The organism is Paenibacillus sp. J22R67, assembly GCF_059692175.1.
This window is the reverse complement of sequence record NZ_JCAUAX010000002.1, coordinates 634,387-692,057: the sequence shown is the minus strand read 5'-3', so window position 1 is coordinate 692,057 and position 57,671 is coordinate 634,387. Positions and strand designations below refer to the sequence as shown.

Genomic DNA, 57,671 nt, shown 5'->3' with positions numbered 1-57,671 from the left:
GTTTACACGAAAAAGAATGCAAATGCACAAGATGCACATGAAGGAATCAGGCCAACCTCAGTGCTTCGTGAACCTGAACAGTTGAAAGAATTCCTTAGTAGAGATCAATATCGTCTCTACAAACTCGTATGGGATCGTTTTGTTGCTAGTCAAATGTCATCCGCCATCTTGGATACGATGACCATCGATTTGACCGCAGGTGAAACCGTATTCCGGGCGAACGGTTCCAAAATGAAGTTTGCCGGATTTATGAAGGTTTACGTTGAAAGTAATGATGATGGAACGACAGAAGAGGATAAATTGCTTCCGCCGTTATCCAAAGGCGATGTTTTGGACAAACAAAGCATTGACCCCAAACAACACTTTACTCAACCGCCTCCACGGTATACGGAAGCCCGTTTAGTGAGAGCACTCGAGGAAATGGGCATTGGCCGACCAAGTACGTACGCACCGACGCTGGAAACGATACAGAAGCGTGGTTACGTTGCGATCGAAGAGAAAAAATTCGTTCCTACTGAGTTAGGCGAGCTTGTCATTCAATTAATGCATGAGTTCTTTCCAGAAATTCTCGATGTTGAATTCACAGCGCATATGGAAGAGGAACTTGACTTTGTAGAAGAAGGTAAAGAGGATTGGGTAAGAGTCCTGGATACATTCTATACTTCCTTTGAGAAACGGCTTGAATTTGCCGAAGAAGAAATGAAGGAAATTGAAATTCAGGATGAAGTATCTGATGAGATCTGCGAGAAATGCGGTAAGCATCTTGTTTATAAAATGGGACGCTTCGGTAAGTTCCTGGCTTGCTCCGGATTCCCGGAATGCCGTAATACGAAGCCAATTATCAAAGATATCGGTGTCACATGCCCAACCTGCCATACTGGTAAGATTGTAGAACGCAGAAGTAAGAAGGGCAGAGTATTCTATGGCTGTGATCAATATCCAACTTGTGATTTTGTCTCGTGGGATAAGCCTGTTAACAAGCCATGTCCAGTCTGCAGCTCGATGATGATCGAGAAAAGAAGTAAAAATGGCATCAGCATTCAATGTACGAAATGCGACCATAAAGAAGAAGTAAATGAAGATCAGAACGACGATATGAAAGATTAGAGGTGTCCGATTTTGCCAGAATACCCAAGAGTAACAGTCATCGGAGCAGGACTCGCTGGAAGTGAAGCAGCTTGGCAGATTGCACGTCAAGGTGTCCCTGTTACTTTATACGAAATGCGTAATGTCCGTAAAACACCAGCTCACATAACAGATCAGTTTGCAGAGTTGGTGTGCAGTAACTCCCTTAGATCCAATGGTTTGACAAATGCTGTTGGCGTATTGAAAGAAGAGATGAGACGAATGGACTCCTTAATTCTCTCATGCGCTGACCAGCATGCTGTACCGGCAGGTGGAGCTTTGGCCGTTGACCGTGATGGGTTCTCACAAGCGGTTACACAAACGCTGCGTAACCATCCGCTAATTGAGGTCATCAACGAGGAAGTGCAGGTTTTGCCGGAGGGCATCACCGTGGTAGCCTCGGGTCCGTTAACTTCACCAGATTTGTCGAACCAACTTAAAGGGCTGATGGGTGAGGAATACCTGTACTTCTATGATGCGGCAGCACCGATTATAGAGAAAGATTCCATTGATATGAATAAAGTTTACCTGGCTTCTCGATATGACAAAGGTGAGGCAGCTTACCTCAATTGTCCGATGACAGAAGAGGAATTCAATGTTTTCTACGAAGCCTTAATAACGGCAGAAGTAGCAGAACTTAAGGAATTCGAGAAAGAGATCTATTTCGAAGGCTGCATGCCCTTAGAGGTAATGGCCAAGCGCGGTAGGCAGACGGTGTTGTTCGGGCCAATGAAGCCGGTTGGACTAATTAACCCGCACACTGGAAAGCTGCCACACGCCGTTGTACAGCTTCGTCAAGATAATGCCGCGGGAACCTTATATAACTTGGTTGGTTTCCAAACCCATTTGAAGTGGGGCGAGCAAAAACGTGTTCTGTCTTTGATTCCTGGGTTGGAACAAGCAGAGTTCGTCCGTTATGGCGTTATGCATCGCAATACTTTTATCAATTCACCGAAGCTTCTTGAGCCGACTTACCAGTACAAGCATCGTGAGAATCTGTTTTTTGCTGGACAAATGACAGGTGTTGAAGGTTATGTGGAATCTGCCGCATCCGGTTTAATTGCTGGACTTAATGCTGGTCGATTAGCAAAAGGGGAACCTTGTTTGGTACTTCCTGAGGAAACAACGTTAGGCAGCATGGCTCATTACATTACGACAGCTGACTTTAAACATTTTCAGCCTATGAATGCTAATTTCGGATTACTTCCACAACTTCCGGAGCGAATTCGCAACAAAAAAGAAAAATACGAGAAGTTGGCTAATCGGGCGATTGAGAGTATTCAGAATTTTTCGAAAACAATAGCAGAATAAGTTGTAATCTCACTATTCAGTGTGTTACTATAATAATGTTTTGAATTATTATTCATTCGTATTCTCATACATTTACCTCTAGATGCGGTCTAATTTGTGAAATTGACCTCGCTAGAGGTTTATCTCTTTTTATTAGGTCGAAACCAAGTCAAGAAATTGTTTACACGGTGTATGATTCCATTGGAGGAGTGAGAAGAGATGGATGCCAGTCAGGCGCAATTTCATGCGACAACTATTTTTGCCATTCGTCATCAAGGTAAAGGTGCAATAGCCGGAGATGGTCAAGTCACTTTTGGTAACAATATGATTATGAAGAACAGTGCCAAAAAGGTGAGGCGTTTACATAGAGGGAAAGTTATCGCAGGTTTTGCAGGATCAGTAGCCGATGCGATTACCCTTTTTGAAAAATTCGAAGGCAAACTCGAAGAACATCATGGTAATTTACAGCGCGCAGCCGTCGAACTCACGAAGGATTGGCGTCAAGATCGCGTGTTACGTCGATTGGAAGCGATGATGATTGTTATGGATGACACTAGCTTATTGCTTCTCTCAGGCAACGGGGAGATTATTGAACCGGACGATGGCATTCTGGCGATTGGTTCTGGCGGCAGTTTCGCATTGGCAGCAGGAAGAGCATTATATCGTCATGCGCCAGCGCTCAGTGCCAAAGAGATTGCACATGCTGCACTTACAACAGCCGCTGAAATTTGCGTGTTCACAAATCATAACATTATTGTCGAAGAAATCGAGTAAGTCAGAATTGATTACGCACTTTTTTAGGAGGGTACCCGAATGGCAAATAGCTCCCTAACACCTAAACAAATTGTCCAGGAATTAGATCGATACATTGTAGGTCAAAAGAAAGCAAAGAAATCGGTTGCTATTGCTTTGCGGAATCGTTATCGGAGAAATCTGGTGGATGAAGCCATGAGGGATGAGATTGTTCCCAAAAATATTTTGATGATTGGACCAACAGGCGTAGGTAAGACTGAGATTGCCCGCAGATTAGCTAAATTGGTTGGAGCACCTTTTATTAAAGTAGAAGCAACCAAATTCACTGAAGTAGGTTATGTCGGCCGTGACGTCGAATCGATGGTAAGGGATTTAATTGAAACCTCAATTCGTATGGTTAAATCGGAACGCATGGAAGCAGTGAAAGACCGTGCAGAGACGTTAGCTAATGAGCGAATTGTTTCTTTATTGGCTCCAAGTCCATTGCGCACCAAATCGCAGCGTAATCCGTTCGAAATGCTGTTTGGAGGCCAGAATCAACCCGAGCAGGAAGAGAGTGCGCCTGATCCAAATCTAGCGTCTAGAAGGGCTCAAATCGCAGATCAATTGACTAGTGGTAAATTAGAAGGCGAGATTGTTGAGATTGAAGTGGAAGACTCTTCTCCTTCCATGTTGGATATGCTTGCTGGGCAAGGAAACGAGCAAGCCGGCATGAATATGCAGGAAATGTTTGGTAGCCTGATGCCCAAAAAAATGAAGAAACGCAAGCTTCCAGTGAAGGAAGCAAGAAAAGTTCTAACACAAGAAGAAGCGCAGAAATTGATTGACATGGACGATGTTATCCAAGAGTCGATTCACCGCGCTGAGCAGTCGGGTATCATATTTATCGATGAAATCGATAAAGTAGCCAGCAGTTCCCGCGGGGGGAATGGTCCAGATATTTCGCGTGAAGGCGTACAGCGAGATATTCTCCCAATCGTTGAGGGTTCTACCGTTATAACGAAATATGGACCTGTGAAGACGGATTATGTCTTATTCATTGGTGCTGGGGCTTTCCATATTGCCAAACCTTCAGATTTGATCCCAGAGCTTCAGGGGCGTTTTCCGATTCGAGTAGAATTGAGTGATTTAACGCTTGAGGATTTTGTTTCTATTTTGAAGGAACCCAAAAATGCACTAACGAAACAGTACACGGCTTTGTTACAAACAGAAGGTATAACAGTTGAATTCGCTGAGGAAGCTATTCAGGAAATAGCTCGAATTGCGGTAGAAGTCAATCAGAACACAGAAAATATCGGAGCGCGTCGTTTGCACACGATCTTGGAGAAATTACTTGAGGATCTTTCCTTTGAAGCCCCAGAAATTACATTGGAGTCCTTCGTAATCAATCCAGAATATGTACGCGAAAAGCTGAGCGGTATAGTTCAAAATAGAGACTTGAGTCAATACATTTTATAATGAGCGATTGCAGGGTTACGTAAGTAGGAGGCAGTTACATGAGTTTATTAAACAAAACAAGAAGGCTAAATCGATTGCTGCAAAAGGAAGCAGGGAATGCGGTTAGCTTTATGGATATGGCAGAAGTTCTTCGTGATATTGTTATAGCAAATATATATGTTGTTAGCCGTAAAGGGAAGATTCTAGGTTATGCAACAACGAATGATCCGATTTCATCTGAAATGAATCAGGCGATCTTGCTTGAACGTAGATTTCCGTCTGAATCCAACAATCTTTTATTGAAAATAGAAGAAACGACGTCGACGTCAGAACCAAGTAGCCCGTATTTTTACTACACAGAACAAATGAAAGACATGTTCCCTTACACCCACACGACGCTGGTACCTATTATTGGTGGTGGCGATCGGTTAGGGACACTAATTCTAAGTCGCAATGAAAGCCTATTTATTGATGATGACTTAATATTAGCTGAATATGGCTCGACAGTAATCGCTATGGAGATCTTGAGAGAAAGAGCAGAAGAGATCGAAGAAGAGGCTAGAAGTAAAGCTGTCGTTCAAGTAGCAATAGGCTCATTATCATTTAGTGAAATGGAAGCTGTAGAGCATATTTTTGAGGAATTAGATGGCAAAGAAGGGCTTTTGGTCGCGAGTAAAATCGCTGATCGCGTTGGAATTACGCGTTCTGTTATCGTGAATGCACTTCGTAAGCTGGAAAGTGCCGGAGTTATAGAGACACGCTCGCTTGGTATGAAGGGCACTTATATCCGAATTTTAAATGAACAATTAATCCAGAGTATCGAACAGATCAAGACGAAACTATAATCAGTACTATTGAAAAGCCCTGTCTGCAAAAAGATAGGGCTTTTTTCTTATTGTAACTTAAGCTAATATCTTAGATGATTAGAAAGGTAATGAACTTACAAATTTCTACAACAGGAAACTTTTTCTATTTATTTTGTGAAAATAATGTCGAAATAAGAAGGAATACATACTTTCTTTGTGGAAGTATAGTGTCGAATACTCTATTGAAAGGGGGGAACGAGTATGTCTTTGTTGGACAAACCCAGTTGGAACTTGATGGAGCGTTCGCTCGATGCTTCGACGCTTAGACAAAAAGTGGTAGCGAACAACGTCGCCAATGTGGACACACCTTACTTTAAGCGGTCAGATGTATTGTTTGAAGAGCTTTTGCAAGGTGAAATGAATTCATCAACGCCCTCTATAGAAGGTTATCGGACAAACCCTAAGCATTTCTTTATAGGCGAATCGACAAATTTACCGAATTCAGAAATTAAAACCGATGAATCGACAGCGATTAACAACAACTTGAACAATGTCGATATGGATTATGAAATGTCTTTAATGGCTAAAAACCAACTGAAATACAATACGATGATTCAGCAAATGAACAGTGAATTTAAAAAAATGCGCACAGTATTAGGGGGGAAGTAATAACCAATGAGGCTCACTAACGGATTTGACATCAGTTCATCAGCACTGACTGCACAACGTTTAAGAATGGATGTCGTCTCTTCAAATATTGCTAATGCGGATACAACACGTGCTAAGTTTGTGGATGGGAAATGGGTTCCGTATACGAGGAAGTTAGTTGCATTTGAAACAAAGTCACAACCGAGTTTCGCACAGTCTTTGCAATCAGCAATGGGAGATGGAACAGGCGAAGGTGTAAGAGTCAACAAAATCTTCGAAGATCAGTCGCCACTTAAACAAGTATATAACCCTACACATCCTGATGCAGATGCAAATGGATTTGTTTACATGCCCAATGTTGATGTGCTAAAAGAGATGGTTGATATGATTTCTGCGACAAGATCTTATGAAGCTAACGTTACCGCGCTTAATGCAAGTAAATCAATGATTACAAAGGCATTAGAGATCGGTAGATAACGAATCGGGAGGTTGCAGAATGATAGACAAAATTAGTTATAGTCCATTAAATATCATGAGCTCAGTTCAACCCAAAGACAATTCAGGTGAAGGTGCTGCGGATCTTGGTAAACGATTTGGTTCTTTTCTGAATGAAGCGATGACGAATTTAAACACGCAACAACAACAAGTCGATCAGCTTAATCAAAGTTTCATTAAAGGAGAGCTTTCAGACGTCCATCAGCTTACGATTGCTTCCGAGAAAGCATCATTAGGTCTGGAACTTACTGTGCAAGTTAGAAATAAAGTCCTTGAAGCATACCAAGAAATGATGAGAATGCAGCTGTAATTGACGAGATGCTGCTAAAACTTTGGTTCGATGGGGTGACGGAGTGAACGAGAATCTCCTCCAGTACTGGGAGAAAGTTAAACAGTATTGGAATCGATATAGTAGAACAACAAAAATAACATTTATCGCAACGGTTGCCCTTCTGATCCTTACAGCTGCAATTATCAGTGTTAATTTATCTAAGACGGAATATTCCTTAGCATTTACCGAACTTCAGCCAAGTGACGCGGCTGCGATCAAAGGTTATCTAGACACAGCTAAAATTCCATACAAGCTTAGTGCTGATGGTAAAAGCATCGAAGTGCCTACAAATGAAGTTGCGAACGTGAAACTCGGTGTTGAGTCACAAGGTTTAAACAAAAATGGTTCTCTAGGATTCGGTGCTTTTAGCAACAGTAGTTCTTTTGGTATCACAGATAACGAGTTTAAAGTGAAATATTTAAATGCGATTCAAGGTGAGTTGCAGCAGCTTATTAATTCCAATCAAGCCATCGCAGGTTCAAAGGTTCTTATTTCACTTCCGGAGGATGGGCCTTTCTTGCAACAGCAAGAAGAGAAAGCAACAGCATCCGTTGTTCTTCAAATGAAACAAGGCTACACACTTGATCAAGGTAAAATTGATACCATCTATAACTTGGTTTCACACAGCATCAAAAATCTCCCTGTTGAGAATATCACCATCTCAGATCAATATGGGCAAAGCTTAGTTTCTTCCAAATCAGGAGGTCAGTCTTCCTCAAGCCTAGTGACAAGCCAGTCCGACATTAACGATAAGTTTCAGAAAGATCTGCAGAAAAATATTATGAACATGCTGGGAACTATGTTTGGACGCGACAAAGTAAATGTAAGTGTATTCTCTACCATGAACTTTGATCAAAAGAAGAGTAAAGAACAGCTCGTCTCCGCGCCAAATCAAGTGGATCAAAAGGGCTTGGAAATTTCCTTGCAGGAAGCTAGCGAGTCTTACCAAAATAATGGCGCAGATACTGGCGGCGTTCCTGGTACTGGCACGACGGATGTACCTGGTTACCCAGGATCGTCAAACTCAGGGAAATCGAATACAGAGAAAAACACAAAGACAGTAAATTACGAAGTGAATCGGATTACGAACGACATTGTTGCGACACCGTACATAGTAAAAGATCTAAGTATTAATGTCGGAATTGAACCACCGGTTAAAGATGATCCGACTTCTTTGACAGCTGAAACGAAAACTGCTGTGCAAACCGCTTTGGTTAGTATTGTTAGGACCGCACTAGCAGATAACAAGGCTACATATACAGACGATGAATTACAGAAAAAAGTTACAGTTCTTGCACATTCTTTTGCACGACCTGCAGATACACTTGCTTCCAAAACAACAACGTACTTAACTTACGCTGGTTTGGCATTAGCGGCGCTTGCGATTGGTGCGATTGCTGGATTTGCAATTAGAAGACGCAGAAAAGCTGCACAACAATTAATGGAACAAGATCTAAGCATGGCAGCGAATAAAGCTGAGCTTCCAACGATTGATATTGAAAATGTAACTAATGACAATCAAGTACGTAAGCAGTTAGAAACTCTTGCGAAAAAGCGGCCAGAAGACTTTGTCAATCTGCTTCGTACTTGGTTAGTAGACGAATAGAGGTGCACTTGTATGGCCAAAGCTGCTCTAAACGGGTTAACCGGACGACAAAAGGCAGCCATTCTTTTGATCAGTTTAGGCCCTGAGGTGTCTGCTCAAATATTTAAACATTTACGAGAAGAAGAGATTGAGCAGTTAACACTAGAGATTGCGAATGTAAGGAAAGTAGATTCTTTCGAAAAAGAAGCGATTCTGTCTGAGTTTCATCAGATTTGTCTTGCACAAGAGTTCATTTCTCAAGGCGGTATTGCTTACGCCAAAGACATCTTGGAGAAGGCGCTTGGTTCTCAGAAAGCACTGGATATTATTAATCGTCTGACAGCTACTTTGCAGGTAAGACCATTTGACTTTGCTAGAAAAGCAGACCCGGCACAAATCCTTAACTTTATTCAAAATGAAAATTCGCAAACCATTGCACTAGTCTTGTCCTATTTGCAAGCGGAGCAAGCTTCTATCATCTTGTCTTCGTTGCCTCAAGAAAAACAAGCAGATGTTGCAAAGCGTATCGCATTGATGGATAGCACTTCGCCAGAAGTGATCAGTCAGGTTGAACGTGTACTCGAGCAAAAGCTATCGTCAACTGTTACACAGGACTACACAAATGCTGGAGGTATTGCATCAATCGTTCAAATTTTGAATGGGGTTGATAGAGGAACTGAGCGGACCATTCTTGATTCTCTAGAAATCCAAGATCCTGAATTGGCTGAAGAAATTAAGAAACGGATGTTTGTCTTTGAGGATATTGTCAATATTGATAATCGTTCTATTCAGAGAATTATTCGTGATATTGAGAATGCCGATCTACAGCTTGCGCTTAAAGTGGCGAGTGAAGAAGTTCGCGATGTTCTATTCAAAAACATGTCCAAACGGATGGCAGAGACGTTCAAGGAAGAAATGGAATTTATGGGGCCTGTTCGTTTGCGTGACGTTGAAGAAGCACAAACGAGAATTGTCGCTACAATCCGCCGCCTAGAGGAATCAGGTGAAATCATCATTGCACGTGGTGGAGGAGACGATATTATTGTCTAATATCATTAAATCATTTGCTTATTACGCTGTAGATGATAAGAAATTGGTTGAAACGATCTCGCCATTTCAGTTCCTTAATGAAGATCATGATGGAAGTAATCAGCTGACTCCTGAGCAACAGCAGGAATTATCTGAAGCAACGAACTTGAAAGATCAGATTCTTCAAGACGCTGAAGAATTTGCTAATGAGCAGATTCAGCAGGCCATGCAGGAATGTTCGGAACTCCGAGAACAAACGCAGGAAGAAATTAATAGCTGGTGGCAAACACGCCGTGCAGAAGATGAAGAGCAAGTCTCCTTATCCAAGCAAACAGGTTTTGAAGAAGGCTACCAACAAGGAATTGCTCAAGCTGAAGAAGCGCTTAGACAGGAATACAGTGAAATGTTATCGGAAGCTCAAAGTATTCTAGAGCAATCCTACAAGCTTAAACAGCAGATCATTCAAGAATCTGAGCCTTTCTTGATAGAATTAAGCACATCGATAGCTGAGAAAGTCATAGGTAAACAATTAACCTTAAATCCAGAATGGGTTGTTGAGTTGATTCAAACCGTTCTGTCGCGTAGACGCGAAAAAGGGATCATTGCTTTATGTGTTGCTCCTTCTCAATTTGCTTACATACAAGATGCACGTGAAGAGTTGCTAACATCTATAGACTCACAGGCTGAGTTGCAAATTATTCCTGATTCTACAGTACAAGATCGTGGATGCGTGATTCGTTCGTCTTTTGGAAGCATTGATGCCCGAATCGATACACAGCTGAAGGAGATCAAATCAGCACTGCAACAGTTGGCTACTCAAAGTGAGGGTACAGGATCATGAACAGCCCACTACCAAAAGTTGATAAATACAAAGAGCATTTGCACTCGATCGACCCCATCCGTGTCAATGGAAAAGTAACACAAGTGATCGGATTGACGGTTGAATCAGAAGGGCCAGATGTGAGTATTGGCGACCTTTGTTACATTTACCCGCATAAATCCAATAAGCCTTTAAAAGCGGAGGTCGTTGGTTTTCGCAGCAATAAAGTGGTGCTGATGCCGCTCGGCGATTTGGATTCAATCGGACCTGGCTGTGATGTTGTAGGTACTGGAAAACCACTTACTGTTCAAGTAGGCCATGAGCTGCTTGGTAAAGTGTTAGACGGATTAGGACAACCACTGGATGGTTCGTTTCTACCTTCAAGAATGGCTCAATATTCTACGAATAATGCGCCGGGTAACCCCTTAGCTCGCCCGCGAGTGCTGAATCCAATCTCCGTAGGTGTACGTTGCATCGATGGATTATTGACAATTGGTAAAGGTCAGCGTGTTGGTATTTTTGCAGGGTCTGGTGTCGGCAAGAGTACGCTGATGGGAATGATTGCCCGTAATACATCTGCAGATGTTAACGTCATTGCACTTATCGGTGAGCGGGGCAGAGAGGTCTTGGATTTTATCGAAAGAGATCTAGGTCCTGAAGGACTAGCAAGATCAGTAGTTATCGTTGCAACATCTGATCAACCTGCGCTCATTCGCATCAAAGGAGCAATGATTGCGACAAGCATCGCTGAGTATTTTCGCGATCGCGGCCTAAATGTGATGATGATGATGGATTCCGTCACACGGTTTGCCATGGCACAGCGCGAAGTAGGCCTTGCTGTCGGGGAGCCTCCAGCAACCCGAGGTTATACACCTTCGGTTTTTGCTATGCTTCCGCGTCTACTAGAGCGATCAGGTACTGGTCCGAAAGGATCCATTACTGCATTTTATACGGTGCTCGTTGACGGCGATGATATGAATGAACCAATTGCTGATGCGGTACGTGGGATTCTTGATGGTCACATAGTGCTAAACCGCAGCATTGCCAACAAAGGTCATTATCCTGCCATTGATGTTTTGTCCAGCGTAAGTCGTGTAATGAAAGAAATTGTGCCTTCTGAACACATGGAAGCTGCTGATCATTTAAAGCGACTTCTCTCTATATATAAAGATTCGGAAGACCTTATCAATATTGGGGCGTACCAAAAAGGTTCTAATCCAAATATTGATGTTGCAATGGATCATATTGAAGCCATATGGGACTTCACGAAGCAAAAAACTAGTGAAAAACTTACGTATGAAGAAGCTCAAGAACGTTTGATTCACGAATTTTATAAGGGATGAGGGTTCTAAATGCAATTTCGTTATTCTTTCCAGCAAATTGTCGATTTAAAAAACAATGAACGAACACAGGCAGAGTGGATCTTATCTGAGGCAATGGGTCAACTACGGAACGAAGAAACGAATTTACATGGATTATTTGAGCAAAAAGAGAACCTGCATGAGGAAATGGTAACGGCCTCTTGCGATTCAGTATCTATTGCAAAGATGCTTATGCTGCAAACTTATATGAATCATGTGGACCAGCAGATTGCTCGTAAACATCAAGATGTTCAGCAAGCTAAGCATATCGTGCTCAAAAAGCAGGAACATCTTTCGGAAAGAATGATCGATGAGAAGGTGTGGTCGAAAGCTAGAGAGAAGGCATTCGGCCAATTTCAATCCTTTGTTGCCAAAAAAGAGCAGGATGCTCTGGATGAAATGGCAACAAACCGGTTCAAACGACTCTCTTATTGAGGAAGGTAAAGGAGGAACAAGGAGATGGCCGATACAAGCATTGAAGGTGCATCTTATAGTGCGCTGGAGCGGTTTCTGATATGGTTTGTCATCCCCTTTGTGTTTACGGCTGTCTTGCTTTTCGTGTTGCTGTCAATCTTTGATTATGATATCAAGAGCAGTATTCAGAAAGCGTTGCATAACACTCCGGTGGTTGGAGCAATTGTTCCCGCGCCTAAAGAAAAAAGTGTTGCTAGCGGAACTGGTAAAGAGACAACTCCTGAACAAAGCATCAAAACCAAGGATGATGAGATTACGAAGTTGAATGCCAAATTGGCAGAGCTTCAGTCCACTTTGCAGAAGGCTGAATCAACAACTGAGCTGAAGGATCAATCACTCAAAGATGCAGAAGCAAAGATTACTGAACTTGAAGAAAAGTTGAAAGATAAGACGCAAACAGAAGAAGAGTATGCGAATCAAATTACTCAGCTTGCCAATATGTACGCCAAAATGACGCCGAGCAAGGCGGCTCCAATTATCGAAGCCCTTACACCCAAAGAAATGGTGCTAATCTTCTCCATGATGAAAGCGGACAGTCGCGGGGCTATCCTGGAGAAAATGGATGCTGCTAAAGCGGCCGAAGCATCGATGGGACTTAAAGACGTTACTCCTGTAAGAGATAAAGAGATTGCCGCTTTGCAAGAAAGATTAGCAACGAATGGAGCAAGCACAGCAAAAGCGACGACATCTGTCAGCAAATCGGATTTAGGTCAAACTTTTGCTAACATGACTCCCAAAAGTGCTTCAAATGTGTTAATTGAAATGAATAAAGCAAATCCCGATAAAGTATTAGCCATTCTAAGTGGCATGGATAATGCTTCCCGTTCCAAAGTGATGTCAGCATTGTCTGATGCGAATAAGGAAATCGCTGCTTCAATTTCAGCTAAACTTGTTCAGTAACTGACTTTGATCTTAGGAGGGAGGTGAATAAATTAAAATGGATGTACAAATACAGACAACACCTACTTCAAATCCTGCATCTACCTCGGCGAATAAGGCGGGAGCGACGGGAACGACTTCTAAAGACGGCTTCAATCAAGTCTTGGACGGTCAATTGTCTCAAGATAGAACAGGTAATGGTGAAGTGAATCCGGCTGACCCAGCACTTTCTCTAGGCATGTTGCTCCAAATGCTTCAGAGCTTGGTAGCACCTATGCAAGGTACTGCTGTGCAGGATGTTAAGCTGGATGAGCAGCCACTTTCTGAAGTTGTTTTGGAGGCTATGAATAGTAATCCAGCACTTGCTGAGCAATTATTGCAGGATCCGAAGGTTCAGCAATGGTTTGAAGATGCAGCGCAACTACTGCAGACGCTAAGCGGAGCTCAACCAAGTCCTTTGGTTAATCTTCCTAGTGCATTAAATCTTCAAACAACTGAAATTTCCAACCTGCAAGCTCAGAATACATTGCTAGCCTTAGCGTCACTGTCTAAGCAGCAACCTGACAATCCGATTGTGAAGTTTCTGAATCAAGATCTTCAAAAAGTCATCCAACCATTACTACCAGAGTTGATGACGAATTTGCAAGGTCAAACGTTGGATTCTGATGCAACTGAGAATACTACTGTAGCTTTGGAAGGTTTGTTGAATAAAAAGGAAGTCACTTCCGCAGATAAGCCAAACCATCACAAGTTAAGTAGTAGAAAAACATCGGATCTGAACATGGATATACTGAACACTGTGACTGTTGTGCAACCAGCTAAGTCAAAATTGGAGCTTCTTGCTCTGAAGAGTGGTTTTCTAAACACACAGGTGAATGCATATTCTACATCAGGAGATGCGGTACCCAATCTTGTAGATCTGCCAACTGATCCAGAAAGTTCTACTAGCTCCGTGGTTACCATCGCTGATTTGCAGAGAACACAGCAGTCTCAGGCAGTTGTTGATAAAGCCGTTGCTCCAACGATGAATGCTGCTAATTTCGCTGAAGAAATGACTGATCATGTACTGAAAAACATGAAGATCACTCTTGCGGACGGTTTCTCCGAAGCTAAATTATCGTTGTTTCCAAAAAATCTGGGGCATATCGATGTGAAAATATCGATGCATGATGGACAGCTGGTCGCACAGTTTGCAGCCGAATCCGCAGCAGCTAAGCAGATGCTGGAAAATCAGCTGCCACAGCTGAGACAAGCTCTTATAACACAAGGTTTGCAAGTCGAAAAGCTTGAAGTTACGCAAAGCCAAAACATGCAATCCAGCATGTTCCAGGACCAGCGTCAGCAACAAACTTTTGCACAGTCTCAACGTCAAAACAAAAATAATTCCGGCAGCATTGAGGTAGAATCACTGGATTTTGATCAAGAAATCGATGCCGTGGCACAAGTCAGGCCGGCTATTCATGGCAATTCCTTTGACGTAACTGCCTAATTGTGTGTCCATTTGATGCAGTTGGAGGTGAAAGTATGGCTGCTAATCCCATCGTAGGTAACGTTTCGGATTTAATCAATGCAGGGAAAAATGCTAAAACGAAAGATAAAGACAACAACGCATTAGGTAAAGACGATTTTCTCAAAATCTTAATTACCCAGCTTCAGAATCAAGATCCAACACAACCATTACAAGACAAAGAGTTCATTGCCCAGATGGCTCAGTTCACTTCCGTTGAGCAGTTGACCAATATGGCTGGTGAAATGAAACTAATGCGTCAATCACTAGGATTTGTTTCAGGTTTGATTGGTAAATCGATCACTTGGGATGAAACGGACTCTACTGGAGCGACTGTCGAACAGTCAGGCGTTGTTGATTCCATTACGTTCAAAGACGGCAATCAATTTGCCACTGTGAAGGGAGTGGAAATTTCTCTAGATAAACTCAAGAAAATTGAGGATGTCGGAGAAACGAAATGACAGAGAGAATATCCATAGGGCAGCTTTATCCTAATGCGGTTTCTCCAGCTTCAAAGAGACGAATACCTGTACAGCAACCGGTATCCACATCCGCAGCCTGTAATCCTACATTTCAAAAGCTTCTTCAGGAGCAATTTGTTCGTTTCAGTCATCATGCAGAAGTTAGGCTGAAAGAGAGAGGCATTCAATTGAAGCCGGAGCAACTCGATAGTCTAAGCAAAGCCATTGATAAAGTAGCTGCAAAAGGTGCAAAGGACGCGCTAATGGTTTTAGGCGGAAATGCATTGATTGTCAATGTTCCTAACCGAACTGTTGTTACTGCGCTTGACGGGAACGCGATGAATGAACATGTTTTTACACAGATAGACAGTGCAATTATTATATCTTAATAAACGGGCTCGACCGAGCAGGAAGCCTGGAGCTGTGGATCGAACGAAGCAGCTCATGTTATACGTTATTTTAATCCGATTAGGAGGCTAGCAAGATGTTAAGATCTTTATACTCTGGTGTTTCAGGTATGCGTGGTTTTCAAACAAAGTTAGATGTTATTGGTAATAATATCGCAAATGTAAACACCATCGGATTTAAAGGTAGCCGTGTTATGTTTAAAGACATTCTTAGCCAAACGGTTTCCGGCGTTAGTGCTGCTGATGAGAACCGTGGCGGTGTGAATGCTCAGCAAGTTGGTTTAGGTGTAAGCGTGGCTTCAATTGACACTGTACATACAGCTGGTAGTGCGATGACGACAAATGTTCCAACAGATTTACGTATTAATGGAGATGGGTTTTTTGCAGTAGGAACAACAGAACAAACGGATGCTCCTTATTTGACGAGATCTGGAAACTTCACCGTAGACCCTTCTAGAAACCTTGTTAATGCAGAAGGGCTTCATGTTATGGGTGCTGACGGTGCAGGCCCAATCGTGATTCCGGATGATATCGTATCCTTCTCCATCTCTCAAAACGGTGACATTATTGGTGTCGACACTACAGGAGCTACAGTAGCAACTGGCCAAAAAATCGGCGTAATCAAAGTCGTTAATCCGTCTGGTCTAGAGAAAATTGGTGGCAATCTGTATCGTATGACAGCGAATGCTAACCCAGAGGGTGCGATTGAAATTGGTGCTCCTGGTAATACAGAAACAGGAACAGGGACACTGATTTCTGGGCAATTAGAAATGTCCAACGTTGATTTGACTGGTGAGTTCACTGAGATGATCATCGCTCAACGTGGTTTCCAAGCAAACTCCCGTATTATCACAACTTCTGATGAAGTGCTTCAAGAGGTCGTTAATCTTAAACGTTAATTTTCATTGAAATGACAGAGGGGAGCTAGTCTCCCCTTAACCTGATGCAGGAGGAGAAGCATGATTTCTCTCACTCGTTTAAACGGTAAAGCCATCATCCTTAATGCTATTTTGATTGAATCGATTGAAGAGACGCCAGACACCATGATTACCTTGACGACAGGCAAGAAAATCACCGTTCTTGAGAAGGCAGAGGTTGTGGTAAGCTTAGTGCGGACCTACATGCAGGAAATTGGCTCAGTTCGAGCGACGATTATGTCAAGGGATGCGGAGGGTTCGTAATTGTTTAAGAATAAAATTTTCATACTGATCGTATCGATTTTAATTGCAATCACTTTAATTTTGACCGCTGCCTTCGTTCTGTGGAATTTTATGGAGAAGAATAATCAATCCAAAGATCCTGCGGTACAAGCACAAGATGCTGTAGCAAGTGTGAAACCGACGAAAGCACCATCTGCTGAAGCGGTTAAGGCAAACACGGCAATCATCAAAGATATTTTAACCAATTTATCGGGCAGCCAAAACTTCATTAAAATTAGTTTCGCTTTTGAACTAGAAAACGCAAAAGGTAAGACTGAATTTGACAGTTTGTTGGACTCCGCAGTGAAAGGGACGATCGTTCAAACACTAGGAGATCTTACAAAGGATCAAATTGAAGGAAGTAAAGGTTCTGATAACTTAACGGCTACGTTAATGAACAAATTAAACCCACTGCTTCATGAAGGTAAAATAAAGCAAATTTGGATAACTGATAAAGTGCTTCAATAAATTCGCTATTGATTTTGCTAAAAGGAGGTGACTCTAATGGTTGATGTTTTGTCGCAAAATGAGATCGATGCCTTGTTGGCTGCATTGTCCTCTGGCGAAATGGATGCGGATGAACTTAAAAAAGAAGATACGCAGAAGAAAGTAAGAGCTTACGACTTTAAAAGGGCTGTACGCTTCTCCAAGGACCACATTCGAAGTTTGACTCGAATTCACGAAAACTTTGCACGGTTCTTAACAACTTACTTCTCAGCGCAGCTCCGTACGTTTGTACAAATTAGTGTGGTTCAGGTTGAACAATTGCCTTATGATGAATTTATTCGTTCGATCCCGAAAATGACCATTTTGAACATCTTTGAAGCGGAGCCTTTAGAGGGTCGGATGGTGCTTGAAGTTCATCCCAATGTTGCCTTTGCTATGTTAGACCGCTTGTTAGGCGGTGCGGGTACAACCCCTACGAAGATTAATGCTTTAACTGAGATTGAAACAATTGTTATGGAACGTATTTTTAGCAGAGCCTTCGAAAGCTTGCAAGAGGCATGGAAAACAGTCATTGATATTCAGCCTAGATTAGAAGCACTTGAAACAAATCCACAGTTTATGCAAATTGTTTCACCTAATGAAACGATCGCATTGATCTCACTGAGCACCAAAATTGGTGATACCACGGGGATGATTAATTTATGCATACCGCATGTGGTCATCGAACCGATTATGCCTCGACTTTCTGTGCATCATTGGTTTGTTTCACAGAAGAAGACGAGAGCACCTGAAGAAGTGGAAGCACTTCAATCCCGCTTGGAAAAAACCAAGCTGCCCCTCATTGCAGAATTGGGTTCGTCCGAAATTTCAATTCGAGATTTCTTAGGCTTAACGGTCGGCGATGTTATCCCGCTGCATAAATCCGTCGAAGAATCGCTTCAAGTCAAAGTGGGCGAGAAGCTGAAATATCTCGGTAGCCCTGGTACCTTAAAAGGAAAGATGGCTGTTCAAATTACAGATATCGTAAATGAAGGAGAAGAAGATTATGACGAATAATAGAGATTATTTGTCCCAGGAAGAGATCGATGCTTTGTTGAGACAGTCTTCGGACGATAGTTCAGCCACTTCTTTTCATGGGTCTCCTCAAGTTGAAGATTTTTTATCTTCATTAGAACAAGACGCACTAGGTGAAATTGGTAACATCACGTTTGGCAGTGCAGCTACAGCTCTTTCTACCTTGCTCGGTAAAAAAGTCGACATCACGACGCCAAAGGTATCGATTATCAGTAAAGATGAATTGCAAGAGCAATTTCCAAAACCACATGTTGCTGTCCATGTCAACTATGTAGATGGCTTCGATGGTATTAACCTGTTAGTGATCAAAACGCGCGATGCTCAAGTCATTGCTGACTTGATGATGGGTGGAGACGGGACTGGCGGAGATGAACATCTCAGCGAAATTCACATTAGTGCCGTGCAAGAAGCGATGAATCAAATGATGGGATCTTCGGCGACATCGATGTCTACCATATTTAATCGATTTGTCAATATCTCACCTCCAGGAATCGACATATTAAATTTGTCGAAAGGAGAAGGAAAACTGCCCGACGAGGACGTATTTATAAAGATATCGTTCCGACTTATCATTGGCGACCTTATTGATTCTAATATCATGCAATTACTACCTGTTCCTTTTGCCAAAGAAATGGTATCGATCCTCATGGGTGGCGATTCTGATTCTTCGATGGAGGTTGCACCTGCTGCTCAAGCGCCGACGCCTTCACCAGCGCCAATGCAGGAAGTACATACACCGCCCCCTGCAGCTGCTCAACCTGTGTATGAGCAACCTATGTATCAACAACAGCAGCCTGTGTATGAACAACCTATGTACCAGCAGCCTATGCAGCCGTCAATGCAACCACCAATGGGGCAGCCGATGTATCCGCCGCAGCAACCCATGTATCAGCAGCCACCTGCTGCATACGGCGGGATGCCAAATCGTAATGTCAATGTTCAGCCTGTGCAGTTCGGTAATCTACAATCAGGTGCATTAGGGCATTCGGATGATACGAACTTGAATTTACTACTGGATATACCGTTAAAGGTAACTGTAGAATTAGGCAGAACACACAAGGTGATTAAAGACATCTTGGAACTCTCTCAGGGATCGATTATCGAATTGGATAAGCTTGCAGGTGAACCGGTAGACATCTTAGTTAACAATAAGCTGATTGCCAAGGGCGAAGTCGTTGTCATCGATGAAAACTTCGGAGTTCGTGTAACCGACATTGTGAACCAGTGGGAACGAATTCAAAAGTTACAATAATTTAATTTTAGGGGGACTTTATTCATGGCTAACCGTATTCTAATTGTTGATGATGCTGCATTTATGAGAATGATGATTCGTGATATTTTGACAAAAAATGGTTACGAGGTTTGTGGAGAAGCGAATGATGGTGCACAAGCTATCGAAAAATACAAAGAGTTGAAACCGGATCTCATTACAATGGATATCACAATGCCTGAGATGGATGGTATTCAAGCATTAAAAGAAATTAAAAAGATTGAACCAAGCGCTAAAGTGATCATGTGTTCGGCGATGGGGCAACAAGCGATGGTTATTGATGCAATTCAAGCTGGTGCAAAAGACTTTATCGTTAAGCCTTTCCAAGCAGACCGTGTTATTGAAGCTATTAAAAAGACTCTAGGTTAAGCCGTCTTCGTTCGGTCGAGTCTTACATACACCGAAAGGAATGTGGATATGAGAAGACTCCGCTCGAAAAGACTGCTAACAGGATTACTTAGTTTAGCCGCAATGTTGTATACAAGGTCCGTCGGTTTTGCTGAAACAGAACCAGGACAAGGACTTCCAACATCGGATTATCCGAGTACCGATCCAACGGGGACGTTTGGTATGATTTTTAAGGTCATATTTTTCTTGATTTTAATCATTCTCCTTTTCTATGTACTTATTAGGTATATAGCAAAGAAAAATAAAGGAACAATGTTTGGGAACTCAATTCGATCTTTAGGTGGAGTTCCCCTAGGCCAAAATAAATCAATTCAAATTGTTGAAATTGGACATTCGCTCTTCGTGGTTGGCGTCGGAGACAACATCCAGCTATTGGATAAAATCAATGACGCCGATGAAGTAGCATACATTACTGAGCTTCTGATTTCTTCTCAGGATGATCGAATGGGATTCGGAACTGTTAGCAAGTGGATTAGTAAACTGCCAATTAGAAAAAAAGACATCGAAGAAGAAGTAGAAATTACTTCAACGTTTCAGCAAGTGTTTCATGATAAGCTGCAGCGTGTAACGAATCGTAACCGAAATGTGGAAGAATGGCTTTCTGATCAAAAACAAAAAGATCGGTTGAATGATGAATGAAACAAAAAAAAATAGTTGTTACACTTCTCATCGTGTTGGTTTCTGTGTTTCTACTCTCTTTGACAGCATCAGCTGCGGAGACTGATCCGAACAATCCGATTCCAGGTTTGAACGTAAACATTGGGACTGGAGGAACTGCCGGAGGCTCTTCCAATACAGTAACGCTTTTGCTGCTGTTAACCGTTTTGAGTCTTGCACCATCTTTTCTCATTTTAATGACTAGTTTTACACGAATCGTAATTGTGCTCGGTTTCGTCCGTACTTCACTAGGCACCCAGCAGATGCCACCTAACCAGGTTCTAATCGGACTCGCTCTGTTTTTAACCTTTTTTATCATGTCTCCAACTCTAGGAGAAGTTAACCAAGTAGCGCTACAGCCCTATATGAAGGGTGAAATCAATCAAACGCAGGCGTTCGAAAAGGCATCATTGCCAATGAAGAAGTTTATGTTCAAGCATACGCGTCAGAAGGATTTAAAGTTATTCTTAGATTACACCAAAGCAAAGGCACCTACAGGCGTAGAAGATATTCCGATTACTTCATTAGTTCCAGCTTATGCGATCAGCGAGTTGAAGTCTGCTTTCCAAATGGGATTTATGATATTCATTCCGTTCCTGGTCATTGATATGGTCGTTTCCAGTACCTTGATGGCGATGGGGATGATGATGTTACCGCCTGTTATGATTTCATTACCATTTAAGATTCTACTTTTTATCTTGGTAGATGGTTGGTATCTTGTAGTGAGATCATTACTCCTAAGCTATAGTTGAGGATCAAGATATCGGAGGTTTCCTAAATGGGTTCGGAATTTGTAATACGTATTGCTGGTGAAGCTGTTTATACGGTGCTTAAAGCAAGTGCTCCCATGCTTATAATTGGGCTTGTAGTAGGTCTGATTATTAGTATTTTCCAGGCGACAACGCAGATTCAAGAACAAACACTAGCTTTTGTTCCCAAAATCGTTGCTGTACTGCTGTCTATCCTCATCTTTGGGCCGTGGATCATGAACACATTGGTTGATTTTACGTTCAATTTACTCAACAACCTTTACAAATTCGTTGGATAGGTTGTGAACGCGATGGCATTAGTTTTTCAGGCAATCCCTATTTTTTTGCTTATCTTTTGTCGAATTACATCGTTCTTTGTCGTGGTGCCGATTTTATCTTCAAGAAATGTGCCCATGATGTTCAAGATCGGTCTTTCCGTATTCATCTCATTTCTTATCTTTGCGAGCATGGGGTTGGATAAACCCATTCCCATGGATGGTGAATATGTTCTTTTGATTATTCGTGAAATGCTGATCGGCATTTTACTTGGTTTTCTTGCCTACATCTTTTTTTCGGTCATTCAAACTGCTGGTTCTTTTATGGATATGCAAATTGGCTTTAGCATGGCAAGCGTAATTGATCCGCTAACAGGAGTTTCATCTCCAATGTTAGGTAACCTCAAATATATGATTGCCGTTCTATTATTTCTTTCATTTGACGGCCATCATTACCTCCTAAGAGCTATCATGGATAGCTACAAGTGGGTTCCGCTGGACAATCAGCTGTTTGCTCGGATGTATAACGGTGAAATCTCTGATTTCTTGTTTCATTCATTGGCCAAAATGTTTTATCTCTCGTTTCAACTTGCTGCACCGATTATAGCTGCTCTTTTCTTAACAGATTTAGGTTTAGGGCTGTTAACCAGAGTTGCTCCGCAATTCAACATTTTTGTTATCGGTGCGCCGCTTAAAATGATTCTGGGCTTTTTCTTGCTCGTTGTTTTATTCCCGGAATTAATATCGCAATTCCAATATTTGTTCTCAACCATTTTCGATAACATGGAGAAGTTGCTCCAAATCATTAGCGGAACACAGCAACCATCTCCCTAAGTAGGAGGAAATCCGTGTCCCAACAACGTCGTTTGCAGCTTGATTTACAATGGTTTGCTGGGGAAAAGACGGAGCCAGCTACGGCGAAGAAAAGGCAAGATGCTCGCCAAAAAGGGCAAGTTGCGAAAAGTATGGACTTACCCGCGGCACTTATCTTACTCCTTTCGTTCATCTCTTTTCTCATGTTTGGCGGGTACATGAAGGAGAGAATGATTAACATTTTTCGAAATGTGTATGAGAATCAACTGACAATGGATATAACGGATAGCAATGTTCATGCGCTTTTCGCTGATCTGCTCAAGCAAGGATTTTATATTTTAGGTCCGATTTTTATTTTAGTAATGGTCATCGCTATTATTGGGAACTATGCGCAAATCGGGTTTTTGTTTATCGGCGAGCCCTTGCTGATGAAATTCAATAAGATTAATCCTTTAGAAGGCTTTAAACGGATTTTCTCTTTGCGGACCGTGATGGAGTTTTTGAAGTCTACTTTGAAAATGACCATCATCGGCTATGTTGTTTACACGACATTAATGGGAGCAAAGGCTAGACTATTGGGCTTGGGACATACTCCGCTCGAAAGCACGTTTTCGTTTATCGCTTCACTGACTTTAAAGTTGGGGATAAAAATAGGCGCCGTTCTCGTTGTGCTTGCCATTTTTGACTATATTTATCAAAAATACGAACATGAGAAAAGTCTTAAAATGTCAAAACAGGACATTAAAGATGAATACAAGAAAAGTGAGGGAGATCCCCTTATCAAAGGAAAGATCCGTTCGAAGCAGCGTCAGATGGCGATGCAGCGAATGATGCAGGAAGTACCCAAAGCGGATGTCATTATTACGAACCCAACTCACTTTGCAGTGGCCCTGAAATATGATTCCACCAATATGCAAGCCCCTACCGTTATTGCGAAAGGCGCTGACTACGTAGCATTGAAAATCAAAGAAGTTGCCAAGACCAACGGTATCATTACGATGGAAAATAAACCGCTTGCTCGTGCGATCTTTGCACAGGTGGAAATAGGAGACTCGATTCCGGCTGAGCTGTTCCAAGCTGTCGCAGAAGTGTTGGCGTATGTATATAAAATGAAGGGCAAGACGAATTAAAGAGAAGGGAGGTACAATCTAGTGAAAGTCAAGGATTTGTTCGTTCTCATAGGCATTATTGGTATTGTTTTAATGATGATTGTACCAGTTCCAATCCCTTTGTTGGATTTTCTTCTAATCATTAACATCTCTATTGCTTTGATGATTATCTTGGTTGCCATGAATACGCAAGAAGCCTTGCAATTCTCTATTTTTCCATCCTTACTACTGATCACAACGTTGTTTCGATTAGCTCTAAACGTTTCTACAACTCGAAACATTTTGTCTCATGCAGAAGCAGGCGACGTGGTCAGAACTTTTGGTTCTTTCGTAGCGCAAGGAAATATCGTCGTGGGATTTGTCGTATTCCTTATCCTTGTTTTGGTTCAATTCATCGTAATTACCAAAGGTTCTGAGCGCGTTGCCGAAGTCGCAGCAAGATTTACGCTCGATGCGATGCCAGGTAAACAAATGAGTATCGATGCCGATTTAAATGCCGGGTTGATTAACGAGGTTCAAGCCCGGGAACGTAGACAAAAAATTGAGCGAGAAGCAGATTTTTACGGGGCAATGGATGGTGCCAGCAAATTCGTAAAAGGAGATGCTATTGCTGGTATTGTCATTTTGGTCATCAATTTGATTGGTGGCTTTATTATCGGGATGACGATGAAAGGTATGGACTTCTCGGAAGCCCTTCAAACCTTCTCGATTCTAACGATTGGGGATGGACTAGTTTCCCAAATTCCTGCACTACTGATTTCAACGGCTGCTGGTATTATCGTTACAAGAGCATCTTCCGAAGGGAACTTAGGCCATGATGTTACTAAGCAATTAACTGCACAGCCTAAACTTCTTTATATTGTTGCAGGTACTTTAGTAATGTTAGGGATTTTCACACCAATCCATTGGTTTACGACTTTTCCGATTGCCGGATTGTTGGTTTTCGCCGGTTACAAAATGCAAAAAAACTTGGAACGAGAAGCTATCAAAGAAGAACAATTGGTTGAAGAGCAACAAATTGAGGAAGTTCGAAGTCCCGAAAGTGTTATCTCCTTACTGCAAGTCGATCCGATTGAGTTTGAGTTTGGTTATGGCTTAATTCCACTCGCGGATACACAGCAAGGCGGAGATTTACTTGACCGAATTATATTGATTCGTAGGCAATGTGCACTTGAATTGGGGGTAGTCGTTCCTGTTATTCGGATACGAGATAATATTCAATTACGCCCGAATGAGTATATCATCAAAATTAAAGGCAATACAGTAGCACGTGGCGAACTACTCCTTAATCACTATCTGGCAATGAGCCCAGGAATTGATGATGATTCAATTGCTGGAATTGAGACAACAGAGCCTGCTTTTGGGTTGCCTGCCATCTGGATTGATGAAGTAACCAAAGAGCGAGCCGAGTTATCGGGATATACAGTTGTTGATCCTCCATCTGTAGTGGCCACTCATCTTACAGAAGTTATTAAGAAACACACACATGAGCTTCTTGGACGCCAAGAAACGAAAGCGCTCATTGATAATGTTCGCGACTCCTACCCTGCACTTGTTGATGATCTTATCCCATCCGTTTTGTCGATTGGTGATGTTCAAAAGGTGTTAGCTAAGCTGCTTAAAGAGAAAATATCGGTTCGCGACTTGGTTACTATTTTGGAGACACTTGCCGATTATGGCACGTATACGAAGGATCCTGAGATCTTGACGGAATATGTCAGACAATCACTATCTAGACAAATCACGCAGCAATTCACTTCACTAGGAGATTCATTGAAAGTAATCACAGTAGGTCCGTCAGTGGAAAAGAAAATTGCTGATTCTGTGCAGCAGTCCGATCAGGGGAGTTATTTAGCGCTGGATCCATCTTCATCTCAAATTATTTATCATCGCGTAAGTGAACAAGTAAGTAAATTAATTCAATCAGGCCAACAACCTGTTATTTTAACATCACCAACAATTCGAATGTATTTGAGACAACTGCTTGAAAGAACACTGCAAGATATTCCTGTTTTATCGTACAGCGAATTAGAGCCTAGCGTAGAAATTCAGAGCATGGGGGTAGTCAATTTATGAGAGTAAAAAGATATGTCGTTGATTCCATGCCTGATGCACTACAGAAAATTCGCACAGATCTAGGGAAGGATGCAGTGATACTTAATACCAAAGAAATTCGCACAGGCGGATTTCTTGGTATGTTCGGAAAGAAAAAGATTGAGGTTATAGCTGCCATTGATAATACCAGTTCGAATGCAGCCCCAACGGCATCTAAGGTTTCGCCTCAGCTTCATCAACAACAGAAACAACAACCATTGATTTCTCAAGTATATGCGTCAAAGTCTCAACCTCATCAATCTGATTTTCCGGATGTCCCGGATGTGCTCGCGAATGTTTCAGTAGCAAATGAACCTATTGCAGCAAAATATGGCGTGGATATGCAAACAACTATAGCGCAATCGTCGCATCAGACGTATACACCAGCTTCGGTTAATGCACCTAATAAGATTAGCTATCATAAGGATGAGCAGCTTATCGAGGAACTCAAACAGATGAAAGAGATGATGAAGAAGCTAACGCAAGCTTCTGATGTGTTCGCTCTCCCTGAACCTTTACAAAAGCTCGAACAGCGATTAAGTGATCAAGAAGTAGATCCAAAGTTGATTCGTCAAATTATGGATGAGACAGTCGCTGATTTTCAACTTGCCGATGAACCAGTAACAGACGAGAATGCTATACAAATCGTTAAGGCTAAACTAGGTCAGGTTTTTCAGTCCGAACATGGCAAGAAAATCGCACCGAACACGCGAGTTGTGCATTTTGTGGGCCCGACCGGCGTGGGTAAGACGACGACAATTGCCAAGCTTGCTGCTGAACAAGTGCTGAAGTATCAACGGAAGGTTGGTTTTATTACTTCAGACACCTACCGAATCGCAGCTATCGAACAACTAAAAACGTATGCCACCATTCTGAATGTTCCATTAGAAGTTGTGTTTTCACCGCAAGATTTAGTAAAAGCATTTCAAAACTTAGCAGAATGCGATATTATTTTCATGGATACAGCCGGTCGCAATTTCCGTAATGAAATGTACGTCTCAGAGCTCAATTCCTTGCTCAAGACACAAGGCAGCAGCGAGACAATACTAGTACTAAGCTTAACAACGAAATATAGAGACATGAAGGCAATTACGAATAACTTTAACAAATTTAAGCTGGATAAAGTCATTTTCACCAAAATGGATGAGACGGATTCTTACGGAGCTATTGTTAATATTGTTCATGAGTTCTCTCTTCAGATTTCGTATGTGACCAATGGTCAAAGCGTGCCTGATGACATAACGGAATTGAACGAGTGGCAAATCATTGATTTGTTATTGGAGGAACCTAGGGCATGAAGGATCAAGCAGAAGGGTTACGGAACCTGGTTCAAATTCAGAATGATAAAGGCACAAAAACTACCAGGATTATTACCGTGACTAGCGGAAAGGGCGGCGTAGGGAAATCGAATGTTACGCTTAACTTTGCTTTAGCGCTTCAGTCTCAAGGTTATAAGGTTCTTGTTTTTGATGCTGACATAGGGCTTGCCAATATTGATGTACTGATGGGCATTTCCTCTAAGTACAATTTGTATCACTTGTTAAAAAAGGAAAAAACCATTTGGGAAATCATCCAAAAGGGTTCAAATGATTTGGATTTTATCGCAGGCGGCTCTGGTTTCAATGATTTGCTTCGTTTAACGGAAGATGAGCTGGACTACTTTGCCGAACAAGTTATGCAGCTTAACGGTTACGTGGATTTCATCATTTTTGATACTGGTGCTGGTTTGTCAAAAGAAACATTGAAATTCATTCTTGCGGCTGAGGAAACTTTCGTCGTAACGACTCCAGAGCCAACTTCTATTACAGATGCTTATGCGATTATCAAAATGGTTAATTCGATGGGGCACAATGTGTCCTTCAAACTAATAGTGAACCGGGTGACAGATCGGAAGGAAGGCAAGCAAACTGCTGACAAAATCGCTTTAGTAGCTAAACAATTCCTAGGAATTCAGATTCCTACACTGGGGTTCGTGGAAGACGATGCGTCAGTGTCAAAAGCTGTGAAAAAGCAAATTCCCTTTACCGTTGCGTTTCCCAACTCGGATGCGGCTAGAAGTCTGCAGTCACTTGTAGAAGATTATATTAAAGGTTATCGCGTTGTTGAAACTACTTCACCTGGTGTCAAGGGCTTTTTGAATAAAATGATGAAACTTTTGAAATAGGAATTTCGCGAGTTATGTCGAATTAGCACATAAAGGGAGGGAAACAGCATGGCACTATATAACATACTAGTTGTAGATGACTCCGTCTTTATGCGAAAAATAATAAGCGATCTGATTTCAGATAATCCTCAGTATAACATCATTGGAACAGCCAAAAACGGACAAGAAGCTATTGAACAAGTGAAGCTTTTACGACCTGATGCCGTCACAATGGATGTAGAAATGCCTGTGATGAACGGTCTGGATGCGTTACAGCGCATTATGGCTGAGCAGCCAACTCCGGTGATTATGATTAGCTCCTTAACCGAGGAAGGGGCAGCAGAAACGATAAAAGCGCTTGAATGGGGTGCTGTCGACTTTATTCGAAAGCCATCGGGTTCGATCTCTCTGGACTTATATAAAGTAAAGCAGCTGCTGCACGAAAAGCTGCAGATGGCTGTTCGAACCAAGTTGAGATCATTTCAGCCCATTCAACAGGCTCCCGTGTCACCGAGAAGCAATTTAGCACCGCTTCAACTCAATAAAGTCGGCACGTTGAAGCAGCCAGATACGAAGAAAGCATTAGCAGAAAATTCAACGAATTTTGAGCATCTTGTTGCAATTGGAACTTCAACGGGTGGACCACGAGCCTTACACCAAGTGATCTCCAATATCCCAGCTGGCTTTCCTGCTCCAATCCTAATTGTTCAACATATGCCGCCTAATTTCACAAAGTCATTAGCACAGCGTTTGAACGACATCTCTCAGATCCAAGTTGTTGAGGCAGCAGAGGGAGATGTGCTCAAAACGGCAACTGCTTATGTGGCACCTGGAGGTTGGCATATGATTGTATACAAAGATGTTAACAAAACATACAAAATTAAATTAACTAAAGAAGATCCTCGTTCTGGCCACCGTCCTTCGGTGGATGTCATGTTTGAGTCCTTGCTTGGCCTGAATGAGTTGAAGAGGCACATCGTCCTGATGACGGGGATGGGTAGCGATGGCGCCAGAGGAATGCTTTCCTTGAAGCAATCGGGAGCAGTGACAACCATTGCTGAGTCCGAAGAAACGTGTGTCGTTTATGGTATGCCACGGGCTGCAGTAGAAATGCAGGCAGCTATGCATGTAATCCCACAGCAAAATATTGCTGCCCGCTTGACACAATGTGTACTTCCTTAATTGATGGAACAATGCAAGCAAGCTACTTAAAGATCCTATTGGAGGTGTGTGGTTTTGGAACTTAGTCAATATTTATCCATGTTTATCGATGAGTCGAAAGAACACTTGCAATCTTTGAATGAAAACTTACTAAGTTTAGAAAGCAACCCTCAAGATATTAGCATAGTACATAATATTTTTCGTTCTGCACATACGTTGAAGGGCATGTCTGCGACAATGGGATTTGAGGATATCGCTTCTCTTACGCATGAAATGGAAAACGTTCTAGATATGGTCCGCAACAGTAAAATCGAAATGAATCCATTCATTTTTGATTGTATTTTTAAAAGTTTAGATTCGTTAGAATCCATGGTAGAAGACATTATTCAAGGCGGCACTGGAAAAGCTGATGTTACTCCAATTGTAGTATCACTACGATCCATTGTGACCGGTGAATACAAAACAGCTTCAGCAACAGTTGTTGCAGCAGTTAAGGAACCAGCTAAAGGCATTGAAGTAGATGAATTTCAATTTTCCATTCTTCAGCAATCCATTGATGCGGGTTTTCTAGTTTTCTACATAGAAGTTAACGTCAATGAGAATTGTGTATTGAAAGCCGCGCGTGCTTATATGGTCTTCGATGCATTGGAGAGAATGGGTGAGATTGTCAAAGCGACGCCATCTGTTCAAGAGATCGAGCAAGAGAAATTTGATCGCTCATTCTCGCTCTATTTTATATCGAAAGTGGATCAGGCTACTCTAGAAAAAGAGATTCTTAGCGTCTCAGAGATAGAATCTGCCGTAATTATTACGGTTGACTCTGAGTCTCTGGTTGAATTGTCTCGTCCTCGCAATGAAGTAGAGGCAGCAAGACAAGAAATCGCTGCTGCTGTAGCAGCTGTTGAGGTACCAACTCCAGCTATTTCTGTTGCTAGCACACCGGCTGCGGTAGAACCTGCGGCAGCAGGATCGAAGCCGGCAGCTGGTGGTGCCCCTGTTGCAAGCCGTACGATTCGTGTCGATATAGAGCGACTAGACGCATTGATGAATCTTTTTAGTGAATTGCTGATTGATCGTGTACGTTTGGAACAACTGGCTAGTGAAGTTAAGCGCAATGATTTAACAGAAACAGTAGAACACATGTCTAGAGTTAGCAGCGACTTGCAAAATATTGTTCTAAAACTTCGCATGGTGCCCGTCGATTCCGTATTCAATCGTTTCCCGCGGATGATAAGGGATTTGGCGAAATCACTAGATAAGAAAGTAGATCTAGTGATCACTGGCGCAGAAACCGAATTAGACCGTACTGTTATTGATGAGATTGGTGACCCGCTTGTCCACTTACTGCGTAATGCTGTTGATCATGGTATTGAGTCAATCAGTGACCGTATAGCTGCAGGAAAAAGTGAACATGGAACCATCCAACTTCGTGCCTTCCATAGTGGGAATCATGTATTTATCGAAATAGAAGAAGATGGAAAAGGCATTTATAGGGAGAAAGTATTAAAAACGGCGCTGAAAAATGGACTTGTAACTGCTGAACAAGCTGCAAAGCTGACGGATAAGGAAGTTTACAACTTACTGTTCGCTTCAGGTTTCAGTACGGCCGAAAAAATCTCAGACATCTCTGGTCGCGGCGTGGGGCTTGATGTCGTGAAAACTAAGATTCAAATGCTTGGTGGACATGTACAAGTCGATTCGAAGCCAGGCGTAGGCAGTAAATTCTCTGTTCAACTCCCGCTCACACTTTCTATTATTTCGGCTATGTTAGTTCGACTTGGCAGTGAGAAATATGCGATTCCTTTATCTTCTATCGTGGAAACTTCAGCGATTCAGAAAAATCAAATTCGCAACATCCATGGTAACAAAATGGTGGATTACCGCAAGTCAGTTATTCCTCTTGTATCTTTGAGCACATTGTTTGAAGTTCCGGATTTCAATGAGGATCTTGAAGAGGAAACAGAAATTGTCGTTGTTCGCAAAGGGGACAAGCAAGTGGCACTGATGGTTGATGAGTTTATCGGCCAGCAAGAGATTGTTCTCAAAACATTAGGTAAGTATTTAACAGGACTATTTGCTATCTCGGGCGCTACGATTCTTGGTGATGGGCAAGTAGCTTTGATTATTGATCCAAACGCATTGATTAAATAAATACATAATTCTAGGGAGGATATTACAATGGGAGAAGAAAAGAAAGTAATCGTCTTCGCACTTGGATCGGAAGAGTATGGCGTGGAAGTCGAGAAAGTCAGAACGATTGAAAGAATGCAGCCAATGACGCGTGTTCCAAAAGCACCTGAATTTGTTAAAGGCGTAATTAATCTCCGTGGTGTTGTTATTCCGATTATCAATCTGCGCTCCCGATTTGGACTTGAAGAGCAAGCGACTTCAGATGCTTCTCGTATTATCATCGTATCAGCAGGTGAATTTGAAGTGGGCTTAATCGTAGATTCAGCTAATGACGTCATTGACCTGGATACGGATAACATTGATACTCCACCAGAAATTGTTGGCGGCATCAAAGCGAAGTATCTCGATGGGATTGCGCGTGTCGGCGAGGAAAGATTGCTAGTTCTGCTTAATTTAGAGCAGGTTTTAAACCGCGACGAAATTCTTCAGTTAGAAAGATTAGGGGAATAGCTTGTGGACGTTTTTAGCCAGTTGGCAGATTTTCAAATGGATGTTCTGAAGGAAGTTGGTAATATAGGCGCGGGGCATGCTGCTACCGCCCTATCTACGCTATTGGATAAACCGATCGATATGCTTGTACCCAAAGTCAGGATGCTTCCTTTTGAAGAAATTTGTGATAGTGTTGGCGGGGCTGAAACGGTTGTTCTTGCCATTTTCTTACGAGTAGAAGGAGACGCTCCGGGAAATATGTTCTTTATTCTCAATTTGGATGCCGCCAAGAATATATTGCGGGATCTGATTGGTTTGAACATTGAAGATCAAGAAGAGTATTCGGAGCTAGAGTTATCGGCTTTAAACGAAATAGGCAACATTCTTGCAGGTTCCTATCTTTCTTCTCTTGCTGATTTTACTAACCTGAACATGCAACCCACAGTACCAGCATTAGCGATGGATATGGCAGGTGCCATATTAAGTTATGGTTTATTGCAATTTGGTCAAATGGGCGATCAGGCACTCCTCATCGATACCAAATTTTTGGAAGGGGAAAATGAAGTACAGGGACATTTCTTCCTAATTCCTGATCCGGAATCGTTTGGCAAAATATTTTCGGCATTAGGAGTAGATTCTTCATGACTCAGGATAATTTGATTAAAGTTGGCATGGCTGACTTGAATGTTGCTCACCTTACTGGTGTGTTGAAAACAACAGGTTTAGGATCATGTGTAGGGGTTACGCTTTATGACAGCCGCGTGAAAGTAGCTGGTATGGCACATGTCATGCTACCATCCTCTGAAATTGCCCGCGAAGGTTCCTTGAACATTGCGAAATACGCGGATACCGCAATACCTGAGTTAATTTCCAGAATGGAGCAGCTCGGGGCCAGTATCAGTAAGCTTGAAGCAAAGCTTGCCGGCGGCGCACAAATGTTTGCATTTGCTGGAAATAATGATACGATGAGAATTGGTCCGAGAAATGTTGAATCTTGTAAAGAAATGTTGAATAAATACAGAATTCCAATTCGAGCAGAGGATACTGGAGCCAATTACGGTCGAACGATAGAATTTAATAGTGAAACTGGTATTCTAGTAATTCGAAGCGTCCAATTAGGAGTGAAAGAAATTTAATGATGATTGGTACCATTCGGATAAATTTCATTGTGGCAGGTTTGGCAGGTTTATTTACTTTTGGTCTATCAATTGGCAATAATTTATTGTTAACTTCCTGTCTGAAATGCATGTATAGTTTTGTTATTTTATTTATTCTTACTTTTGGTTTTCGATGGGTGTTAGGCCTGATGATTGGGGCTGAACATGCAGCAAGCCACTCCCAAGATGCGAATATGACGTCAGATTCATCGGTTGGTCAAACTTTGGATTTGACGACTCCAGAAGAAGATGAGGAAACACGTGAATTGTTGAAAGCCAATTTAGGCAATAATCATGCGCCGTCATCAGCTGACATGCAATTTTCACCACTGAATCCACCTAAGTTAGTCACCAAGAATAATCTGGACCCTGAACAACTGGCTGGTGCCCTAAGGCGAATGTCAGAAGACTAAGGATGGTGAAACGTAAATCATGATCGAACAAAAGCAATCACAACTAGCGAATTTCGACTTATGGAAGCAGTGGAAAGAAGAAGGCTGGGTTCCCGCTAAGCAGGCATTGATTGAGAGTTACTTGCCTTTAGTCGATTATGTTTCTGGACGTCTAGCCATTGGACTACCCAAAAGCGTCTCGAAAGAGGACCTGTCCAGCTATGGCGTGATGGGTCTTATTGATGCCGTGGAGAAATTTGATTATGCCCGCGGATTACAATTTGAAACTTATGCATCCTGGCGAATCCGTGGCTCTATCATCGATGGTCTAAGGCAAGGAGATTGGGTTCCGCGCTCTGTTAGAGAAAAGGCCAAAAAGGTTGAAGATGCCTACCAGAAACTTGAACAACAGTATCTTCGTTCTGTGACAGATGCCGAGATCAGCGCATACTTGCAGGTCAGCGAGCAAGATTTCCAACAGATGCTTCAAGATATTTCTATTACGACGGTGTGTTCGATTGATGATCCAATTCGGGAAGAAGATTCGGAAACGCGGCTTTCCTTACTTGTTGATGAAAAAGCTAAAAATCCAGAGTTTCAAGTGAACGAGTTTTATCTCAAAGAATCGTTGGCCAAAGCTATTGAACGCTTAACGGAGAAGGAACGGACCGTGGTTTCGTTATTTTATTTCGAGGAACTCTCGTTAAGTGAAATAGCTGAAGTTATGAGCCTATCTCCTTCACGCATTTCGCAACTACATTCAAAAGCGATTCTTCGTCTAAAGGGTGTACTTAGCCGATTTAAGAATCAGCTATTTCAAGATACTTAATATAAACTTGCTAAAGTTGAAGGGTGGAATTCCATGCTTGAGAGGAACATGCCTTTAGATTTTTACATCAGTATTTCCATCTCGGATGATAAATTGTCAGCATTTTTACTTATTAATAATATAGATGACACTTTAAAAGTAACAGCTGCTCAATTAGAAGAATTAGCTCAGAAAAACCGGATTGTCCATGGATTGAATCGACCATTGCTAGCTCAAATAGCTGCAGATCCTAAATCTTTTTATCAACAAAAGCTAGTTATCGCTGCCGGGACGAAGGCAGAACTAGGTGCTAACGGTTATATTTCATATATTTTTGATTTTGATGAGAATGACAAAAAACCTCAAGAGCTGGATGACGGCAGGGTAAATTATAAAGAAGTGGTATCCCTACATAATGTAAAAAAAGGACAGCTTATTGGGCAGCGATTTTTGGCTACCGAGGGCACTCCGGGACGTGCTGTAACCGGTGAGACGATTTTTACCAAAGCTGGGAAAGAAGCTCGTTTCAAAATTGGAAAGAATGTTATTGCAGACGCCGAGCAAAAGGGGCTATATGCCTTGATTGATGGGATGGTTGTCAAAACAGATCGAGACAAGATTAACGTATTTCCTGTCTATGAAGTCAATGGAGATGTGGATTATCATGTTGGAAACATTGATTTTATCGGTACTGTTGTTGTCCGGGGTAATGTTTTGCCTGGATTTAAAATCCGGGCTGCGGGCGATATACGCGTCACTGGAGGCGTAGAAGCTGCAGAGCTTGAAGCGGATGGCTCTATAGAGATAAACGCTGGCATCGTAGGTCAAAACAAGGCCTTTGTGAAGGCAGGTAAAAATGTAAAAAGCTCTTTTATTCAAGATGCGACCGTTGAAGTGTTAGGTGAATTGAAAGTTTCACAGAGCATTATGCATGCAACCATTCGAGCTGGCAAAGCAGTTAGCTGTAATGGAGCTAAGGGACTCATCGTAGGCGGTACGATACAAGCGGGTGAACGTGTGACTGCGCGTACAATCGGGAACTCCATGTCAACCACAACCGTCATTGAAGTTGGGGTATTACCTGAACTCCGCAATGAAATGATACATTTGCGTAATCAGCTGCGGATATTTATGGAGAATTTGGACAAAACAGACAAAGCTCTTTCACTGTTGGACGCATTAGCTGCTGCTGGACAACTTACTCCAGATAAACTAGCTATGCGAGTTAAGCTGAATCATACGAAAAAGCAAGGCATCGAGGAGCAAAATACGGTTAAGGAACGTATTCTTGAGATTGAAAAATCGTTAGAAGACTCCGAACAAGCGAAGGTTGAAGTTTTGTCGACCGTTTACGGTGGAACTAAGATTGTCATTGGTCGTTATACGAAATTCATCAAAGATCCTACTAACCGTATGACGTTCCGTTTGAACGACGGAGATATTTCAATGATTGCCTACGTGTGAGTGAAGGAGTGGGTAAGCGATGAGTTTTAAAGCCATCGATTTACAGTTCGCTGTACACAAAAATGATGAGGCGGGAATTCGTCAAAATCAATTGATGCAGAAACCTCGTCAAGATGAGACGATTTTAGAAAATCAGGCTGCTCAATCAACAGAAAAGGATCGACACCGAAGCAGTAAGCTTGAAGAAAGCGCTAGGGCTGATATCCAAGATCACGGTGGGCAGAAGCAGCAGATGGCTGAGAGGAAGTCAAAGAACAAGAAAACTTCGTCCTCAGCCCCTCCTGAACTTGACCATCAACCGAATCATCCGTACAAAGGGCATCATATTGATTTATCATTATAAGGCGTTTTCTCATTATATAGAAAAAGGTGAACATAAGTGGCTATGCAGCCGTGGATGTATATCGTGCTTTTAGGGCTGGTCTTGATTGTTTATGCGCGTTTTCTGCCTAAGGAACAAGTGGCAGCCTCTGGTAAGATGACTGTCGCTCAGGAGATCGAGGAAACGATAGAACACTTTGCCGCGGAGATGGATGAGCAGAATCAATCGCTACTTGACCTATTTTCGAAGACCAAACAAGATTATGAGGTCGAACTTGCCAAGCTGGCAGGTAGGTTGGAAACTTTGGAGAAGCAGAAGCTTGAACTGTCACAGGAGTTGACTAAAGTGCATGTCAATGATCAAGGGACTCTAATATCACTAGAGCAACACGCAGCCGCGGGAGAGTCTCAATTCATGAATTCTGCTTTGGTCGTAGAGCCACCTATTTTGGAGGAAGAGCCAGTTTATGCAGGTTTGAGTATGAAAAGCCGATATGCTGAGCTATTTTCTTTGCATGATCAAGGCAAAGGCGTGGAAGCTATCGCTAAGAAATTAGGGATGAATAAAGGTGAAGTTAGTTTGATCCTACAGCTTTCTAGGCAGGAGGAGCAGACCCGTGCTTAAAAATCGTTCGTATATTTTAGGTATTGGAACAGGGATCATTGTTGGGGCGTTGTTGTTGCAAATGATGTCCGTTCGGGCGAGTGCACCGGGCAAATCTGGTTTAGCTCTTGATGAAATGGATCCTCAGAAATTGAAAGAGGAAGCCACTAAGTATTACCAAGTTTTTGATTTAGGGACTAACATGTATACGCAAGCAGAGATGGACGCTACTGTTAAAAATAAGGTGAAAGAAGCAACGGACAAGCTAGCCGATGCTAAGCCTCAAGAGCAGCCTAAAGCAGAGACGGTTGTTAGAACGGTTATTTACGTGCAGCCTAGTCTTGATGCAACGACAGTTAGTGAGCTTCTTGTGAAATCTGGTCTTATTAGCGACCGCAAGGCATTTGCTACTGAGCTTGAAAAGCAAGGCGGGAACACCAAGTTGCAAGTTGGCTTTCACGTTTTTGAAGGGCCAATGGATATGCAAAAGGTTGTGTCGAATCTCATAACAACTCAGCAATAGACACTCAAATTGATCTTTATTTTGAGGTCTTTTTTTATTAAGACATCCCTATTTCATCACGAAAATACGTTATCGACAAAAGGTTGCATAGGGATTTGAGTTGTGGTATATTTATTCACGGTGTTAAAAACTCACGCCAGTCAATTTGTATATTGGTGCTTACTTAGGTAAGTTTTATGCAAAGATGCGACAGGCGGCGGATACCAAATAAACCATTTTAGAGGAGGGATTGGGGATGGCAGTTATCTCCATGAAACAGCTTTTAGAAGCTGGCGTACATTTCGGTCACCAAACACGTCGTTGGAACCCGAAAATGGACAAGTACATTTTCACAGAAAGAAACGGAATTTACATTATCGATCTACAAAAAACGGTTAAAAAAGTTGAGGAAGCTTACAACTTTGTTAAATCCGTATCTGAAGATAATGGTACAATCCTTTTCGTAGGAACAAAAAAACAAGCCCAAGATTCCGTTGCTGAAGAAGCAGAACGTTGCGGAATGTACTTCATCAACCAACGTTGGTTGGGTGGTACGCTTACTAACTTCCAAACCATTCAAAAACGTATTGACCGTTTGAAAACTCTTGAAAGATGGGAAGAGGACGGTACATTCGAAGTTCTACCTAAGAAAGAAGTTATCATTCTCCGTAAAGAGAAAGATCGTCTTGAGAAATTCTTGGGCGGAATCAAAAACATGAAATCCTTGCCTAGCGCACTATTCATTATCGATCCACGTAAAGAGCGTATTGCTGTTGCAGAAGCTCGTAAATTGGGTATCCCAATCGTTGGTATCGTTGATACGAACTGTGATCCGGACGAGATCGACTACGTGATCCCAGGTAACGATGATGCGATTCGTGCGGTTAAATTGCTTACAGCGAAAATTGCTGACGCAGTTATCGAAGCACACCAAGGCGAACAAACAACAGCTTAATTTATAGGAATGAGAAAAGGGTGGTTGGAAGGTGTAACAGCCTGTCACCACCCTTTTTTTAAAGCAAAGGCGTTACATATTAAACCACTAACGGGAGGTTTCTTTCAATGGCAGTTACAGCAGCACAAGTGAAAGAATTACGTGAAAAAACAGGCGCAGGAATGTTGGATTGCAAAAAAGCGCTTGAAGAAGCAAATGGTGATATCACAAAAGCTGGCGAATTGCTTCGCGAGAAAGGTCTTTCCGCGGCAGCTAACAAAGCAGGTCGTATCGCAACTGAAGGCGCAGTAGAATCTTACATCCACGCTGGAGGTAAAGTTGGTGTTCTTGTTGAGATCAACTGTGAAACTGACTTCGTAGGTAAAACAGAACAATTCAGAACTTTCTGTAGAGATATCGCTATGCACATCGCAGCGGCTAACCCAACTTATGTTCGTCGTGAAGAAGTGCCAACAGAAGCTTTGGAAAAAGAAAAAGAAATTCTTCGCAACCAAGCACTTAACGAAGGCAAACCTGAGAAAATCATTGACAAAATGGTTGAAGGACGTATCGGTAAATACTACGAAGAGTTCTGCTTGATGGAGCAACAATTCGTTAAAGATCCAGACAAAACGATCGACCAATTGTTGAACGAGAAAATCGCTGCTATCGGCGAAAACATCTCCATTCGTCGTTTCGTACGTTTTGGTCTTGGTGAAGGCCTTGAGAAAAAACAAGAAAACTTCGCAGAAGAAGTTATGTCCCAAGTTAAACTATAATAGCTACTTCAAAAAGATGGAACACTTGGTGTTCCTTCTTTTTTAGCCAATAAGTTTGTTCATGCATGGAAACGGAGGTTATACAAGTTGGGTCAACCTTTTTATAAAAGAATAGTGCTCAAATTGAGCGGCGAAGCTCTGGCAGGACAGCAAGGGTACGGCATTGATTCAGAAGTCATTACCTCCATCGCCCAGCAAGTGAAAGACGTAGTTGAATTAAACGTAGAAGTCGCTATCGTAGTAGGTGGCGGTAACATATGGCGTGGTATCGCAGGCAGTGAAAAAGGTATGGACCGTGCAACTGCGGACTATATGGGGATGCTTGCGACCGTTATGAATTCCTTGGCTCTACAGGATGCATTGGAAAATATTGAAGTGCCTACAAGAGTACAGTCATCCATTACAATGCAACAAGTGGCTGAGCCCTACATTCGCAGAAAAGCAATTCGTCACTTGGAAAAGTCGAGAGTTGTCATTTTCGCAGCGGGTACAGGGAATCCATACTTCTCTACTGATACGACAGCGGCTTTAAGAGCAGCTGAAATTGAAGCGGAAGTCATTCTCATGGCCAAAAATAAAGTGGATGGCGTATATTCAGCAGATCCATTCAAAGATCCAACAGCTAAGAAGTTTGAAACGTTGACCTATATGGAAGTTATCAGTAATAATTTAGGTGTCATGGACTCAACCGCATCTTCCCTATGTATGGATAACAACATCCCGTTAGTGGTGTTCAACATTACAGAAAAAGGGAATATTAAACGAGTGGTCCTTGGCGAGAAAATTGGGACTACAGTTAAAGGGAGTGTCTAATCGATGCCACAAGCAGTGAAAAAGAACGCAGAAGACCGGATGGATAAAGCCATCGGCGCACTTAAAAGAGACTTAACTTCGCTACGTGCTGGTCGTGCTACGCCTTCTTTATTGGATCGTATTCAAGTGGAATATTACGGAGCAATGACACCTGTGAATCAACTAGCGAATTTAACTACTCCTGATTCACGTACTTTGCTTATTCAACCATGGGACAAAAGCTCCATGTCTTCTATTGAGAAAGCAATCATGAAGTCTGATTTGGGCTTAACACCATCCAATGATGGTATCGTAATTCGAATTGTGATCCCGGCACTGACGGAAGAGCGTCGTACGGATCTTGTTAAAATGACCAAAAAATTCGGCGAAGAAGCCAAAGTGGCTATTCGTAATATTCGCCGCGATGCGAATGACGAGATCAAAAAGCTTGAAAAAGCAGGGATCTCGGAAGATGAATCCCGTAAGCATCAAGAAGATATCCAGAAGTTTACGGATAAATTCGTAGCTGAAGTTGAAAAAGTTTTGGCTGCTAAAGAAAAAGAAATCATGGAAGTATAAGATAGATATGCCCCCGGGTAGTCGCTGGGGGTTTTTCATCTTTCCCTAGTTGGGAGGAACAACTGTGCTCAAGCGATTTAAGCAATGGTTCGGAATGAAAGATCAGCAAGCATCTGCTGCTAGACCAGAAATTGAATTGGACAAAGTGCCAGCGCATGTCGCTATCATTATGGACGGAAATGGCCGCTGGGCAAAGCAAAGAGGTTTGCCACGCGTAGCCGGGCACCATTCCGGCATGAAGAATGTAAAGAAAATTACGATGGCAGCTAATGAGATCGGTGTTAAAGTATTGACGATGTATGCTTTTTCCACAGAAAATTGGAAGAGACCCAAGGAAGAAGTGGAGTTTTTGATGAAGCTTCCACAAGAGTTTTTTCCTTTGGAAATTGAAGAGCTAATCGAGAATAACGTCCGTATCCGGATGACGGGTTGGAAAGAAGGCTTGCCTGACTATACGTTAAACGCCATAGAAGGTGCTATCGAACGGACGAAAAATAATACAGGACTCATTTTGAACTTTGCCTTAAACTATGGTGGACGTAAAGAAATGATTGCTGGTGTGCAGGATATGATTCGTGATGTTCAAAGCGGCAAGCTGCAGACCGAAGAGCTGGACGAAACTCGTTTTTCATCGTATATGCTTACTTCAGATCTACCAGATCCCGATTTGTTAATTCGCACGAGCGGTGAGTTGAGACTTAGCAATTTTCTGTTGTGGCAATTGGCGTATTCAGAGCTTTGGTTTACTGATGCTTATTGGCCGGAATTCACAGAATCTTTATTTTTGCAGGCCATCGCTGAATACCAACGCCGTGGGAGAAGATACGGAGGACTGTAAGTGATCCTTTCGATTTCTCCTAAACGGTGACGGTTTTAACGAATTGCTGCCGGATTTGAAGTTGTTCATCTAGGAGGATTCAACTTGAAACAAAGGATCGTTACAGGGGTTATTGCTGGGCTTGTTTTTATTACGCTATTAGTATTAGGCGGTTACTGGTATGCAGGTTTAATCGTATTGCTTTCGATTCTTGGCTACCGGGAATATTTGCAGATGAATGGCTACATGAAGTATAAGTTAACAAGCGCTGTTGGATTAGTAGCACTGTTGTACGTTACAATTCCTTGGGAATTCGTTGGGATAACTTCTCCAATTTCCACAAGTGCGATCATTTGGTTTGCTATGTTCTTACTTTTATTTATAACTGTAGCTTCCAAAAATAAAATCACCATTGATCAGGTATCGGTCATTTTGTTAGGCGTTGTCTATATTGCTTTTGGCTTCTATTATATGATCGCGGCACGTTTGGCAGAGCACGGCTTGTTTTGGACAATCCTTGTTTTTGTTTGCATTTGGGCTTCGGATTCAGGTGCATATTTCGTTGGCTCCAAGCTGGGCAAAAACCTTCTATGGCCACAAATTAGCCCTAAGAAATCAATAGAAGGCGCAATTGGCGGCGTTGTTATCTCTATGATCGCGGCGTTCATATTTGCTTGGTTTGCCCCGGATTTACTGGGGTTTGGCAAAGCGTTGGCACTTGGTTTTATCATTGCTGTTGTTGGACAAGTAGGCGATTTGATTCAGTCAGCGTATAAGCGTGTTAAAGGAATTAAAGATACGGGAACATTGCTCCCCGGTCATGGCGGTGTGCTGGATCGGATGGATAGTTGGCTAATTGTGTTTCCTTTTGTTTATTTGATCGGAATAATACCTATGTAATTGTCATGGGCGAGGTGCTTAATCATGAAACGGATTGCCATTTTAGGTTCAACGGGGTCTATCGGTACACAAACGTTAGATATCGTTCAACATGCCCCAGAGAAATTTCAGGTCGAAGCTTTATCTGGTGGATATAATACAAAGTTATTGATTGAGCAAGTTAACCAGTTCAAACCGAAACTTGTCTCCGTTGCAACGAAAGAGTTAGCAGACGAAGTTCTGATGAACGTATCATCTGGCACGAAGGTTGTATATGGTGAAGAAGGACTTATTGAAGTAGCCGCAGCCACAGACGCTGATTTAGTTGTTACTGCTTTGGTTGGAAGTCAAGGTTTAAAACCTACACTTGCTGCAATAGATGCTGGGAAACACATCGGACTTGCGAACAAGGAAACTTTAGTGAGTGCGGGACACATCGTTACGGAAGCTGTACGTAAAAAAGGTGTCGTTGTACTGCCGATTGATAGCGAGCATTCAGCGATTTATCAATGTTTAAACGGTGAAAACAGATCGCAAGTTTCCAAAATAACGATAACAGCATCTGGCGGTTCCTTTCGCGATCGTACTCGCGCTGAGCTAGAGGGTGTTACCGTTGAACAAGCCTTACAGCATCCGAATTGGTCGATGGGCGCAAAGATTACAATCGATTCAGCCACGATGGTGAACAAAGGTTTTGAGGTCATTGAGGCACACTGGCTGTTCGATCTTTCTTATGATCAAATTGATGTTTTAATTCATCCGGAAAGTGTCATTCACTCCTACGTTGAATTTGTTGACAACAGCATCATTGCTCAGCTTGGCAACCCGGACATGCGTGTGCCAATTCAGTATGCCTTAACGTATCCTGACAGATACACGACGCCGACTAAGAGGCTTGATCTGGCTGCGATTGGTAAACTGCATTTCCGCGAGATGGATTATACAAGGTACCCTTGTTTACGGATGGCATATGAGAGTGGTAGACAAGGTGGAACGACACCGACGGTTTTCAATGCAGCCAATGAAATTGCTGTTGCTCGATTCCTCAAAGGGGAAATCACTTTTCTACAAATCGAGCAAGTCATTGAAGCAGCGTTACAGAAGCATGAGTCTTATTCCAATCCTGAGCTGGATCTCATTCATGAGCAGGATCAATGGGCTAGATCATTCGCGGAGTCTATTCAATTTTAATGTGTTAAGAGCTTAAGTCAGTGAGTATGGCTCGGCTCTTTTTTTCTCTGGTTACAGGTACGTCTAATTCATTCTCCCGACTCGTATACTGTGCTAAACGGGCATAGCTTGTATTCAGCGGTTCAATAATGGTAATCTAAGAACATGCTGTCCATGAAGGAGGAAATACGACTTGTCAGCCATAGAAGTTGGATTGAAGGTTATTTTGATGTTTTTCGTTCTTGTATCGATTCATGAATGGGGGCATTTTTACTTTGCAAAACGCGCAGGCATCTTAGTTAGAGAGTTTGCCATAGGTTTTGGACCCAAGATTTTCTCATATAAAAAAGGGGAAACTCGCTATACGCTTCGCTTGCTACCCATCGGTGGTTTTGTTCGTATGGCTGGAGAAGATCCGGAAATTGTTCAAGTGAACCCTGGACAAACCATTGCCATTAAATTAAATAAACAAAATGAAGTGTCCTCCCTTTTTCTCGATCAATTAGACCGTCGCTCCAATGTCATTTTGGGTGTTGTGGAACAAATCGATCTAGAAAGAACACTGCAAGTTTCACTCGATGTGGATGGAGAAAGAGTGACTTATCCCATTGACCGTGAAGCGTTGATGGTTACCAAAGGAGTCGAAACACAGATCGCGCCATACGATCGGCAATTCGGATCAAAAACTGTTGGTAAACGGGCGATTGCTATTGTAATGGGACCTGTGATGAACTTTCTATTAGCGATTGTGCTATTCCTGATCGTTGTCATCATGTCGGGTGTCTTTACGAATGTAAAGCTGGATTCCGTGCTGGCGGGTAAGGCCGGAGAGAAGGCAGGGTTGCAAAAGGGAGATATCATCATTTCGATTGATAACCAGCCAATTGGCGATGACCGCGAGAAGTTGGTGACGACGATTCAATCATCTGCAGGGAAGCCAATGACTTGGGTAATTGACCGCTCAGGAAACCCGCTGTCTCTACAGGTAACACCAGAAATGGAAGCCGGTGCTGGAAAATTAGGTGTTGTGATTTCAGGTGACAGGAGAACTGCTTCATTTACTGAAGTCTTAAGTGGAACTTATGAGCAAGTTGTTGGGACAACAATCGGAATCGTAACTGGTCTGCAGAAGCTAGTGATGCTGCAATTTAAACTCGATGATTTAGGTGGTCCGGTTAGAACAGCACAAGTGTCTGCCCAATTTGCCCAAATGGGAATAACTGTTTTTCTCTCGTGGATGGCTACATTAAGTTTATATCTTGGGATATTTAACTTGTTGCCGATCCCAGCTTTAGATGGAAGCAGACTATTGTTCATGGGACTAGAGGCGCTTCGCGGCAAGCCAATTGATCCGAACCGAGAGAGTATGGTTCACTTCGTTGGGTTTGCGCTGCTCATGCTGCTAATGGTGGCCGTAACGTATAATGATATTTTACGTTTAATTAAGGGATAGTTCTAATGATCTAGGAGGGTTTATGTCAAACGATAAGCAGTTTGTTAAAGAGATTACACCACAGGGGGAAGATTTCTCCCGTTGGTACATAGATGTGATCAAAAAAGCGGATCTGATGAGCTATTCTCCGGTTCGAGGCTGTATCGTGTTTAAGCCGGACGGCTACGAAATTTGGGAAAACATTCAACGCGAGTTGGACAGCAAATTCAAAGAGACCGGCCACAGGAATGCTTATTTCCCTCTATTTATCCCAGAAAGCTTTTTCCAGAAGGAAAAAGAGCATGTAGAGGGCTTTAATCCAGAGCTGCCGTGGGTGACAGAAGCAGGCGGGGAGAAGCTAGAAGAACGTTTGGCGATTCGCCCTACTTCCGAAACCATGATCGGACATATGTACTCCGAATGGATCAACTCCTATCGTGATCTGCCTTTGTTGATTAACCAATGGGCGAATGTGGTTCGTTGGGAGAAGCGTACTCTGCCTTTCCTGCGTACAACTGAATTCCTATGGCAAGAAGGCCATACGGCACATGAAGATGAGCAGGATGCACGCCGCGAAACCATGCAGATGTTAGAAGTGTATCGTCAATTTGCGGAAGATTTCTTGGCTATACCTGTTATCGTAGGTCAAAAGACACCTTCCGAGAAATTCGCTGGTGCAATTGATACTTTCTCGATTGAAGCGATGATGAAAGATGGAAAAGCAGTACAAGCGGGTACCTCTCACTACCTGGGTACGAATTTCGCAGTTGCCTTTGATATCAAATTCTTGGATCGCGAGAATCAACATCAATTTGCGCATACGACTTCATGGGGGGTAAGTACTCGTCTTATCGGAGCGCTGATCATGGTTCATGGAGATGACAGAGGTCTGGTTCTGCCGCCAAAAGTTGCTCCAACACAAGTTATCATGATTCCAATTGGTCCTCCAAAAACGCGGGATCAAGTTATCGCGCGAGTAGACGAGCTGTACGCTGATCTTAAAAAAGCAGGTGTCCGCGTGAAAGTGGACGATCGTGCTGATCAAAGCCCAGGCTGGAAATTCAATGAATACGAAATGCGCGGCGTCCCAATTCGCGTTGAATTGGGACCCCGCGATATGGAGAATGGACAAGTTGTTCTTGTATCTCGTGTAAGTGGAGAAAAGAGAATCGTGCAACAAGCGAATTTTGTCGAAGAAGTGCAAAATTTACTTGCTGAGATCCATCAGCAGATGTATGATAAAGCCAAGCAGTTCCGTGATGAGCATTACATTGCCGTGGATTCTATCGATGAATTCAAGACTTTCCTTGAAACAAAACGTGGTTTTGCTTTAGCTGGATGGTGCGGTTCTAACGCATGCGAGGAACAAGTGAAGCAAGAAACAGGTGCGACAAGTCGTAATATTCCTTTCACACCTACAGAAACGAAGGCAACATGTCTGGTTTGCGGCGATGCTGCTAAACATACGGTCGTATTTGGCCGCAGTTACTAATTACTACAATAAGGGCAAATGGAGGCAAGTCATCCATTGCCCTTCGTATTTTTATGGGGAGGCTGTTCATGAGTAATTTGGCTGATAAACGGAATCGCTTTGAGCTTTTGATGCAGCAAGCGGAGATTCCAGCCGATGTCGTGCGATCATTTTTTACGGAAGGCTATATCGATCAAGTAGAAATAAGTCGGAAGAATCGCGACTGGACTTTTTATTTGGTGAAAAATGAATTAGTGCCTCAGAACATTTACCGCTCTTTTTGTAAAATGATTCAAGAAAAATTCGCGCAAATTGCGAAGATTCGTTTTATTTGGAAGTTTGAAGGGGCGGAGCCGGCTGCTTTGGTAGATGAATACTGGAGCTTATTTATGGAATGGCTGCAGCGCGAAGTGCCTTCCATTAACGGCTGGATGGCTAAAGCCAAATTTGAAGTACAAGGGCAATCACTATCCCTCATTATGCTGGATGCGATCGGATTAGAGCTTGCCAAGAAGAAGAATATAGATGCATTCATTCGAGATTTTTTCCATAACTATTTCCAAACGGATTTAACGGTTAAATATGCGATCAGCGATTCTGCCGATGTAGAAACGGAATACGAGAAGTTTGCCAAACAGCGCGAGCAAAGTGAGAAGACGATTACACAAGAAATTATGATGTCGATTGATATGGAAGAAGAAGAGTCTTCATTACCGGATGATTTGAAGCTCGTCATTGGGTACGACATTAAGGAAGTACCGACTCCGCTGAAGGATATTAAAGAAGAAGAGAAGAAAATTACAGTGCAAGGAACTGTTTTCGGCTTAGATGTTAAGGAATTAAGAAACGGTAACACGTTGTATACTTTCAATTTGACGGATTTTACGGACTCCATGGCGATGAAGGTATTTGCAAAGTCCAAAGACGACGTGAAGATTATGAGTTTGCTTCAGAACGGAACATGGATCAGAGCTAGAGGTAAGGTTGAGTATGACCGATTCATGCAAATCCCTGAGCTCGTTATGATTCCAAATGATTTGACGGAAGTAATGGCGCCCAAGGATCGAATGGATGATGCGGCTGAGAAACGTGTAGAGTTCCATTTACATACTACGATGAGCACGATGGACGCTTTAACTCCAATTGATCAGTATGTGAAAATGGCTGCAAAATGGGGACATAAAGCCATTGCAGTCACGGACCACAGCAATATTCAATGTTTTCCTGATGCGGGCAAAGCCGCCAAAAAACACGGGATTAAAGTGATTTACGGCGTTGAAGCTAATGTTGTGAATGACTCTGTGCCCATCGTCATGAATGGCAGGGATATTGACTTGAAGCAGGCGACCTATGTTATTTTCGACGTTGAGACAACAGGTCTATCTGTCATAAATAACCGAATCATCGAGCTTGCCGGTGTTAAAATGCAAGATGGTAAGGAAATCGATCGTTTTGCAACGTTCATTAATCCGCATGAGAAAATTCCTTATAACATTCAACAATTAACGAATATTACAGATGATATGGTGGTTGGCGCGCCTGATATTGAGGAGGAGCTTCCAAAGTTTGTAGAATTTATTGGGGATTCCGTCCTTGTAGCACATAATGCGCGCTTCGATATGGGCTTCCTACAAGCCAATCTGAAGCGAATGGGCTTGCCTGATGTTACGAACTCTGTATTAGATACATTGGAACTGGCCAGATTCTTGTTCCCGTCCATGAAGAATCACCGATTGAACACTTTATCCGATAAATTTAAGGTTGGCCTAGATAACCATCACCGTGCGATTGATGACTCCATTGCATTGGGATTTGTGCTCTATCATTTAATTAATGAGGCTAATGATCGACAAATAACGAGTCTAGCCAAACTAAATGATTACGTGGGTAAAGATTTGTCGAATCAGCGACCTTTCCATTGCTGTGTTTATGCTCTAAACGCGGTTGGTAAAAAGAACTTATTTAAACTTATTTCTTTATCCCATACGACCTACTTGCAAAGAGGCGCTACGATACCGAAGAGCGTGTTAGTCGAGTTTAGAGAAGGGCTTCTCATTACGTCCGGTTGTGAAAAAGGGGAGTTCTTTGAGGCTGTTCTTAACAAAACGATCGAAGAGGCTGAACAAGTTTCAGAGTTCTATGATATTTTGGAAATCCAACCAGTAAGTTACAATATGCATCTCGTTGAAAAAGGGCTTGTTGGCAGTGTTGAGGATCTCGAAAATGCTGTACGCCGCGTTTGTGAAATCGGTTATAAAACAGGGAAACCAGTTATTGCAACAGGAAATGTTCATTACCTGCATCCTCGAGAGAAAGTTTGCCGTGACATCACCATTAACGGGATTACAGGCTTTAGCCCGCTTAAATCGATGAAGAAACCAGATGCTCACTTCCGTACCACGAAAGAAATGCTGGAAGAGTTTAAATTTCTGGGTGAAGAGAAGGCCTTAGAGGTTGTTGTGCGCAGCACGAATGAACTGGCTGACCGGTTCGAAGCGATCGAGCTCTTCCCTGATAAGCTGTTCACGCCAATCATTGAAGGCGCAGACGATGAAATTCGAGATACCTGTTACGCTACAGCGAAAAGTCTCTACGGCGAAGAACTCCCAGAGGTTATTGTGGCCCGGTTGGAAAAAGAACTTGTTCCAATCATTAAATTCGGCTTCTCTGCGAACTATTTGATCTCCGAACGACTGGTTAAAAAGTCTAATAAAGATGGCTACCTTGTCGGTTCAAGGGGATCTGTCGGATCTTCCGTAGTTGCCATGATGCTTGGTATTTCCGAGGTTAATCCGCTGCCCCCGCATTATATTTGTGCCTCATGTCAGCATAGTGAGTGGTTCCTGGACGGTAGTGTTCCGAGCGGATTCGATCTCCCGAACAAGGTATGCCCGGATTGTGGCGGAAATCTTAAAGGTGACGGACATGATATTCCCTTTGAAACATTCCTAGGCTTCAAAGGAGATAAGGTTCCCGATATCGATTTGAACTTCTCAGGTGAATATCAGCCGATTGCCCATAATTACACGAAAGAAATTTTCGGAGAGAAATGTGTTTTTCGTGCGGGTACCATTGGCACAGTTGCGGAGAAGACGGCTTTCGGTTTCGTGAAAAAATATGAAGAAGAGCAAGGACAGAAATGGCGGGGCGCTGAGTTGAATCGGTTAGCTGCAGGTTGCACGGGAGTTAAGCGTAGTACGGGGCAGCATCCTGGTGGTATTGTTGTAGTTCCTGATTATATGGAAGTTGATGATATTACACCTGTTCAATTTCCTGCAGATGATAAGAATTCAGAGTGGAAAACAACCCATTTTGACTATCACGCATTTGATGCCAATTTGCTCAAACTAGATATTCTCGGACACGACGATCCGACGATGATGAGGATGCTGCAGGATTTGACGGGGATTGATCCGACGAGTATTCCAATGAATGATCCGAAAGCAATGAGTATTTTTAACTCAACAGGAGCACTTAATGTAACTCCGGATCAGATTCGTTCCCCAGTTGCTACTTATGGAGTTCCAGAAATGGGAACTAAATTTGTGCGTCAGATGCTTCAGGAGACCCAACCGACCTCGTTTGCCGATTTACTGCAAATTTCTGGTTTGTCTCACGGAACGGGCGTTTGGTTAGGTAACGCTCAAGAGCTGATTAAAAAGGGAATATGCAATATTAAGACCGTTATTGGCTGTCGGGATGATATCATGCTATTCTTAATTTATAAAGCAGGCATGGATGCGGGATTAGCGTTTAAAATTACAGAGAGTGTGCGTAAAGGTAAAGGTCTCACGGATGAATGGAAAGAGGAGATGAAACGCTGTAATGTGCCAGCGTGGTATATTGAATCTTGTGAACGGATTGAATATATGTTTCCAAAAGCGCATGCTGCTGCTTACGTTATTTCTGCTGTTCGTACAGCATTCTTCAAGGTTTATCATCCAATTGCTTACTACGCCACATACTTTAGTGTTCGTGCGGCTGACTTCGATCTCGAATTGTTGTGCCAAGGGTATGACGCTATTTTGAAACGATTGATTGAAATTGAAGAAAAGGGTTTTCAGGCGCTTCCCAAAGAAAAAGCCATGGTCTCCATTCTGGAGATGTCGCTTGAGATGACGTCTCGTGGCTTCAGCTTCAAGCCAATTGATATCTATCGTTCGGATGCGACACGATTTACAATTGATGGCAACTCACTGATTCCTCCATTTGCTGCGATGTCAGGTATTGGGGAGAACGCAGCGAAGAATATTGCAGCTGCCAAAGACGAGGGAGATTTCCTTTCTATCGAGGATTTCCAGAATCGTTCTAAAGCTTCCAAAACTGTCATCGAGCTATTAACGTCGATGGGATGTTTCCGAGGTATGCCGGAATCTAATCAGTTGTCACTTTTCTAGATTTCATTGCGTAGCTCAGTTGAGAAATAAGCTGTCAAGTGAAAATCATTAACAAGTTTGCTATTGTAATGCAAAGATTGGTTATGGTATAATTTTTATTGGCAATAATGAGGATATCATCTTGTGATTAAAGAGTGGGGAAACCCACTCTTTACATTTTGATATAGGACTTTTCGGGTTATGACTGGGGAAAGTCAATTTAGGAGGTACATTTATCTGTGGTTACACAAGCACACATCAAATCCGTCATTGAGGACATGCTGAAGGATTTCATTGAACAAAATGGATTTGAACTCGTGGATATTGAATATGTCAAAGAGGGCAGCAATTGGTTCCTTCGCGTCTACGCTGACAAAGAAGGCGGAATTGATATAGATGATTGCGGCCGTATCAGTGAATACCTTAGTGTTCAATTGGATGAGAAAGATCCGATTGCTGATGCTTATTTCTTGGAAGTTTCTTCACCAGGGGCTGAACGTCCATTGAAGAAGACGCAAGATTATTACAAGGCCGTGAACAGTCACGTATTTGTTACGACCTATGAGCAGATCGAGGACTCCAAGGAGTTCGAAGGATTATTGGTATCCTTTGACGAACAAGATCTCATCATTGAAATTGGGAAAAAGAAAGTTACTATTCCGTTCACTAAGGTAGCAAGCGCTCGTTTAGCTATCGTATTTTAGTGACCGTTACTTATTGAAGGGGGGGACTCAGTTCAAATGAACACGGATTTCATCGAAGCGCTGTCGGAAATTGAACGTGAGAAGGGTATCTCTAAAGAGTTACTTATCGATGCAATTGAAGCAGCGATGATTTCAAGTTATAAGCGTAATTTCAATACTGCGCAAAATGTGCGCGTAGATATCAATCGTCATACTGGTCTCATCAAGGTATTTGCACGCAAAGCCGTAACTGAGGAAGTACTCGATCCAAGATTGGAAATTTCGCTCCACGCTTCGCGTGAAATTAATCCTAATTATCAACTGGAAGATATTGTTGAAATTGAAGTTACGCCTCGCGATTTTGGTAGAATTGCTGCTCAAACAGCAAAACAGGTCGTAACGCAGCGTATTCGTGAAGCTGAGCGAGGATTGATTTACAATGCGTTTATTGACAAAGAGGAAGATATCGTTACGGGTATTCTTCAGCGTCAAGATCAACGCAACATTTATGTTGATCTAGGTAAAGTGGAGGCTGTGTTGCCTTTAACTGAACTCATGCCAACAGACAAGTTTAAACAAGGCGATCGGATCAAAGCGTATATCACCAAAGTGGAGAATACGACTAAGGGACCTCAAATCATTTTATCCCGTACACATCCTGGTTTGCTTAAACGTCTATTTGAACTCGAAGTGCCTGAAATTTTTGATGGTGTCGTCGAAATTCGTTCAGTGGCCCGTGAGGCAGGATTCCGTTCCAAAATCGCTGTTCACTCACGCAATGCTGAGGTTGACCCTGTAGGTTCCTGTGTTGGACCCAAAGGTTTACGTGTTCAAACGATTGTTACTGAGCTGCGCGGCGAGAAAATCGACATTGTTCGTTGGATGGAAAGCGTGGAAGAGTACGTGGCGAATGCGCTAAGCCCTTCCAAAGTTCTTGAAGTTCAAATTCATGAAAATGAAAAGATGGCACGCGTCATTGTTCCAGACTACCAACTATCATTAGCAATTGGTATCAAAGGGCAGAACGCTCGACTTGCTGCTAAATTGACGGGCTGGAAAATCGACATTAAGAGTGAAACACAAGCGGAACAAGAATTTGGCCGAGTGAAAACTTATACAGAAGAAATGCATCAAGATTCAGTCAGTATCGATTAAGTTTTTGTTTGGAAGCAAGGGGTGATCGGAATGAAGCAGAGAAAAGTCCCTCTGAGAAAATGCGTGGCCTGCCAGGAAATGATGCCGAAGAGGGAATTGATCCGCGTCGTCAAAACGCCTGAAGATGACATTCTCATTGATCTTAAAGGGAAAAAATCCGGGCGCGGTGCCTACTTATGCGGTAAGGTTTCTTGTTTTAAATTGGCAAAGAAAAGCAAAGCCTTGGATCGAGCACTTAAGCATGCCGTAAGCGCTGATATTTATGACCAACTGGAACAGGATTTTATTCGGGTTGAAGATGAATTCCTCTCTTCCAAAGAGGAGGAATCAGAAGATGAATCCTAAATTTTTTAACCAATTGGGTTTAGCGATGCGGGCAGGAAAGCTTGTTACCGGCGATGAAGGCGTCTTTAAAGCTATTCGTTCGGGAGAAGCCAAACTTGTCATTATGGCGGAGGATGCTTCGGCTAATACACGTAAGAAATTTCAGGACAAATGCCAATTTTATGGGGTTACTCTCATAGAAATTGCAACGAAGTATGAATTGGGCCGCAGCATTGGTAAAGAGATGCGTGTCACCATAGGTGTATTGGACGGAGGCTTCGCGCAGATGCTGCAGAAAAGTCAAGAAAATCCTGCGGAGGTGGAACATATTGACCAATAAACAACAAGATAATAAAGACAAAACCCGCGTATACGAATACGCCAAACAGCTCAACATGAGTAGTAAAGAGATTATCACCATCCTCAAACGTTTAAATATTCCTGTTAACAATCATATGAGTGTAATGGAAAATGACGCGGTTAGTTCCGTGGAGAAATTTTTCCGTGATATAAAAGCTAATGCGGCTGCCAAACGAGCAGCTACGGACGGAGGAAATGTGAGTTCATCAACGACGAATCAGAATCCTGCATCGCAGGCTCCAGCACAAGAGAATAAAGGTGCAGCAACGGGGGCTTCTAAGCCTGTTGCTTCTTCAGAACAATCAGCCAACAATACAACTAGTGGTGCAGTGACACCACAACAATCAACACAACCAACAACACAACCAACAACAACTACGCAATCTACATCCAATGCGACAAGTCGCCCATCTCAGCCTCAGCGTGATGGACGTCCTCAAGGCTCTTCGCAAGGCGGCGGACAACGTCCAAGCGGCCAAGGTCAAGGTGGACAACGCACAGGTTACCAAGGCCAAGGCGGACAACGTCCAAGCGGTCAAGGTTCCTCACAAGGCGGACAACGTACGGGCTACCAAGGTTCTTCGCAAGGTGGGCAACGTCCAAGTGGCCAGGGTTATCAAGGCCAAGGACAGGGTCAAGGCGGGCAACGTACCGGCTACCAAGGCTCTTCACAAGGTGGGCAACGTCCAAGTGGTGGTGGATCAACTGGCGGGTATAACAGCCAACGTCCAAGCGGCCAAGGCTCCTACCAGGGTCAAGGTCAAGGCGGAGCTCCACGTACCAATAGCAATTATGCGGGATCTCGTCCTAACCAAGGTGCAGGTGCATCTACTGGCGGCGGACAAAGCGCGAATAGTGGCCGTCCGCAAGGAGCGAGCCCTAACCGTAGTACAGGACCAAATCGTCAAAACAAACCTTTTGACAACCGTAACAATAACCAAAGTGGAAGACCCGTTATTCAAGAAGCTAAGCCGCAGTTCCATGTTGGTGCAACAGCAGCTGAATTAGATGATGCAGCAGCTAAGGCTGGTGTGATTACAACTAAGAAATCCAAACCAACGCCTAAGCGTTTTGATGATAACCGCTCTGGCGGCAACCGTGGGCCATCAGGTAACAACCGTGGCAACCAACGTGGTAATAACCGTGGCAGATATCAGCAAGAAACGGTTAAGAAAGAGAAAATTGATAACACACCTAAGAAAATCATCGTTCGCGGCAGCATGACGGTTGGTGAAACAGCCAAATTGCTCCACAAAGATGCTTCTGAAGTTATCAAAAAACTATTGTTCTTAGGAACAATGGCGACGATTAACCAAGAACTTGATTTGGACGCTATTCAATTGATTGCAACTGAATTCGGCGTTGAAGTTGAGATTAAAATTAAAGTCGAAGAAGACAACTTCGAGACGATTGAAGAAGTGGATGATGAGGCAGATCTGCTTGAGCGTCCACCAGTTGTTACGATTATGGGTCACGTTGACCATGGTAAAACGACACTTCTTGATGCTATTCGTAAAACAAGCGTTACCGAAGGCGAAGCTGGCGGAATCACGCAGCACATCGGGGCGTATCAAGTTGAAGTTAACCATAGAAAGATCACGTTCTTGGATACACCTGGTCACGAAGCATTTACAACCATGCGTGCCCGCGGTGCACAAGTTACGGATATTACGATTATCGTCGTAGCTGCAGATGACGGTGTAATGCCACAAACCGTAGAAGCGATTAACCACGCTAAAGCGGCAGGCGTTCCAATCATTGTAGCTGTGAATAAGATTGATAAAGAAGGCGCGAATCCTGACCAAATCAAACAGGCGCTTACAGCCTATGAATTGGTTCCAGAGGAGTGGGGCGGGGATACGATTTTCTGTGAAATTTCCGCGAAACAACGTATCGGACTTGAAAATCTCTTAGAGATGATCTTGCTCGTGGCGGAAGTACAAGAGTACAAAGCTAACCCGAACAAACGTGCAAGAGGAACGGTTATTGAAGCTGAGTTGGATAAAGGAAGAGGCCCAGTGGCTCGTGTCCTGATTCAACATGGTACGCTTAAAGTAGGAGACAGCTTCGTTGCTGGCGTTCACTTCGGCCGTATCAGAGCGATGGTTAATGATAAGGGCAAACGCTTGAAAGAAGCAGGTCCATCTACGCCAGTCGAAATCACAGGTCTAACTGATGTTCCTCAAGCTGGAGATCCATTCTTGGTGTATGAAGATGAGCGTAAAGCGAGAGATATCGCAGATCGTCGTTCCATTGCACTGCGTCAATCCGAGATGACGGCTAATTCACGCGTGACATTGGATGATCTCTTCAAGCATATCAAAGATGGCGAAATCAAGGATTTGAATGTCATTATCAAAGGTGACGTTCAAGGATCTGTTGAAGCACTGAAAAGTTCACTTGAGAAGATCGAAGTGGAAGGCGTTCGCGTCAAAATCCTGCATCATGGTGTAGGGGCGGTTACGGAGTCTGATATTATTCTTGCTTCGGCGTCTAATGCGATTATTATCGGGTTCAACGTTCGTCCAGAGTCTGCTGCGAAAGCTACAGCAGATCAAGAGAAAGTTGATATTCGTCTGCATAATATCATTTACAACGTTATTGAAGAAATCGAGCAAGCAATGAAAGGCATGCTGGATCCAATCTTCAAAGAAGTTGTTCTTGGTCAAGCAGAAGTACGTAACGTGTTCAAAATTACGGGTTCAGGAACAATTGCCGGCTGTATGGTTACTTCGGGTAAAATTGCTCGTAACGCTCAAACTCGCTTGATCCGCAGCGGTATTGTCGTGCATGAAGGCAAAATTGATTCCTTGAAACGTTTTAAAGATGACCAAAAAGAAGTAGCACAAGGTTATGAATGTGGTATATCTCTGGAGCGTTATCATGATATTAAAGAGGGCGACATTATCGAAGCCTTCATCATGGAGTCCGTTGAGAGGTGATAACAAATGGCTAGAGTGCGTGTAGGTCGAGTAAGCGAGCAAGTCAAGAAAGAAATAAGTCAAATCATTCAATCCGAATTAAAAGACCCGCGAATTGGTTTCCTAACTGTTACGGGTGTTGAAGTAACAAATGATCTTTCCTTAGCGCGAGTGTTTCTAAGCGTTATGGGTACGGACGAACAGAAAGAGGCCACTATCAAGGCGCTTTCTGCAGGTTCCGGTTACATCCGTTCTGAGCTTAACAAACGAATTCGGTTACGGAAGATCCCGGAATTACAATTCAAGTTCGATTCGTCTATCGATTACGGCAGTCATATCGAAAACCTGCTCCACAAGATAAACCAGGAAGGAAATCCAAATGTATGAGTAACAGAATGATGCATGCCACCGAATACAGCGAGCAGCTGGAAGCAGCAGCTAAGTTTATCGAGCAGCATGATGATTTCTTGGTGGTATCTCACATCCAGCCGGATGGAGATGCCGCCAGCTCTACATACGCGATGGGTTGGCTTCTGGGTCAACTTGGTAAGACCTTTACCATGATGAATGAGGGCGCTATGCCTTCTAAATTCTCCTACCTATGGGGAAGCGATCAGGTACTTGATTTTAGCAAAGAAGTTCCTAGTAGACGTTACAAGACCATAATAAGTGTTGATTGTGCTGATTTCTCCAGAATAGGTAGGGTCAGCACTCTTTTTGATGAACAGGCCCAGCTGCTCAATATTGATCATCATCCAACCAATGATAGATTTGGTTCGTGTCATTTGATTAAACATGATGCGGCCGCGACTGTTCAAATCTTGTATGATTTAGCTATACATATGAACATGAGTTTGAATTTGGCTATTGGGGACTGTATTTACACGGGGTTGCTTACAGATACAGGCGGCTTTCGTTACTCGAATACTTCGCCGGAAGTTATGCAAATTGGAGCGACTTTGCTTGCTTTGGGCGTGCAGGGATCCGAAATTGCTGAGCAAGTATTAGAGCGAGTGACGTATTCGCAAATTGTTCTTCTTCAGAAGGCGTTATTTACCCTATCATTTGCGCATGAACGCAAACTAGCGTGGCTCGCGGTTTCTTTATCTGATTTAGAGTCTACTGGGGCTTCTAGCGAGGATTTAGATGGACTCGTGAACTATCCTCGTAATGTGGAAGGCGTCGAAGTGGGTATGCTATTTAAAGAGAAGGCGCCCGGTGTAATTAAAGTAAGTCTGCGCTCTTCAGGACTTGTCGATGTTGCAGCGATCGCTCAATCCCTTGGTGGAGGCGGTCATGTGCGTGCGTCAGGCTGCACAATCCAAGGAACAATTGAAGAAGCTGTAGCAAGAATGGTTCAGGAAGTAGGGAGCAAGCTGATATGACGCTAGAAGGCATTTTGCCTGTTTGGAAACCAGAAGGGTTCACATCCCATGATGTTGTAGCCAAAGTCAGAGGTATACTTGGAATTAAACGTATCGGCCATACCGGAACATTAGATCCGCAAGTGACAGGGGTACTGCCGCTTTGCATCGGACGAGCAACCCGGATGGTTGAATATATACAGGAACTGCCGAAGGAATATGAAGCATATCTTCGAATTGGCCTTTCAACAGATACAGAAGATATGACTGGCAACGTACTAGAGGAAGTTCCACTTGTACAATTGGATGAAGCTGTTGTCCGCGAGGCTTTGCTTCGCTTTGTTGGAGAGATCGAACAGACTCCTCCAATGTTCTCAGCTGTTAAGATCGACGGGAAACGGCTGTATGAGCTAGCCCGCGAGGGTAAGGAAGTAGAGCGCAAATCTCGCAAAGTAACCATTCATCAGTTAGACATACTTCATATGGATTTGCAGCAAAAGCATCCGGAAATACATTTTCGTGTTTCTTGCTCTAAAGGGACCTATATTCGAACCTTATGCGTTGATATTGGTAAAGCTTTAGGGTATCCTGCGGTTATGAAAAGCTTAATTCGGACTTCTACAGGCAGTATCCGTCAGGAACAGTGTTTAACCTTTGAGCAAATCAAAGACTTGAAAGCACAAGGCGTGTTGCAAGTCCGTATGATTCCTATGGATCAAGCGATTTCTCATATTCCATCTGTGGAGCTTTCCGAACAAGAAGCTATTCATGCGCAGCAAGGAAAAAGGATTACAATGGCTGAGAGTCGTATATTAGGTGCAGCGGCGGGTTCACAAACCTTGCTCCGTGCTTATTCTCCGGATAAAAGGTTTCTAGGGCTATTTGAATGGAATAGCGCTAGCCAAATCCTGATCCCTTCAAAAGTATTTCTTTAACCCATTACATTCAGGGACAGGTTGAA

Annotated in this window: 60 protein-coding genes (1 of these 60 running past the window's edge); all 60 read left to right on the top strand. The window is 42.8% G+C overall.

Annotation, left to right across the window (positions count from 1 at the left end; translation table 11 throughout):
- Positions 1-1,107 carry the 3' portion of a type I DNA topoisomerase gene (gene topA / locus AC58VC_RS09245; protein ID WP_497368517.1) on the top strand. It extends 996 nt beyond the left edge of the window, so only the last 1,107 of its 2,103 coding nucleotides appear in the window; its start codon lies beyond the left edge, outside the window; its stop codon occupies positions 1,105-1,107.
- Positions 1,108-1,119: 12 nt separating this feature from the next.
- On the top strand, positions 1,120-2,436 hold the full coding sequence (trmFO, locus tag AC58VC_RS09240; RefSeq protein ID WP_497368516.1) for an FADH(2)-oxidizing methylenetetrahydrofolate--tRNA-(uracil(54)-C(5))-methyltransferase TrmFO: 1,317 nt from the start codon (positions 1,120-1,122) through the stop codon (positions 2,434-2,436).
- Positions 2,437-2,634: 198 nt separating this feature from the next.
- On the top strand, positions 2,635-3,189 hold the full coding sequence (hslV, locus tag AC58VC_RS09235; protein ID WP_497368515.1) for an ATP-dependent protease subunit HslV: 555 nt from the start codon (positions 2,635-2,637) through the stop codon (positions 3,187-3,189).
- 39 nt (positions 3,190-3,228) lie between these two features.
- Positions 3,229-4,626 carry an ATP-dependent protease ATPase subunit HslU gene (gene hslU, locus AC58VC_RS09230; protein ID WP_497368514.1) on the top strand — a complete coding sequence of 466 codons (1,398 nt, stop codon included), beginning with the start codon at positions 3,229-3,231 and terminating at the stop codon, positions 4,624-4,626.
- A 38-nt stretch (positions 4,627-4,664) separates the two neighbouring features.
- Entirely contained in the window at positions 4,665-5,450 is a 786-nt protein-coding gene (codY, locus tag AC58VC_RS09225; RefSeq protein WP_145656493.1) for a GTP-sensing pleiotropic transcriptional regulator CodY, read from the top strand.
- 222 nt (positions 5,451-5,672) lie between these two features.
- The gene (flgB, locus tag AC58VC_RS09220) at positions 5,673-6,080 is read left to right on the top strand and encodes a flagellar basal body rod protein FlgB (protein ID WP_497368513.1); all 408 of its coding nucleotides are present in this window, start codon (positions 5,673-5,675) and stop codon (positions 6,078-6,080) included.
- 6 nt (positions 6,081-6,086) lie between these two features.
- A complete protein-coding gene (gene flgC, locus AC58VC_RS09215) occupies positions 6,087-6,536 on the top strand; it encodes a flagellar basal body rod protein FlgC (RefSeq protein ID WP_145656489.1) in 450 nt (149 codons plus the stop codon).
- A gap of 19 nt (positions 6,537-6,555) precedes the next feature.
- On the top strand, positions 6,556-6,864 hold the full coding sequence (fliE, locus tag AC58VC_RS09210) for a flagellar hook-basal body complex protein FliE (protein ID WP_145656487.1): 309 nt from the start codon (positions 6,556-6,558) through the stop codon (positions 6,862-6,864).
- A 43-nt stretch (positions 6,865-6,907) separates the two neighbouring features.
- Positions 6,908-8,491 (top strand): flagellar basal-body MS-ring/collar protein FliF, encoded by a 1,584-nt coding sequence (fliF, locus tag AC58VC_RS09205; RefSeq protein ID WP_497368512.1) that lies wholly within the window; start codon positions 6,908-6,910, stop codon positions 8,489-8,491.
- Positions 8,492-8,503: 12 nt separating this feature from the next.
- The gene (fliG, locus tag AC58VC_RS09200; protein ID WP_145656483.1) at positions 8,504-9,520 is read left to right on the top strand and encodes a flagellar motor switch protein FliG; all 1,017 of its coding nucleotides are present in this window, start codon (positions 8,504-8,506) and stop codon (positions 9,518-9,520) included.
- Complete coding sequence (locus AC58VC_RS09195) at positions 9,513-10,340, top strand: FliH/SctL family protein (protein WP_497368511.1); 828 nt, start codon at positions 9,513-9,515, stop codon at positions 10,338-10,340. The genes fliG and AC58VC_RS09195 overlap by 8 nt, the downstream gene beginning before the upstream one ends.
- The gene (fliI, locus tag AC58VC_RS09190; RefSeq protein WP_497368510.1) at positions 10,337-11,662 is read left to right on the top strand and encodes a flagellar protein export ATPase FliI; all 1,326 of its coding nucleotides are present in this window, start codon (positions 10,337-10,339) and stop codon (positions 11,660-11,662) included. Before AC58VC_RS09195 ends, fliI begins: the two co-directional genes overlap by 4 nt.
- A gap of 9 nt (positions 11,663-11,671) precedes the next feature.
- The gene (gene fliJ / locus AC58VC_RS09185; protein WP_497368509.1) at positions 11,672-12,115 is read left to right on the top strand and encodes a flagellar export protein FliJ; all 444 of its coding nucleotides are present in this window, start codon (positions 11,672-11,674) and stop codon (positions 12,113-12,115) included.
- A 24-nt stretch (positions 12,116-12,139) separates the two neighbouring features.
- Positions 12,140-13,054, top strand: a complete 915-nt coding sequence (locus tag AC58VC_RS09180) for a MotE family protein (RefSeq protein WP_497368508.1) — start codon at positions 12,140-12,142, stop codon at positions 13,052-13,054.
- Positions 13,055-13,091: 37 nt separating this feature from the next.
- Complete coding sequence (locus tag AC58VC_RS09175; RefSeq protein WP_497368507.1) at positions 13,092-14,522, top strand: flagellar hook-length control protein FliK; 1,431 nt, start codon at positions 13,092-13,094, stop codon at positions 14,520-14,522.
- A gap of 35 nt (positions 14,523-14,557) precedes the next feature.
- A complete protein-coding gene (locus AC58VC_RS09170; RefSeq protein WP_497368506.1) occupies positions 14,558-15,001 on the top strand; it encodes a flagellar hook capping FlgD N-terminal domain-containing protein in 444 nt (147 codons plus the stop codon).
- Positions 14,998-15,390 (top strand): TIGR02530 family flagellar biosynthesis protein, encoded by a 393-nt coding sequence (locus tag AC58VC_RS09165; RefSeq protein ID WP_497368505.1) that lies wholly within the window; start codon positions 14,998-15,000, stop codon positions 15,388-15,390. The genes AC58VC_RS09170 and AC58VC_RS09165 overlap by 4 nt, the downstream gene beginning before the upstream one ends.
- A 95-nt stretch (positions 15,391-15,485) precedes the next feature.
- Complete coding sequence (gene flgG, locus AC58VC_RS09160) at positions 15,486-16,307, top strand: flagellar basal body rod protein FlgG (protein WP_497368504.1); 822 nt, start codon at positions 15,486-15,488, stop codon at positions 16,305-16,307.
- Between the two features lie 60 nt (positions 16,308-16,367).
- Positions 16,368-16,589 carry a flagellar FlbD family protein gene (locus tag AC58VC_RS09155; protein WP_145656465.1) on the top strand — a complete coding sequence of 74 codons (222 nt, stop codon included), beginning with the start codon at positions 16,368-16,370 and terminating at the stop codon, positions 16,587-16,589.
- Positions 16,590-17,075, top strand: coding sequence for a flagellar basal body-associated FliL family protein (locus AC58VC_RS09150; protein WP_161405844.1), 486 nt, complete (start codon positions 16,590-16,592; stop codon positions 17,073-17,075).
- Positions 17,076-17,111: 36 nt separating this feature from the next.
- Positions 17,112-18,110: a flagellar motor switch protein FliM gene (gene fliM, locus AC58VC_RS09145; RefSeq protein WP_497368503.1), complete on the top strand. Its 999-nt coding sequence runs from the start codon at positions 17,112-17,114 to the stop codon at positions 18,108-18,110.
- Complete coding sequence (gene fliY / locus AC58VC_RS09140; protein WP_497368502.1) at positions 18,100-19,380, top strand: flagellar motor switch phosphatase FliY; 1,281 nt, start codon at positions 18,100-18,102, stop codon at positions 19,378-19,380. Before fliM ends, fliY begins: the two co-directional genes overlap by 11 nt.
- Positions 19,381-19,404: 24 nt before the next feature.
- The gene (locus AC58VC_RS09135) at positions 19,405-19,767 is read left to right on the top strand and encodes a response regulator (RefSeq protein WP_127451060.1); all 363 of its coding nucleotides are present in this window, start codon (positions 19,405-19,407) and stop codon (positions 19,765-19,767) included.
- Between the two features lie 48 nt (positions 19,768-19,815).
- Positions 19,816-20,445 (top strand): flagellar biosynthetic protein FliO, encoded by a 630-nt coding sequence (locus AC58VC_RS09130; protein WP_497368501.1) that lies wholly within the window; start codon positions 19,816-19,818, stop codon positions 20,443-20,445.
- On the top strand, positions 20,442-21,215 hold the full coding sequence (gene fliP, locus AC58VC_RS09125; RefSeq protein WP_497368500.1) for a flagellar type III secretion system pore protein FliP: 774 nt from the start codon (positions 20,442-20,444) through the stop codon (positions 21,213-21,215). The genes AC58VC_RS09130 and fliP overlap by 4 nt, the downstream gene beginning before the upstream one ends.
- A gap of 26 nt (positions 21,216-21,241) precedes the next feature.
- Positions 21,242-21,511: a flagellar biosynthesis protein FliQ gene (fliQ, locus tag AC58VC_RS09120; protein WP_029195371.1), complete on the top strand. Its 270-nt coding sequence runs from the start codon at positions 21,242-21,244 to the stop codon at positions 21,509-21,511.
- A 12-nt stretch (positions 21,512-21,523) separates the two neighbouring features.
- Complete coding sequence (gene fliR, locus AC58VC_RS09115) at positions 21,524-22,321, top strand: flagellar biosynthetic protein FliR (RefSeq protein ID WP_497368499.1); 798 nt, start codon at positions 21,524-21,526, stop codon at positions 22,319-22,321.
- A 14-nt stretch (positions 22,322-22,335) separates the two neighbouring features.
- Positions 22,336-23,430: a flagellar biosynthesis protein FlhB gene (gene flhB / locus AC58VC_RS09110; protein ID WP_497368498.1), complete on the top strand. Its 1,095-nt coding sequence runs from the start codon at positions 22,336-22,338 to the stop codon at positions 23,428-23,430.
- Positions 23,431-23,451: 21 nt separating this feature from the next.
- Complete coding sequence (gene flhA, locus AC58VC_RS09105) at positions 23,452-25,485, top strand: flagellar biosynthesis protein FlhA (protein WP_497368497.1); 2,034 nt, start codon at positions 23,452-23,454, stop codon at positions 25,483-25,485.
- Positions 25,482-26,801, top strand: coding sequence for a flagellar biosynthesis GTPase FlhF (flhF, locus tag AC58VC_RS09100; RefSeq protein WP_497368496.1), 1,320 nt, complete (start codon positions 25,482-25,484; stop codon positions 26,799-26,801). The genes flhA and flhF overlap by 4 nt, the downstream gene beginning before the upstream one ends.
- Positions 26,798-27,667, top strand: a complete 870-nt coding sequence (locus AC58VC_RS09095) for a MinD/ParA family protein (RefSeq protein WP_497368495.1) — start codon at positions 26,798-26,800, stop codon at positions 27,665-27,667. The genes flhF and AC58VC_RS09095 overlap by 4 nt, the downstream gene beginning before the upstream one ends.
- Positions 27,668-27,715: 48 nt before the next feature.
- The gene (locus AC58VC_RS09090; RefSeq protein WP_497368494.1) at positions 27,716-28,828 is read left to right on the top strand and encodes a protein-glutamate methylesterase/protein-glutamine glutaminase; all 1,113 of its coding nucleotides are present in this window, start codon (positions 27,716-27,718) and stop codon (positions 28,826-28,828) included.
- 54 nt (positions 28,829-28,882) lie between these two features.
- Positions 28,883-30,958 (top strand): chemotaxis protein CheW, encoded by a 2,076-nt coding sequence (locus tag AC58VC_RS09085; protein ID WP_497368493.1) that lies wholly within the window; start codon positions 28,883-28,885, stop codon positions 30,956-30,958.
- A 27-nt stretch (positions 30,959-30,985) separates the two neighbouring features.
- Complete coding sequence (locus AC58VC_RS09080; RefSeq protein ID WP_497368492.1) at positions 30,986-31,447, top strand: chemotaxis protein CheW; 462 nt, start codon at positions 30,986-30,988, stop codon at positions 31,445-31,447.
- Positions 31,448-31,483: 36 nt separating this feature from the next.
- A complete protein-coding gene (locus AC58VC_RS09075) occupies positions 31,484-32,071 on the top strand; it encodes a chemotaxis protein CheC (protein ID WP_497369005.1) in 588 nt (195 codons plus the stop codon).
- A complete protein-coding gene (locus tag AC58VC_RS09070; RefSeq protein ID WP_497368491.1) occupies positions 32,068-32,562 on the top strand; it encodes a chemotaxis protein CheD in 495 nt (164 codons plus the stop codon). The genes AC58VC_RS09075 and AC58VC_RS09070 overlap by 4 nt, the downstream gene beginning before the upstream one ends.
- Positions 32,562-32,996, top strand: coding sequence for a hypothetical protein (locus tag AC58VC_RS09065; RefSeq protein WP_497368490.1), 435 nt, complete (start codon positions 32,562-32,564; stop codon positions 32,994-32,996). The genes AC58VC_RS09070 and AC58VC_RS09065 overlap by 1 nt, the downstream gene beginning before the upstream one ends.
- Before the next feature lie 19 nt (positions 32,997-33,015).
- Complete coding sequence (locus AC58VC_RS09060; protein ID WP_161405829.1) at positions 33,016-33,804, top strand: FliA/WhiG family RNA polymerase sigma factor; 789 nt, start codon at positions 33,016-33,018, stop codon at positions 33,802-33,804.
- Positions 33,805-33,837: 33 nt separating this feature from the next.
- The gene (locus tag AC58VC_RS09055; RefSeq protein ID WP_497368489.1) at positions 33,838-35,247 is read left to right on the top strand and encodes a flagellar assembly protein A; all 1,410 of its coding nucleotides are present in this window, start codon (positions 33,838-33,840) and stop codon (positions 35,245-35,247) included.
- Positions 35,248-35,266: 19 nt separating this feature from the next.
- The gene (locus AC58VC_RS09050; protein WP_497368488.1) at positions 35,267-35,590 is read left to right on the top strand and encodes a hypothetical protein; all 324 of its coding nucleotides are present in this window, start codon (positions 35,267-35,269) and stop codon (positions 35,588-35,590) included.
- A 42-nt stretch (positions 35,591-35,632) separates the two neighbouring features.
- On the top strand, positions 35,633-36,193 hold the full coding sequence (locus AC58VC_RS09045) for a hypothetical protein (RefSeq protein WP_497369004.1): 561 nt from the start codon (positions 35,633-35,635) through the stop codon (positions 36,191-36,193).
- Positions 36,186-36,695: a hypothetical protein gene (locus AC58VC_RS09040; RefSeq protein ID WP_497368487.1), complete on the top strand. Its 510-nt coding sequence runs from the start codon at positions 36,186-36,188 to the stop codon at positions 36,693-36,695. The genes AC58VC_RS09045 and AC58VC_RS09040 overlap by 8 nt, the downstream gene beginning before the upstream one ends.
- A 235-nt stretch (positions 36,696-36,930) precedes the next feature.
- Positions 36,931-37,629: a 30S ribosomal protein S2 gene (gene rpsB / locus AC58VC_RS09035; protein WP_145656420.1), complete on the top strand. Its 699-nt coding sequence runs from the start codon at positions 36,931-36,933 to the stop codon at positions 37,627-37,629.
- Between the two features lie 107 nt (positions 37,630-37,736).
- Complete coding sequence (tsf, locus tag AC58VC_RS09030; protein ID WP_029195234.1) at positions 37,737-38,387, top strand: translation elongation factor Ts; 651 nt, start codon at positions 37,737-37,739, stop codon at positions 38,385-38,387.
- Positions 38,388-38,474: 87 nt separating this feature from the next.
- Positions 38,475-39,200, top strand: coding sequence for a UMP kinase (gene pyrH, locus AC58VC_RS09025; protein ID WP_145656416.1), 726 nt, complete (start codon positions 38,475-38,477; stop codon positions 39,198-39,200).
- A 3-nt stretch (positions 39,201-39,203) separates the two neighbouring features.
- Positions 39,204-39,758 (top strand): ribosome recycling factor, encoded by a 555-nt coding sequence (gene frr, locus AC58VC_RS09020; protein ID WP_157321196.1) that lies wholly within the window; start codon positions 39,204-39,206, stop codon positions 39,756-39,758.
- Positions 39,759-39,852: 94 nt separating this feature from the next.
- Positions 39,853-40,596 carry an undecaprenyl pyrophosphate synthase gene (gene uppS, locus AC58VC_RS09015; RefSeq protein WP_497369003.1) on the top strand — a complete coding sequence of 248 codons (744 nt, stop codon included), beginning with the start codon at positions 39,853-39,855 and terminating at the stop codon, positions 40,594-40,596.
- Positions 40,597-40,680: 84 nt separating this feature from the next.
- Positions 40,681-41,475: a phosphatidate cytidylyltransferase gene (locus AC58VC_RS09010; protein WP_497368486.1), complete on the top strand. Its 795-nt coding sequence runs from the start codon at positions 40,681-40,683 to the stop codon at positions 41,473-41,475.
- Positions 41,476-41,499: 24 nt separating this feature from the next.
- Positions 41,500-42,645: a 1-deoxy-D-xylulose-5-phosphate reductoisomerase gene (locus tag AC58VC_RS09005; RefSeq protein WP_497368485.1), complete on the top strand. Its 1,146-nt coding sequence runs from the start codon at positions 41,500-41,502 to the stop codon at positions 42,643-42,645.
- A gap of 172 nt (positions 42,646-42,817) precedes the next feature.
- Positions 42,818-44,077 (top strand): RIP metalloprotease RseP, encoded by a 1,260-nt coding sequence (gene rseP, locus AC58VC_RS09000; RefSeq protein ID WP_497368484.1) that lies wholly within the window; start codon positions 42,818-42,820, stop codon positions 44,075-44,077.
- Positions 44,078-44,099: 22 nt separating this feature from the next.
- Positions 44,100-45,548 (top strand): proline--tRNA ligase, encoded by a 1,449-nt coding sequence (gene proS, locus AC58VC_RS08995; protein ID WP_497368483.1) that lies wholly within the window; start codon positions 44,100-44,102, stop codon positions 45,546-45,548.
- A 68-nt stretch (positions 45,549-45,616) separates the two neighbouring features.
- The gene (locus tag AC58VC_RS08990; protein WP_497368482.1) at positions 45,617-49,924 is read left to right on the top strand and encodes a PolC-type DNA polymerase III; all 4,308 of its coding nucleotides are present in this window, start codon (positions 45,617-45,619) and stop codon (positions 49,922-49,924) included.
- Positions 49,925-50,142: 218 nt separating this feature from the next.
- Positions 50,143-50,607, top strand: coding sequence for a ribosome maturation factor RimP (gene rimP / locus AC58VC_RS08985; protein WP_328803399.1), 465 nt, complete (start codon positions 50,143-50,145; stop codon positions 50,605-50,607).
- A gap of 36 nt (positions 50,608-50,643) precedes the next feature.
- The gene (gene nusA, locus AC58VC_RS08980; protein ID WP_497368481.1) at positions 50,644-51,741 is read left to right on the top strand and encodes a transcription termination factor NusA; all 1,098 of its coding nucleotides are present in this window, start codon (positions 50,644-50,646) and stop codon (positions 51,739-51,741) included.
- A gap of 30 nt (positions 51,742-51,771) precedes the next feature.
- Positions 51,772-52,086, top strand: coding sequence for an RNase P modulator RnpM (gene rnpM, locus AC58VC_RS08975; protein ID WP_326060276.1), 315 nt, complete (start codon positions 51,772-51,774; stop codon positions 52,084-52,086).
- The gene (locus AC58VC_RS08970; protein WP_497368480.1) at positions 52,076-52,405 is read left to right on the top strand and encodes a L7Ae/L30e/S12e/Gadd45 family ribosomal protein; all 330 of its coding nucleotides are present in this window, start codon (positions 52,076-52,078) and stop codon (positions 52,403-52,405) included. The genes rnpM and AC58VC_RS08970 overlap by 11 nt, the downstream gene beginning before the upstream one ends.
- Positions 52,395-55,367, top strand: a complete 2,973-nt coding sequence (gene infB / locus AC58VC_RS08965; protein ID WP_497368479.1) for a translation initiation factor IF-2 — start codon at positions 52,395-52,397, stop codon at positions 55,365-55,367. The genes AC58VC_RS08970 and infB overlap by 11 nt, the downstream gene beginning before the upstream one ends.
- 6 nt (positions 55,368-55,373) lie before the next feature.
- On the top strand, positions 55,374-55,733 hold the full coding sequence (gene rbfA / locus AC58VC_RS08960; RefSeq protein WP_497368478.1) for a 30S ribosome-binding factor RbfA: 360 nt from the start codon (positions 55,374-55,376) through the stop codon (positions 55,731-55,733).
- Positions 55,730-56,731 carry a DHH family phosphoesterase gene (locus AC58VC_RS08955; protein ID WP_497368477.1) on the top strand — a complete coding sequence of 334 codons (1,002 nt, stop codon included), beginning with the start codon at positions 55,730-55,732 and terminating at the stop codon, positions 56,729-56,731. Before rbfA ends, AC58VC_RS08955 begins: the two co-directional genes overlap by 4 nt.
- Positions 56,728-57,645, top strand: a complete 918-nt coding sequence (truB, locus tag AC58VC_RS08950) for a tRNA pseudouridine(55) synthase TruB (protein ID WP_497368476.1) — start codon at positions 56,728-56,730, stop codon at positions 57,643-57,645. Before AC58VC_RS08955 ends, truB begins: the two co-directional genes overlap by 4 nt.
- Positions 57,646-57,671: the final 26 nt, after the last annotated feature.

Coding starts and splice junctions, on each gene's coding strand:
- frr (WP_157321196.1), top strand. CDS start 39,204: ATGCCACAAGCAGTGAAAAAGAACGCAGAAGACCGGATGGATAAAGCC.
- AC58VC_RS08955 (WP_497368477.1), top strand. CDS start 55,730: ATGAGTAACAGAATGATGCATGCCACCGAATACAGCGAGCAGCTGGAA.
- fliP (WP_497368500.1), top strand. CDS start 20,442: ATGAAACAAAAAAAAATAGTTGTTACACTTCTCATCGTGTTGGTTTCT.
- AC58VC_RS09170 (WP_497368506.1), top strand. CDS start 14,558: ATGGCTGCTAATCCCATCGTAGGTAACGTTTCGGATTTAATCAATGCA.
- AC58VC_RS08970 (WP_497368480.1), top strand. CDS start 52,076: ATGAATCCTAAATTTTTTAACCAATTGGGTTTAGCGATGCGGGCAGGA.
- AC58VC_RS09095 (WP_497368495.1), top strand. CDS start 26,798: ATGAAGGATCAAGCAGAAGGGTTACGGAACCTGGTTCAAATTCAGAAT.
- AC58VC_RS09080 (WP_497368492.1), top strand. CDS start 30,986: ATGGGAGAAGAAAAGAAAGTAATCGTCTTCGCACTTGGATCGGAAGAG.
- AC58VC_RS09135 (WP_127451060.1), top strand. CDS start 19,405: ATGGCTAACCGTATTCTAATTGTTGATGATGCTGCATTTATGAGAATG.
- truB (WP_497368476.1), top strand. CDS start 56,728: ATGACGCTAGAAGGCATTTTGCCTGTTTGGAAACCAGAAGGGTTCACA.
- AC58VC_RS09075 (WP_497369005.1), top strand. CDS start 31,484: ATGGATGTTCTGAAGGAAGTTGGTAATATAGGCGCGGGGCATGCTGCT.
- fliM (WP_497368503.1), top strand. CDS start 17,112: ATGGTTGATGTTTTGTCGCAAAATGAGATCGATGCCTTGTTGGCTGCA.
- AC58VC_RS08990 (WP_497368482.1), top strand. CDS start 45,617: ATGAGTAATTTGGCTGATAAACGGAATCGCTTTGAGCTTTTGATGCAG.
- rpsB (WP_145656420.1), top strand. CDS start 36,931: ATGGCAGTTATCTCCATGAAACAGCTTTTAGAAGCTGGCGTACATTTC.
- rnpM (WP_326060276.1), top strand. CDS start 51,772: ATGAAGCAGAGAAAAGTCCCTCTGAGAAAATGCGTGGCCTGCCAGGAA.
- fliG (WP_145656483.1), top strand. CDS start 8,504: ATGGCCAAAGCTGCTCTAAACGGGTTAACCGGACGACAAAAGGCAGCC.
- fliR (WP_497368499.1), top strand. CDS start 21,524: ATGGCATTAGTTTTTCAGGCAATCCCTATTTTTTTGCTTATCTTTTGT.
- tsf (WP_029195234.1), top strand. CDS start 37,737: ATGGCAGTTACAGCAGCACAAGTGAAAGAATTACGTGAAAAAACAGGC.
- proS (WP_497368483.1), top strand. CDS start 44,100: ATGTCAAACGATAAGCAGTTTGTTAAAGAGATTACACCACAGGGGGAA.
- AC58VC_RS09130 (WP_497368501.1), top strand. CDS start 19,816: ATGAGAAGACTCCGCTCGAAAAGACTGCTAACAGGATTACTTAGTTTA.
- flgC (WP_145656489.1), top strand. CDS start 6,087: ATGAGGCTCACTAACGGATTTGACATCAGTTCATCAGCACTGACTGCA.
- flgG (WP_497368504.1), top strand. CDS start 15,486: ATGTTAAGATCTTTATACTCTGGTGTTTCAGGTATGCGTGGTTTTCAA.
- AC58VC_RS09155 (WP_145656465.1), top strand. CDS start 16,368: ATGATTTCTCTCACTCGTTTAAACGGTAAAGCCATCATCCTTAATGCT.
- fliE (WP_145656487.1), top strand. CDS start 6,556: ATGATAGACAAAATTAGTTATAGTCCATTAAATATCATGAGCTCAGTT.
- AC58VC_RS09060 (WP_161405829.1), top strand. CDS start 33,016: ATGATCGAACAAAAGCAATCACAACTAGCGAATTTCGACTTATGGAAG.
- AC58VC_RS09055 (WP_497368489.1), top strand. CDS start 33,838: ATGCTTGAGAGGAACATGCCTTTAGATTTTTACATCAGTATTTCCATC.
- nusA (WP_497368481.1), top strand. CDS start 50,644: ATGAACACGGATTTCATCGAAGCGCTGTCGGAAATTGAACGTGAGAAG.
- hslV (WP_497368515.1), top strand. CDS start 2,635: ATGGATGCCAGTCAGGCGCAATTTCATGCGACAACTATTTTTGCCATT.
- fliJ (WP_497368509.1), top strand. CDS start 11,672: ATGCAATTTCGTTATTCTTTCCAGCAAATTGTCGATTTAAAAAACAAT.
- AC58VC_RS09050 (WP_497368488.1), top strand. CDS start 35,267: ATGAGTTTTAAAGCCATCGATTTACAGTTCGCTGTACACAAAAATGAT.
- AC58VC_RS09090 (WP_497368494.1), top strand. CDS start 27,716: ATGGCACTATATAACATACTAGTTGTAGATGACTCCGTCTTTATGCGA.
- AC58VC_RS09005 (WP_497368485.1), top strand. CDS start 41,500: ATGAAACGGATTGCCATTTTAGGTTCAACGGGGTCTATCGGTACACAA.
- AC58VC_RS09045 (WP_497369004.1), top strand. CDS start 35,633: ATGCAGCCGTGGATGTATATCGTGCTTTTAGGGCTGGTCTTGATTGTT.
- AC58VC_RS09165 (WP_497368505.1), top strand. CDS start 14,998: ATGACAGAGAGAATATCCATAGGGCAGCTTTATCCTAATGCGGTTTCT.
- codY (WP_145656493.1), top strand. CDS start 4,665: ATGAGTTTATTAAACAAAACAAGAAGGCTAAATCGATTGCTGCAAAAG.
- AC58VC_RS09175 (WP_497368507.1), top strand. CDS start 13,092: ATGGATGTACAAATACAGACAACACCTACTTCAAATCCTGCATCTACC.
- AC58VC_RS09065 (WP_497368490.1), top strand. CDS start 32,562: ATGATGATTGGTACCATTCGGATAAATTTCATTGTGGCAGGTTTGGCA.
- uppS (WP_497369003.1), top strand. CDS start 39,853: ATGAAAGATCAGCAAGCATCTGCTGCTAGACCAGAAATTGAATTGGAC.
- fliQ (WP_029195371.1), top strand. CDS start 21,242: ATGGGTTCGGAATTTGTAATACGTATTGCTGGTGAAGCTGTTTATACG.
- fliY (WP_497368502.1), top strand. CDS start 18,100: ATGACGAATAATAGAGATTATTTGTCCCAGGAAGAGATCGATGCTTTG.
- hslU (WP_497368514.1), top strand. CDS start 3,229: ATGGCAAATAGCTCCCTAACACCTAAACAAATTGTCCAGGAATTAGAT.
- fliI (WP_497368510.1), top strand. CDS start 10,337: ATGAACAGCCCACTACCAAAAGTTGATAAATACAAAGAGCATTTGCAC.
- flhF (WP_497368496.1), top strand. CDS start 25,482: ATGAGAGTAAAAAGATATGTCGTTGATTCCATGCCTGATGCACTACAG.
- rbfA (WP_497368478.1), top strand. CDS start 55,374: ATGGCTAGAGTGCGTGTAGGTCGAGTAAGCGAGCAAGTCAAGAAAGAA.
- AC58VC_RS09180 (WP_497368508.1), top strand. CDS start 12,140: ATGGCCGATACAAGCATTGAAGGTGCATCTTATAGTGCGCTGGAGCGG.
- flgB (WP_497368513.1), top strand. CDS start 5,673: ATGTCTTTGTTGGACAAACCCAGTTGGAACTTGATGGAGCGTTCGCTC.
- AC58VC_RS09070 (WP_497368491.1), top strand. CDS start 32,068: ATGACTCAGGATAATTTGATTAAAGTTGGCATGGCTGACTTGAATGTT.